49 protein-coding genes (2 of these 49 running past the window's edge) are annotated in these 57156 nt (G+C 64.7%); 26 read left to right on the top strand and 23 right to left on the bottom strand.

Translation table 11 applies throughout. The annotated features are described in order from the left end of the window. The 4 genes in view from HIM68_RS12510 to HIM68_RS12495 are tightly spaced (at most 59 nt apart) and all read right to left on the bottom strand, a layout consistent with a single transcriptional unit that may run on beyond the window. Window positions 1–1237: the 5' portion of an MFS transporter gene (locus tag HIM68_RS12510; RefSeq protein WP_172172629.1), read on the bottom strand. 167 nt of this gene lie to the left of the window's left edge; only the first 1237 of its 1404 coding nucleotides appear in the window; it begins with the start codon at window positions 1235–1237; its stop codon lies beyond the left edge, outside the window. Between the two features lie 59 nt (window positions 1238–1296). Next, window positions 1297–2439 (bottom strand): M20 family metallopeptidase, encoded by a 1143-nt coding sequence (locus HIM68_RS12505; protein ID WP_172172627.1) that lies wholly within the window; start codon window positions 2437–2439, stop codon window positions 1297–1299. Then, a complete protein-coding gene (locus HIM68_RS12500; RefSeq protein ID WP_172172625.1) occupies window positions 2436–3119 on the bottom strand; it encodes a DUF1028 domain-containing protein in 684 nt (227 codons plus the stop codon). The genes HIM68_RS12505 and HIM68_RS12500 overlap by 4 nt, the downstream gene beginning before the upstream one ends. Beyond that, window positions 3116–3586 carry a RidA family protein gene (locus HIM68_RS12495; RefSeq protein ID WP_172172623.1) on the bottom strand — a complete coding sequence of 157 codons (471 nt, stop codon included), beginning with the start codon at window positions 3584–3586 and terminating at the stop codon, window positions 3116–3118. The genes HIM68_RS12500 and HIM68_RS12495 overlap by 4 nt, the downstream gene beginning before the upstream one ends. A gap of 131 nt (window positions 3587–3717) precedes the next feature. Between HIM68_RS12495 and HIM68_RS12490 the strand changes: the two genes are divergently transcribed. The 5 genes from HIM68_RS12490 (at window position 3718) to HIM68_RS12470 (ending at window position 8959) form a co-directional block, all read left to right on the top strand. Beyond that, the gene (locus tag HIM68_RS12490) at window positions 3718–4644 is read left to right on the top strand and encodes a LysR substrate-binding domain-containing protein (RefSeq protein WP_172172621.1); all 927 of its coding nucleotides are present in this window, start codon (window positions 3718–3720) and stop codon (window positions 4642–4644) included. Window positions 4645–4843: 199 nt separating this feature from the next. After that, on the top strand, window positions 4844–6136 hold the full coding sequence (locus tag HIM68_RS12485; protein ID WP_172172619.1) for an NAD(P)/FAD-dependent oxidoreductase: 1293 nt from the start codon (window positions 4844–4846) through the stop codon (window positions 6134–6136). Between the two features lie 88 nt (window positions 6137–6224). Continuing rightward, window positions 6225–7781, top strand: coding sequence for an aspartate ammonia-lyase (locus HIM68_RS12480; protein WP_172172617.1), 1557 nt, complete (start codon window positions 6225–6227; stop codon window positions 7779–7781). Between the two features lie 115 nt (window positions 7782–7896). Continuing rightward, window positions 7897–8313 carry a VOC family protein gene (locus tag HIM68_RS12475; protein ID WP_172172615.1) on the top strand — a complete coding sequence of 139 codons (417 nt, stop codon included), beginning with the start codon at window positions 7897–7899 and terminating at the stop codon, window positions 8311–8313. A 67-nt stretch (window positions 8314–8380) separates the two neighbouring features. Beyond that, window positions 8381–8959, top strand: a complete 579-nt coding sequence (locus HIM68_RS12470) for a YdeI family protein (protein ID WP_172172613.1) — start codon at window positions 8381–8383, stop codon at window positions 8957–8959. A 6-nt stretch (window positions 8960–8965) separates the two neighbouring features. Here HIM68_RS12470 and HIM68_RS12465 read toward each other — a convergent pair whose 3' ends face one another. The 4 genes from HIM68_RS12465 to HIM68_RS12450 are packed head-to-tail and all read right to left on the bottom strand — an operon-like array spanning window position 8966 to window position 15113. Next, a complete protein-coding gene (locus tag HIM68_RS12465; protein WP_172172611.1) occupies window positions 8966–9730 on the bottom strand; it encodes an enoyl-CoA hydratase in 765 nt (254 codons plus the stop codon). Beyond that, window positions 9727–10956 carry a CaiB/BaiF CoA-transferase family protein gene (locus HIM68_RS12460; protein WP_172172609.1) on the bottom strand — a complete coding sequence of 410 codons (1230 nt, stop codon included), beginning with the start codon at window positions 10954–10956 and terminating at the stop codon, window positions 9727–9729. Before HIM68_RS12460 ends, HIM68_RS12465 begins: the two co-directional genes overlap by 4 nt. 31 nt (window positions 10957–10987) lie before the next feature. Beyond that, window positions 10988–13942, bottom strand: a complete 2955-nt coding sequence (locus HIM68_RS12455; protein WP_172172607.1) for an FAD-binding and (Fe-S)-binding domain-containing protein — start codon at window positions 13940–13942, stop codon at window positions 10988–10990. A 7-nt stretch (window positions 13943–13949) separates the two neighbouring features. Continuing rightward, window positions 13950–15113, bottom strand: a complete 1164-nt coding sequence (locus HIM68_RS12450) for an alanine--glyoxylate aminotransferase family protein (protein WP_172172605.1) — start codon at window positions 15111–15113, stop codon at window positions 13950–13952. Between the two features lie 407 nt (window positions 15114–15520). Between HIM68_RS12450 and HIM68_RS12445 the strand changes: the two genes are divergently transcribed. Together HIM68_RS12445 and HIM68_RS12440 are read left to right on the top strand one after the other, a co-directional pair. Next, a complete protein-coding gene (locus tag HIM68_RS12445) occupies window positions 15521–16999 on the top strand; it encodes an SLC13 family permease (protein ID WP_172172603.1) in 1479 nt (492 codons plus the stop codon). A 272-nt stretch (window positions 17000–17271) separates the two neighbouring features. Continuing rightward, window positions 17272–18369 (top strand): type I restriction endonuclease, encoded by a 1098-nt coding sequence (locus HIM68_RS12440; RefSeq protein ID WP_172172601.1) that lies wholly within the window; start codon window positions 17272–17274, stop codon window positions 18367–18369. A gap of 79 nt (window positions 18370–18448) precedes the next feature. Here the strand turns inward: HIM68_RS12440 and HIM68_RS12435 are convergent, their stop codons facing one another. Next, window positions 18449–21547, bottom strand: a complete 3099-nt coding sequence (locus HIM68_RS12435; RefSeq protein WP_172172599.1) for a DEAD/DEAH box helicase — start codon at window positions 21545–21547, stop codon at window positions 18449–18451. A 73-nt stretch (window positions 21548–21620) separates the two neighbouring features. Between HIM68_RS12435 and HIM68_RS12430 the strand changes: the two genes are divergently transcribed. Genes HIM68_RS12430 through HIM68_RS12420 form a run of 3 tightly spaced genes read left to right on the top strand, consistent with a single transcriptional unit; the run spans window position 21621 to window position 22731 of the window. Next, window positions 21621–21989 (top strand): DUF4440 domain-containing protein, encoded by a 369-nt coding sequence (locus HIM68_RS12430; RefSeq protein WP_172172597.1) that lies wholly within the window; start codon window positions 21621–21623, stop codon window positions 21987–21989. Beyond that, window positions 21986–22435, top strand: coding sequence for a VOC family protein (locus tag HIM68_RS12425; protein WP_139469484.1), 450 nt, complete (start codon window positions 21986–21988; stop codon window positions 22433–22435). Before HIM68_RS12430 ends, HIM68_RS12425 begins: the two co-directional genes overlap by 4 nt. Then, window positions 22432–22731, top strand: a complete 300-nt coding sequence (locus tag HIM68_RS12420; protein ID WP_139469483.1) for a biopolymer transporter Tol — start codon at window positions 22432–22434, stop codon at window positions 22729–22731. Before HIM68_RS12425 ends, HIM68_RS12420 begins: the two co-directional genes overlap by 4 nt. 67 nt (window positions 22732–22798) lie before the next feature. Here HIM68_RS12420 and HIM68_RS12415 read toward each other — a convergent pair whose 3' ends face one another. After that, a complete protein-coding gene (locus HIM68_RS12415; protein WP_139469482.1) occupies window positions 22799–23263 on the bottom strand; it encodes an SRPBCC family protein in 465 nt (154 codons plus the stop codon). 237 nt (window positions 23264–23500) lie between these two features. Here HIM68_RS12415 and HIM68_RS12410 point away from each other — a divergent pair, with 237 nt between their 5' ends. After that, a complete protein-coding gene (locus HIM68_RS12410) occupies window positions 23501–24781 on the top strand; it encodes an ArgE/DapE family deacylase (RefSeq protein ID WP_172172595.1) in 1281 nt (426 codons plus the stop codon). A gap of 54 nt (window positions 24782–24835) precedes the next feature. Here HIM68_RS12410 and HIM68_RS12405 read toward each other — a convergent pair whose 3' ends face one another. Further along, entirely contained in the window at window positions 24836–25558 is a 723-nt protein-coding gene (locus tag HIM68_RS12405) for a haloacid dehalogenase type II (RefSeq protein WP_216657119.1), read from the bottom strand. 148 nt (window positions 25559–25706) lie between these two features. Between HIM68_RS12405 and HIM68_RS12400 the strand changes: the two genes are divergently transcribed. The 4 genes from HIM68_RS12400 (at window position 25707) to HIM68_RS12385 (ending at window position 28553) form a co-directional block, all read left to right on the top strand. Next, window positions 25707–26492 (top strand): MerR family transcriptional regulator, encoded by a 786-nt coding sequence (locus HIM68_RS12400; protein WP_172172591.1) that lies wholly within the window; start codon window positions 25707–25709, stop codon window positions 26490–26492. Between the two features lie 190 nt (window positions 26493–26682). After that, the gene (locus HIM68_RS12395) at window positions 26683–27345 is read left to right on the top strand and encodes a small multidrug efflux protein (protein ID WP_172172589.1); all 663 of its coding nucleotides are present in this window, start codon (window positions 26683–26685) and stop codon (window positions 27343–27345) included. Window positions 27346–27405: 60 nt separating this feature from the next. Further along, window positions 27406–27828, top strand: coding sequence for a hypothetical protein (locus tag HIM68_RS12390; RefSeq protein WP_172172587.1), 423 nt, complete (start codon window positions 27406–27408; stop codon window positions 27826–27828). 74 nt (window positions 27829–27902) lie between these two features. Then, window positions 27903–28553, top strand: a complete 651-nt coding sequence (locus tag HIM68_RS12385; protein WP_253903932.1) for a multidrug transporter — start codon at window positions 27903–27905, stop codon at window positions 28551–28553. A 100-nt stretch (window positions 28554–28653) separates the two neighbouring features. Here HIM68_RS12385 and HIM68_RS12380 read toward each other — a convergent pair whose 3' ends face one another. Next, window positions 28654–29844, bottom strand: coding sequence for a pyridoxal phosphate-dependent aminotransferase (locus HIM68_RS12380; protein WP_172172583.1), 1191 nt, complete (start codon window positions 29842–29844; stop codon window positions 28654–28656). Window positions 29845–29970: 126 nt separating this feature from the next. Beyond that, on the bottom strand, window positions 29971–31425 hold the full coding sequence (locus HIM68_RS12375; protein ID WP_172172581.1) for an FAD-binding oxidoreductase: 1455 nt from the start codon (window positions 31423–31425) through the stop codon (window positions 29971–29973). Between the two features lie 179 nt (window positions 31426–31604). On the opposite strand from HIM68_RS12375, the gene HIM68_RS12370 reads away from it, so the two are divergent. From HIM68_RS12370 to HIM68_RS12360, 3 genes are all read left to right on the top strand, one after another. Then, the gene (locus HIM68_RS12370) at window positions 31605–32030 is read left to right on the top strand and encodes a cupin domain-containing protein (protein WP_172172579.1); all 426 of its coding nucleotides are present in this window, start codon (window positions 31605–31607) and stop codon (window positions 32028–32030) included. A gap of 134 nt (window positions 32031–32164) precedes the next feature. Next, on the top strand, window positions 32165–32722 hold the full coding sequence (locus tag HIM68_RS12365; protein ID WP_172172577.1) for a hypothetical protein: 558 nt from the start codon (window positions 32165–32167) through the stop codon (window positions 32720–32722). A gap of 169 nt (window positions 32723–32891) precedes the next feature. Then, window positions 32892–34091, top strand: coding sequence for a pyridoxal phosphate-dependent aminotransferase (locus HIM68_RS12360; RefSeq protein ID WP_172172575.1), 1200 nt, complete (start codon window positions 32892–32894; stop codon window positions 34089–34091). A gap of 181 nt (window positions 34092–34272) precedes the next feature. Here the strand turns inward: HIM68_RS12360 and HIM68_RS12355 are convergent, their stop codons facing one another. The 3 genes from HIM68_RS12355 to HIM68_RS12345 all read right to left on the bottom strand — a co-directional run bounded on the left by HIM68_RS12355 (window position 34273) and on the right by HIM68_RS12345 (window position 38316). Next, the gene (locus tag HIM68_RS12355) at window positions 34273–34815 is read right to left on the bottom strand and encodes a thioesterase family protein (protein WP_172172573.1); all 543 of its coding nucleotides are present in this window, start codon (window positions 34813–34815) and stop codon (window positions 34273–34275) included. Between the two features lie 153 nt (window positions 34816–34968). Continuing rightward, on the bottom strand, window positions 34969–35889 hold the full coding sequence (gene lgt, locus HIM68_RS12350) for a prolipoprotein diacylglyceryl transferase (protein ID WP_172172571.1): 921 nt from the start codon (window positions 35887–35889) through the stop codon (window positions 34969–34971). Between the two features lie 210 nt (window positions 35890–36099). After that, a complete protein-coding gene (locus tag HIM68_RS12345) occupies window positions 36100–38316 on the bottom strand; it encodes a DUF222 domain-containing protein (RefSeq protein WP_172172569.1) in 2217 nt (738 codons plus the stop codon). A gap of 512 nt (window positions 38317–38828) precedes the next feature. On the opposite strand from HIM68_RS12345, the gene HIM68_RS12340 reads away from it, so the two are divergent. From HIM68_RS12340 to HIM68_RS12315, 6 genes are all read left to right on the top strand, one after another. Further along, entirely contained in the window at window positions 38829–39749 is a 921-nt protein-coding gene (locus HIM68_RS12340; protein WP_172172567.1) for a LysR family transcriptional regulator, read from the top strand. Between the two features lie 182 nt (window positions 39750–39931). Then, window positions 39932–41257, top strand: a complete 1326-nt coding sequence (locus HIM68_RS12335; protein WP_253903931.1) for an MFS transporter — start codon at window positions 39932–39934, stop codon at window positions 41255–41257. A 63-nt stretch (window positions 41258–41320) separates the two neighbouring features. Then, the gene (locus HIM68_RS12330) at window positions 41321–42628 is read left to right on the top strand and encodes a M20 family metallo-hydrolase (RefSeq protein WP_172172565.1); all 1308 of its coding nucleotides are present in this window, start codon (window positions 41321–41323) and stop codon (window positions 42626–42628) included. After that, window positions 42625–44244, top strand: a complete 1620-nt coding sequence (locus tag HIM68_RS12325; protein WP_172172563.1) for an amidase — start codon at window positions 42625–42627, stop codon at window positions 44242–44244. Before HIM68_RS12330 ends, HIM68_RS12325 begins: the two co-directional genes overlap by 4 nt. Then, window positions 44237–45454 carry an amidase gene (locus HIM68_RS12320; protein WP_172172561.1) on the top strand — a complete coding sequence of 406 codons (1218 nt, stop codon included), beginning with the start codon at window positions 44237–44239 and terminating at the stop codon, window positions 45452–45454. The genes HIM68_RS12325 and HIM68_RS12320 overlap by 8 nt, the downstream gene beginning before the upstream one ends. A 164-nt stretch (window positions 45455–45618) precedes the next feature. Continuing rightward, window positions 45619–46362: a DUF1345 domain-containing protein gene (locus tag HIM68_RS12315; protein ID WP_253903930.1), complete on the top strand. Its 744-nt coding sequence runs from the start codon at window positions 45619–45621 to the stop codon at window positions 46360–46362. A 155-nt stretch (window positions 46363–46517) separates the two neighbouring features. Here HIM68_RS12315 and HIM68_RS12310 read toward each other — a convergent pair whose 3' ends face one another. The 6 genes from HIM68_RS12310 to HIM68_RS12285 form a co-directional block, all read right to left on the bottom strand. Continuing rightward, window positions 46518–47975, bottom strand: coding sequence for a lipase family protein (locus HIM68_RS12310; protein ID WP_172172559.1), 1458 nt, complete (start codon window positions 47973–47975; stop codon window positions 46518–46520). 438 nt (window positions 47976–48413) lie between these two features. Further along, a complete protein-coding gene (locus tag HIM68_RS12305) occupies window positions 48414–49844 on the bottom strand; it encodes a cytosine permease (RefSeq protein WP_172172557.1) in 1431 nt (476 codons plus the stop codon). A 241-nt stretch (window positions 49845–50085) separates the two neighbouring features. Continuing rightward, window positions 50086–51225: an acyl-CoA dehydrogenase family protein gene (locus tag HIM68_RS12300; protein ID WP_172172555.1), complete on the bottom strand. Its 1140-nt coding sequence runs from the start codon at window positions 51223–51225 to the stop codon at window positions 50086–50088. A 141-nt stretch (window positions 51226–51366) separates the two neighbouring features. Further along, entirely contained in the window at window positions 51367–52509 is a 1143-nt protein-coding gene (locus HIM68_RS12295) for a CaiB/BaiF CoA-transferase family protein (RefSeq protein WP_172172553.1), read from the bottom strand. Between the two features lie 218 nt (window positions 52510–52727). Then, window positions 52728–53951 carry an acetyl-CoA C-acetyltransferase gene (locus HIM68_RS12290; RefSeq protein WP_172172551.1) on the bottom strand — a complete coding sequence of 408 codons (1224 nt, stop codon included), beginning with the start codon at window positions 53949–53951 and terminating at the stop codon, window positions 52728–52730. Between the two features lie 275 nt (window positions 53952–54226). Further along, window positions 54227–55120, bottom strand: a complete 894-nt coding sequence (locus tag HIM68_RS12285) for a LysR substrate-binding domain-containing protein (RefSeq protein ID WP_172172549.1) — start codon at window positions 55118–55120, stop codon at window positions 54227–54229. A 110-nt stretch (window positions 55121–55230) separates the two neighbouring features. On the opposite strand from HIM68_RS12285, the gene HIM68_RS12280 reads away from it, so the two are divergent. Together HIM68_RS12280 and HIM68_RS12275 are read left to right on the top strand one after the other, a co-directional pair. Next, complete coding sequence (locus tag HIM68_RS12280; RefSeq protein WP_172172547.1) at window positions 55231–56175, top strand: CoA transferase subunit A; 945 nt, start codon at window positions 55231–55233, stop codon at window positions 56173–56175. After that, complete coding sequence (locus tag HIM68_RS12275; RefSeq protein WP_367647524.1) at window positions 56172–56954, top strand: CoA-transferase subunit beta; 783 nt, start codon at window positions 56172–56174, stop codon at window positions 56952–56954. Before HIM68_RS12280 ends, HIM68_RS12275 begins: the two co-directional genes overlap by 4 nt. Window positions 56955–57153: 199 nt before the next feature. Here HIM68_RS12275 and HIM68_RS12270 read toward each other — a convergent pair whose 3' ends face one another. Further along, window positions 57154–57156 carry the final stretch of an MFS transporter gene (locus HIM68_RS12270; protein WP_172172545.1) on the bottom strand. It continues 1533 nt past the right edge of the window, so only the last 3 of its 1536 coding nucleotides appear in the window; its start codon lies beyond the right edge, outside the window; the stop codon is at window positions 57154–57156.

Genomic DNA, 57156 nt, shown 5'->3' with positions numbered 1-57156 from the left:
CCACGGCGAGGAACCAGCCGGGGCTGAGCGTGCTGCCGGTGGTGTCGATGAGCCAGGTGAGGATGTACGGCGCAGTGCCGGCGAAGAGTGCGGCGGTCAGCGCATAGGCGATGGACAGTCCCGTCTGCCTCGTCCGGGTCGGGAAGAGCTCGACGACGGTGGCGGCGTGGGTGCCGAGGATGATCGCGAGGATGAACGCCAGGCCGAAGGTCGAGACGAACGACGCCCACGGGTAGTCGGCGCCCATGAGGAGGAACAGCGGAACCGAGAGCACCGTGAGTGCGATCGCCGCGATCATGAGCACAGGCTTGCGTCCGAACCTGTCCGAGGCGAGGCCCGCCAGCGGGACGATGACGAGGCCGAGTGCCGAGGCCAGGGTCGACAGCAGCGCTGCCCGTCCGGGGTCGATGCCGACCGCGGTCTCCTGATAGGTGAGTAGGTAGACGAGGACGACGTAGAAGGTGACGTTCATGAACGTCTCCATCCCACAGGTCTGGAGGAACTGTTTGGGATTGCGTTTGAACACCTCACGCAGGGGTGCCTCGGCGACGGTCTCCATCTTCTGCAGGGCAGAGAACTCCGGGGTGTCCTCGATCTTCCGACGGATGTAGAGGCCGATGAAGCCCAAGGGCACGGTGATGAGGAACGGGATCCTCCAGCCCCAGGCGCTCACCTGGTCGGGCGTCAGCGCCTGGTTGAGGAGGAAGACGACGAAGGAGGCCAAGAGGAATCCGGCCAAGGAGCCCACCTCGAGCCAGCTGCAGCCGAAGCCTCGGCGCTTCGGCGGTGAGAACTCGCCGAGGAACGCCGCCGCGCTGCCGAATTCGCCACCGGCGGCCAGCCCCTGCACGATGCGGGTGACGATGAGGAGGATCGGGGCGAGCATGCCGATGGTTCCGTAGGTCGGCAGCACTCCGAGCGCGAGCGTCGACAGTGCCATGGCGAGGATGACCAACGACAGGGTGTGCTTGCGTCCGAGTTTATCGCCGAGGCGGCCGAAGATGACCGCGCCGATCGGCCGGACGAGGAAGGAGACCGCGAAGACCGCGAAGGTGGCGAGCAAACCTGCCGTGCTGTCCTCCTCGGGGAAGAAGATCGCTGCGATCGTCGTGGCCATATAGGCATAGACGGCCCAGTCGAACCAGTGGACGAGAACGCCGATGGAGCCGGCGACCACGCTCTTGCGCAGACCTTTCTGATAGGCCAGCCCCTCGGCAGCCTGTGTGTCACCTGACATGTCCGAATCCTCCTTTGGAATCGTGGTTGCCAGCGCGGTGCTGGCGGTGCGGCCGTCCGTCAGCCGCGCTGGACGCTCACATCCGCGGCGGTCCAGGCCAGAGCGGTGGCGCCGTCGATGAGTGTGCTCTCGGCCTTCTCGCCGACGCAGGACTCTGCGAACGCCGCCTGATGGTTGCTCGCCTCGCCGCCGACCCCGATGTAGGGGTGGATGGCGTCGACGATCTGGGAGACGTTGCCCATGTCCGTCGATGCGCGGTTCATCGTCGCTGCGACGGGGTCGACGTCGAAGTCCCGGCCCAGCGCGAGAGCATTGGCCCGGTAAGCCTCGAGTGCGGCTTCATCGGTGCGCATCTCCGAGTAGCGACGGCTCTCCGGGGTGATCGACAGCTGCGCACCGGTGGCCAGGGCTCCGGCCTCGAAGCAGTTGACGACCTTCTGCTCGAGGGCGATCAGCTCCTCGGTCGACTCGGCCCGCACGTACCAGCGGCCCTCGGTCTTCTCGGGAATCGCGTTCGGAGCTTCGCCGCCGTTCGTCATCACGCCGTGCACTCGGACGGTCTTCGGCAGCTGCTGGCGGAGCAGACCGAGGGCCACCTGGGCGATGAGGAATGCGTCGTTGGCATTGATGCCGCGTTCCGGGTATGCGGCGGCATGGGCGGCTCGCCCGGTGTATTCGACATGCCAGTGGGTGACGGCGAAGGGCTCGGCCTCGGCGACATCGACGGGAGCGGGATGGGCCATGAGCGCGAAGTCGAGTTCGGTGAAGGCACCGCGGTCGAGCAGTTCGATCTTGCCGCCTCCGCCCTCTTCGGCCGGTGTGCCGATGACCTCGACGGTGATGCCGAGTTCCCCGGCCGCCTCGGCGAGGCCGATCGCCCCACCGACGCTCATCGCGGCGATGAGGTTGTGGCCGCAGGCGTGACCGAGGCCGGGCAGGGCGTCGTACTCGGCGAGGAAGCCGATGGTGAACTCGCCCGACCCGAACGTGGCGCGAAACGCGGTTTCGAGTCCGAGGTAGGGGCGTTCGACGGTGAAGCCGTGCTCGGCCAAGACCTCGGCGACGGCGGCCGAAGAGCGGAACTCCTGCCAACCGAGCTCGGGGTCGTCGTGGAGGGAGTTCGACAATTCGATGAGCCGCGGGGCGACCTCGGAGATTCTGGCGGCGACTCGATCCTTGGCTGCGGTTGCCGCGTCGTTCATCGATCGTCACCGGGCACGCCGTAGGACGGCGAGGCGGCCGGATCGAGGCCGCGCGTGATGTAGTCGTCCCGCTGGGGCATCCAGATCTCGAGGAGGCGGCCGAGCTGCCCGATCGGATCCTCATCGGCCCAATCGACGCGCAGATCGGTGACCCTCCAGCCGGAGCCGTTGACCACGGACAGGCCGGCGGAGTGGACGGGTCCGGCTTCGCCGCCGGCGGCCATCGCTGCCTCGAAGGCCGCGAAGAGGCGTTCTTCGAGACGACCGGTCGCAGACAGCGCGGTCTCGACGAAGGCGTCGAGGACTGTCAAGTCCGCGAGCATATTGCCTCCGGCCACGGCGTTGGTCTCGGTGCGGGCGCCGAAGATGCCGAGCGCCTGCGCGCCCGAGTGCGCGGCGGTGTTCCCGGCGGCGTCGATGACGAGCAGCTGCCGAAAGTCGATCGCGGTGGGATCGGCAGCGGCGACGACCGCATCGAGTGCCAACTGCGCGTCCTTGCCGGAGCTCATCTCGTCGATGATGGCCGGGCCGAGCCGTGGGTCGGTGATGTTCTGGGAGTTCACCCCGCCGACCCCGTCGGTCAGACTGATGCAGCGTGCGGCGACGGCCGGCGAGGATGAAGAGATCGCGGAGCCGAACTCCCCGGTCTCGGGATCGTGGAGGAGGAGCGAGAAGGTCACTGGGCCACCTCGGTCCGTCCCGCCTCGGTGCCGTTGTTCGCAGCGGAGTTCTCGCTGATGACGGCGGTGGCGTCGATCTCGACGAGCCACTCGGGGCGCGCCAGGGCCTGGACGACGATGCCCGTCGAGACTGGGTAGACGCCCTTGAGCCACTTGCCCATGGTCCGGTAGACGTCCTCGCGGTAGCGGGGATCGATGATGTAGACGGTGACCTTGACGATGTCTGCGAGGCTGCTGCCGGCTTCTTCGAGGAGCATCGCGATGTTCGCCATCGCCTTCTCCGCCTGGGCGGTGACATCGCCGATGCCCACGGACTCCCGGGTCTCGAGGTCCTGGCCGATCTGTCCGCGCAGGTAGACGACGCCGCCGGCGACGACGGCCTGGCAGAGATCGTTGTCGAGATTCTGCTCCGGATAGGTGTCCTTGGTGTTGAACATTCTCAAGCGTGTGTGCGTCGGCTCTGCCATGGCGGCGTCTCCTCGTCGAGTGAAGCGGTCTTTGTCTGCCACCCATTCTCGAGACATTCCATTCATCTGTGAAATAGTTATAATTTAGTCAGAGCATCTACAAAACAGATTCTTCATCGCAGGGAGACGCAATGGTGCAGAGATTCGCGATCACGCTCACCCAGCTGTCCTACTTCGCCGAATGCGCGAAGACGCTCAATATGACCGAGGCCAGCCAGGAGCTGCACATCGCCCAGTCGGCTGTGTCGACGGCGATCAACCAGCTGGAGAAGGCCCTCGGTGCTCCGCTGTTCGTGCGTCAGCACTCGAAGGGCCTCGTGCTGACCTCGGCCGGTGAGAGCCTGCTCCATGAGACCCGGGAGATCTTCGGGCGGATCACCGACGCCGTCGACTCGATCCAGGCCGGCCAGCGTGAGGTGCGCGGAACCATCGTCATCGCCTGCTTCCAGACGATCGCACCGTTCCTGCTTCCGCAGCTGCTCCAGCGATTGGGCGAGCGTCACCCCGACCTGACCGTCGAAGTCGTCGAGGGAGACCACGAGGAGAGCATCGATGCCCTGCGCAGCGGTCGGGTCGAGCTCGCGCTCAACTACGACCTCACCGAATCCGACGGCATCCGCGCCGAGATCGTCGGCGAGGCTAGGCCGCACGTCATCGTCGGCACCGACCATCGTCTCGCCCGTCGGAAGAAGGTCTCTCTGAGCGAGCTCGCCGAGGATGACTTCGTCGTCCTCGACTTGCCCGACAGCCGCGAGTATTTCCTCAACATGCTGCGCCTGGCCGGCATCACCCCGCATGTGCGCTACCGGAGCTCGAGCTACGAGACCGTGCGCTCGATGGTCGCCATGGGCCTCGGGTTCTCCATCCTCAACCAGCGACCGCGCATCCGGCAGACCTACACGGGGGAGCGTACGACTATCCTCGAGATCTCCGATCCCGTCCCCACCCTGCACGTGGCCGTGTCTACCCTGGCTCGATCCGGCCAGACGGCGAAGGCCGCTGCCGTGTCCGACGTCGTCCGCGAGATCCTCGCCGAGGTGGCCCCCGAGTCAGGTTGAGAGTGTTTCCGTTAGATACCCCCAAGTGATCGACAGGCGAGTCCTGCATCTATTCATAAGATGCAGTGGACCGTGAAGAACTATTGGCATTGCCGCTTCCACCTGCGGTTTGCTGGAAGGCGTCAGGGCAACATCGAAGTTGTGCCCGCCAGCAACGAAGCAGATGCCGCCGCAGCGCGGCACCGACGGAAGGGTGTCCATGTCGAACACAGCCGCAGAAACCACCGAAGTCGTCGTCATCGGCGGCGGCCAGGCCGGTATCGCGATGAGCGAGCATCTCAGCGAGCGGGGAGTGGCCCATGTCGTCCTCGAACGCGACCGGGTCGCCGAGGCCTGGCGCTCCCGCCGGTGGGACTCCCTCGTCGCCAACGGGCCCGCCTGGCACGATCGCTTCCCCACGCAGGAATTCGCGGACACCGAACCCGACGACTTCGCCACGAAGGGACAGGTCGCCGAATACTTCCAGACCCTCGTCGAGGCCAAGGATCTGCCGGTGCGCACCGGGGTCAGCGCCACCTCGGTGACGGAGAACGCGGGAACCCGCGGATTCCGCGTGACCACCGACGCCGGAGTCATCGACGCCGACTACGTCGTCGCCGCCACAGGCCCGTTTCAGACCCCGCGGATCCCCGAGATCATCCCCGCCGAGGCGGGACTGACGCAGATCCACTCGAACGACTACAAGAACCCGGAACAGCTCGCCGACGGCGGCGTCCTCGTCGTCGGCGCCGGGTCGTCCGGCGTGCAGATCGCCGCCGAGATCCAGCGGTCGGGTCGACCGGTCCACCTCGCCGTCGGTCCCCACGACCGTCCGCCGCGGGCCTACCGCAGCCGCGATTTCTGCTGGTGGCTCGGCGTGTTGGGCAAATGGGACATGGCCACACCGCCGGCTGGAGCCGAGCATGTCACGATCGCCGTCAGCGGAGCGCAGGGCGGGCACACCGTCGACTTCCGTGACCTCGCGAATTCGGGCATCACCCTGCTCGGCCGAGCTAACTCCTATGCCGACGGCATCCTGCACATCGGTGACGACCTGCAGCGGAACATCGCCCGCGGCGACGAGAACTACCTGTCGCTGCTGCGTGAGGCCGACGAGTACATCGAACGCAACGGCCTCGACCTGCCGCCCGAGCCCGAGGCGCACATCCTCGGACCGGACCCGGACAGCGTCAGCGACCCGATCCGCGAACTCGACCTTGTCGCAGCGGGGATCCGCACCGTGATCTGGGCGACCGGCTTCGGCGTCGACTACTCCTGGCTGAGTGTCGACGGCGTCCTCGACGAAAGCGGATACCCAGTGCAGAAGCGTGGTGTCAGCCCTGTCCCCGGCATGTACTTCCTCGGACTGCCTTGGCTGTCCCGACGCGGGTCGAGCTTCATCTGGGGAGTCTGGCACGACGCGAAGTACCTCGCCGACCAGATCGGCATCCAGCGGATGTACCGTGACTATGCGCCATCGACCACCGATGCTTTCGCAGAGGCTGCGTCGTGACGGCCCTGATCGCGAGGCACCACTTCGTTCCGCCCTCGTTCTCTCGGCTCTTCGGCCGACAGGCGAAATGTGAGAGTCTGAAGACACTATGACTGAGTCGACTTCATCCTCAACACAGACCGCTTCGATTCCCCTGACCTCGCAGAACCCGCAGACCGTGCCCACCCGCACCGAGACCGACTCGATCGGCAGCATGGAGATCCCCGACACCGCCTACTGGGGAGTGCACACAGCTCGTGCGAACGAGAACTTCCCCATCGCCCGCCGGCCCATCTCCGTCTACCCCGACTTCGTCCGCGCCTTCGCCTGCGTCAAACAGGCCGCAGCCCGGGCGAACGCTGAGATCGGAGCACTCGACGACCAGCGCGCGAACCTCATCGACGCCGCCTGCGAAGAGATCAAGTCAGGCAAACTCCACGACCAGTTCGCCGTCGGCGTCGTCCAGGGCGGAGCCGGCACCTCGACGAACATGAACGCCAACGAAGTCATCACCAACCGTGCCCTCGAGATCGCCGGCCGGTCGAAGGGCGACTACGCGTTCATCCACCCCAACGACCACACGAACCACAGCCAGTCGACGAACGACACCTACCCGACCGCGATCAAGATCGCGCTGGCGTTCTCACTGCAGAACCTCCTCGGCGAGCTTCGACTCCTTGCCGATGCCTTCGCCGCGAAGGGCCGCGAGTTCGCCCATATCGTCAAGGTCGGGCGCACCCAGCTGCAGGATGCCGTGCCGATGACGCTCGGCCAGGAGTTCAACGCCTTCGCCACCACCCTGCGCGAGGACGTTCAGCGTCTCGAGGAAGCGGTCGCCCTCCTCGGCGAGGTGAACATGGGCGCCACCGCGATCGGCACCTCGATCAACGCCCCGGTCGGGTACAAGGAAGCGGTCATCAAGCACCTGCGCGAGATCACCGGGCTCGACCTGAAAACGGCCGGCGACCTCGTCGAATCCACCTCCGACACGGGCGTCTTCATCACCTTCTCCGGTGCGCTCAAGCGCAGCGCGCTGAAGATGTCGAAGATCGCCAACGATCTGCGTCTGCTGTCATCGGGACCGCAGGCAGGCATCGGTGAGATCAACCTGCCCGCCCGCCAGGCCGGATCGTCGATCATGCCCGGCAAAGTCAATCCGGTCATCCCCGAGGCAGTCTCCCAGGTCGCGTACTCCGTGGCCGGCGCCGATGTCACCGTGTCCATGGCCGTCGAAGGCGGACAGCTGCAGCTCAACGCCTTCGAGCCGATCATCGCCCACTCGCTGTTCCAGTCGATCACGTGGCTCGAACGCGCGGCTCAGACCTTCCGCATCAACTGCGTCAACGGCATCACCGCCAACGAGGCGCATATCGAGGACACCGTCGACCGCTCGGTCACCGTCATCACCGCGCTCGCCCCGGTCATCGGCTACGTCGCCGCGGCGAAGCTCGCGAAGGAAGCGCTGGCGAAGAACGAATCCATCGCCGATCTCGTCGTCGAGCACGGACTGCTCGAGCGGGATGAACTCGGCGAAATCCTTCGACCCGAACGACTGACCGGGATGCCCGCCGATGATTCCGTGGACAACACCGCCACCAGCGCCGAGGCGGTTCCCCGGGATGAGGTGACGACCGAGCTTCCGATCATCCCCGATCCGCAAGCGTGAGGCGTTCGCGCCGGACTGCACATGTCGTGTGCTCGCGCGCGTAATCTTGCAGGAGCACTGTGCACGTGGAACCACTGATTCTCCGACCGATGACAGCTCCGAGAGGTGACGCACGATGTCGATTGATGCCTATATCTTCTTCAGCGACGGACAATGCGCTGAAGCGTTCAACCATTACCAGGAGATCTTCGGCGGCGAGCTGACGATCATGCCGATGAAAGACGTTCCCGAAGACCAGCGAATGCCCGGTTCGACCGACGAGACCGTCATGCATGCCGCGCTGAAATTCGGGGATACCCTGCTGATGGGATCGGATGACACCACGGGTGATGGTGGTCCGAGGCAGGGGATCGCTCTGTCCTACACGGCCTCCGACCTCGAGGCCGCCGGCACGGTATTCGCCGGACTATCTGACGGAGGCGAGGTTCAGATGCCGCTGGGGCCGACGTTCTGGTCCGAAGGGTTCGGCATGTGCCTCGATAAGTACGGAGTGCCGTGGATCGTCGATACTGCCGCGTCGTCTGACGGTTGATGGCACAGCGCATCCTGTGACACCTGATGGCGCAGCGCACCCCGTGACGACTGACGACGGCCCGCCCATGACCGAGAACTCGCCTACATCCCCACTGGTTCTCGCCGACCTTGGCGCTTGGCGCGAGTGGCTGATCGCCAACGAAGATTCGTCAAAGGGTGTGTGGCTGCTCATGGCGAAGAAGAGCGTCACCTCGCCGACCTCTCTGAGCTACCAAGATGCCCTCGAGGAAGCACTGTGCGGAGGCTGGATCGACGGTCAGCGCCGCACCTTCGACGCGACGACGTTCGTCCAGCGCTTCACTCCGCGACGTCCGCGCTCGAACTGGTCGAAGCGCAATGTCGAGATCATCGGCAGTCTCGAGACCGACGGTCGTCTGCGGGATCGCGGCCGCGCCGAGGTGCGGTTGGCTCAGCACGACGGCCGCTGGGAGAATGCCTACCCCAGGCAGTCGGAGGCCACCGTCCCCGATGACCTGCGTGACGCCCTCGCCGAGGCGCCCGCCGCGCAGACCGCCTTCGACGCGCTCAACCGCGCGGAACGATTCACGGCCATGCTGCCGATCCTCACCGCCCGCACCGAAGCGACCAGAGCCAGGATCATCGCCAGACTCGTCGACCGCCTCGGCGAGGGGAATCGGGACTGAAGCGACTTACTCCCCGGTCCACTCCACTGGGGTCTTGGTGAGGAATCCTTCGACGGCGTTCGCGAAATCCTGGCTGCCGTAGACCTTTGAGATGACATCCGCATCGTCGACGGGTCCGCCGGCAGCCAGCCGGCGGAGGTTCTCCTTGATCGCCCACTGCGTCAGCGGTGCCCCGGACACGACCCGCTCGATGAGTGCCTCGGCTTCGGCGTCGAGATCTTCGGCGACCGCAGTGAGGAACCCCGAGGCCAGCGCCTCCTGCGCGTCGACCTTCCGTGCGGTGATGAGCATCGACGCCGTCCGCGGTTCCCCGAACGCCCGGACCAGCCGGCGCAGCGTGTTCGCGGACAGGGTGTTGCCCAAGGTGCGCGCGATGGGAACGGAGAACGCCGAGGCGGCCGATCCGATCCGCACATCCGCGCAGCACGCGATCCCCAGACCTCCGCCCACACAGTGGCCGTCGATGACGGCGATGACCGGTTTGCCGACCGTGGCCAGAGCCCCGAGCACTTCGTCGATGCGCTGCTCGTACGCGACTCCGTCCTCACCGGTGAACCCCCGGAACTGCGCGATGTCCGTGCCGGCCACAAAGGCCCGACCCCCGGCTCCACGGAGGACGAGGGCACGCAGCTGCGGGTCCGCGTCGACCTGGGCGGCCGCCTCGGCGAGCTTCTGGTACATCTCGAACGTCATCGCGTTGCGCGCCTCGGGACGGTTGAACGTGACGCGCAGGGTGCGTCCGACGACCTCGGTGAGAACATCGTCGCTCATGACCGGACCTCCTCGGTGATGGTGTCGGTTCCGGCAGGGGCGGAGTCCGAGTCGGACCCGGCCGTCCCGGTACTGCCCGCGAACTCCGCGAGCACCCGGTCGGTGTCCGCACCGAGCGACGGTCCGGCCGGACCGTGGGTCAGCTGCGAACGGGAGAAGCGCATCGGGTTGCCCAGCTGCGTCACCTCGCCGAGGCGGGGGTGTTGGGAGGCCCAGAAGAAGTTCCGCTGCTGCAGGTGCGCGTCGGTGAAGACCTGCTCGTAGTCGTTGATCGGGGCGGCCGGGACACCCACGCGATTCATCTCCTCGACCACCTCCGCGATGGTGCGCCCGCGCAGCCGATCCTCGATGACGGCGATGAGGGCCTCTCGGTTGGCGAACCGCAGAGCGGGTTCGGCGTACTTCGGGTGATGCTCGAGATCGGCGAGGTCGAAGGCCGAGCAGAACCGCGTCCACGTGGCCGGAGTGTTCGCGCCGATGGTGACGAAGCCGTCGCCGACCTCGATCGCCTGATACGGTGCCTGCGCCTGATGAGCCGAACCGTTCGGCCGACTCACCGTCCCGGCACCGAAGTACCCGCCGGCTTCCCACACAGCCAGGGACACGGCCGACTCGAAGAGGGAAACGTCGAGGTACTGGCCCTGCCCGGACTCGCGCCGCTCATAGAGGGCGGAGACGATGCCGAGCGCGACGTAGAGCGCGGTCGAGAGATCGGAGATCGGCACTCCGACCTTCGCCGGCGGCTGATCGGGGAATCCGGTGATGCTCATCAGCCCCGACCGGGCCTGCGCCATGATGTCGAGGCCGGCCAGGGGAGCCAGCGGCCCGTCCTGACCCCACCCCGAGGCGGAGGCATAGATGAGACCGGGATGATCCTCGCGCAGATCGTCGTATCCGAAGCCCATCTTCGTCAGCGCTCCGGGTCGCATGTTCTCCACGAGGACGTCCGCCTCGGCGAGCAGGGAGTGCAGGCCTGCCCGGCCTGCGTCAGATTTGAGGTCGAGGACGATCGACTCCTTGTTGCGGTTGAGCCGGATGAACGGGCTCGATTCGCCGTCGACGAAGGGCCCCGCAGCGCGCATCGGATCGCCGCCCGGCGGTTCGATCTTGATGACGCGGGCGCCCATGTCGGCCAGCTGCATCGTCGCGTACGGCCCTGCGATGAACACGCCGAGCTCGAGCACGGTCACCCCCGACAGCGGTCCTGGTGCTGAGTCGTCACTCATTGCGTCCTCTCTGATCGGTTGGTCTGCGTCATCACGCCTCGACGGCTTCGGGCAGGCGGGAGGCGCGGGCCGAATGCCCGGGCTTCGACGCCTCGCCGGTGAGCAGCTGCGGAAGCGTCATGCCGTTCACATTCGCGAGGTCCGCCGCCTGAGTGCGGCAGGAGAACCCGTCGGCCAGGTAGATCGAATTCTCCGGCGCATCCCGCAGGGCCGGCAGCAGAGCGTTCTCGGCCACCGCCACCGAAGTCTCGTAGTGGCCGGCCTCCATGCCGAAGTTCCCGGCCAGACCACAGCAGCCGGCAAGTTCGCGCACCGTCGCGCCGGTCCGCTCGAGGAGCGCCCGGTCCGCGGCGAAGCCCATGACCGAATGCTGGTGGCAGTGCGGTTGGACGACGACGGTGCGTCCCGTGAGATCGGGGACGTCGACCTGCGCGTCGACGAGGACCTCGGCCAACGTCGAGGTGGCCGCCGCGATCCGGCGAGCCCGTTCGTCATCGGGGAACAGATCGCCGAGGTCGCTGCGCAGCACCGCGGTGCAGCTCGGTTCGATGCCGACGATCGGAATGCCCTTCCGGGCGTAGGGATCGAGGATCGCCATCGTCGATTCGAGCTTCCGCTTCGCCGCGTCGAGCTGACCCGTGGAGATGAGCGTGAGCCCGCAGCAGGCCTGCTGCTGCGGCAGGAGGATCTCGAAACCGGTCGATTCCAGCAGGTCGACGGCCGTCCTGGCCCCGACATCGGAGAGGTATTCGGTGAACGAATCCGCCCACAGCAGGACCTGTTTCTTGCTCGCCGAGGTAGTGCTCACGTATTCGTCGGCGACGAGAGCGTCGCGATCCGCCGCTGAGGCACCGCGCGCCTCGGCGGGGGAGATGCGGGACTTCGCCCAGCGGGAGAACCGGCGATCATTGAACCGGACCATCTGCCGGCGGGGGTCCATGCCGCCGCCGGTCAGGACGAGCTTAGCCAGGGGACGGAACCCCAGCGCCGCGTTCGCCAAAGCACTGACCCCGGGCACCGCCGTGAGCAGACGGCCCCAGGTGGGCAGCCAGCCGAGCGAATAGTGCGCGAGGGGACGGAGCCTTCCGCGATAGGTGCGGTGGAGCACCTCTGACTTGTACTGGGCCATGTCGACTCCGGCCGGACAGTCGGACGAACAGGCCTTGCAGCTCAGGCACAAGTCGAGGGACTCGGCCACCTCGGCGCTGTCGAATGCGTTGATCAGGCCTCCGTTGGTCACCTCTTGGAGGACCCGGGCGCGACCGCGGGTGGAGTCCTTCTCATCTTTCGTCGCCAGATACGACGGGCACATGAAGCCGCCGGACCCGGAGGTGTCGGCACGGCATTTGCCGACGCCCACACAGCGGTGGACGGCGCTCGTAAAGCTGCCTTTGTCGTGGGCGAAGGAGAAACCGCCGGCCGTGCCGATCGAGATCGACTGCGGCCTGCGCAGGTCGGAGATGATCGGCAGCGGGTCGACGATGATGCCCGGATTGAGCAGGCTGTTCGGGTCGAAGAGCCGTTTGACCTCGCCGAGGGCGGCGATCGCCTCGTCCGAGTGCTGAAGGCCGAGGAGTTCGGACCTGGCTCGCCCATCGCCGTGCTCGCCGGAGGCGGATCCGCCGTATTTCGTGACGAGTCGCCCGGCCTCCATGACGAAGTCGTGGAAGACGTCGATGCCGTCGGGGCGGTCGAAGGGGAAGTCCGTGCGCATGTGCACGCAGCCGTCACCGAAATGACCGTAGGGCAGGCCGCGGACTCCGTAGGAGGCCATCAGCTCGTCCTGGTCCCGCAGGTAGTCGCCGAGCACCTCGGGCGGAACCGCGGCGTCCTCCCATCCGGTCCAGGCGGGGTCGCCGTCTTCGGTGCGTCCGGCCAGACCGCCGGCGTCGGCGCGGATGCCCCACAGGGTGCTCGCTTCTTTTCCGGCGGGCAGGATGCGGAAGTGGTCGGTGCCGGCCTCGGCGGCGATGATCTGGGCGTTCGCGACAGCTTCGTCCGCGGTGGCGCCAGCGACCTCGATGAGCAGCCAGCCCTTGCCCGCCGGCAGTTCGGGCACGGCGTCCTTGCCCTTGTGGTTGCGGACCATGTCCATGAGCCGCGAGTCGATGCCTTCGACGGCGAGCGGGCCGTGGGGCAGCACCCGGGGGACGGCATCGGCGGCTTCGAACATGTCCGGGTAGCCGAGGACGAGCACCGTGGGTGAGTTCGGAAGATCGCCGAGGCTGACGACCGCCTCGGTGATCGTCGACAGTGTGCCTTCGCTGCCGACGAGGAACTTCGCGAGGTTCGGGCCGTTCTCCGGGAGCAGATGCTCCATCGCATACGCCGAGGCCTGGCGGCTGAACCGGCCGAACTCGGTGCGGATGACTCCGAGGTGACGGCCGGCCACCTCGGCGAGTCCGGGAATGGGGTCGAGCCCAGCGCCGGCGAGGAACGAACGGCCGGTGCCGTCGAGGGCCGTCATCTCGACGATGTTGTCGACGGTGCGCCCTGCCGAGATCGCGTGCGGTCCGCAGGAGTTGTTGCCGATCATGCCCGCGATCGTCGCCCGGTTCTTCGTCGAGGGATCGGGTCCGAAGGTCAGCCCGTGCGGTTTCCCGGCCTTCTGCAGCTCGCTCATGAGCACACCCGGTTCGACTCGGGCGGTCTTCGCCGTCGGGTCGATGTCGAGGATGTGGTTGAGGTGGCGGGAGAAGTCGATGACGATCCCGGTTCCGATCGAGTTGCCGGCCTGTGAGGTGCCGCCGCCGCGGGAGGTGATGGGCACCCGATGCGACCTGGCCACATCGAGGACCGAGACGACGTCGGCCGTGGACTTCGGGAAGGCGACGACCTGTGGGACCACTCGGTAATTCGACGCGTCGACGGCATATTCGGCCAGCCGGCGGGGCGAGGTGTCTACGGTGCCTGCGATGCTGCGGGTGAGATCGGTGACGACGTCGGTGACGTCCGTGTTCGTGTCAGCAGTCGTGTCAGCGCTCATGGTGAGCTCAGCTCTCGCGGAGGATGTCGAGGGCGGCTCCGAGGCCTGCCGGGTCGATCTTCACTCCCGCCAGCTGCAGTCCCATCTGGACGCCCGCGAGGGTTCCGGCGAGGGTGAGATCGTTGAGATCGCCGAGGTGGCCGATTCGGAAGACCGTCCCCTGGAGTTTGGACAGGCCCGCCCCCAGAGACATGTCGAAGCGGTCGAGGATGATCTTTCTCAACTCGTCTGCGTCGTGCCCTTCGGGCATGACGACGGCGGTGAGGACGGGGGAGTATTCGCTCTCGTTCGTGCACAGCACTTCCAAGCCCCAGGCTTCGACTGCGGCTCGGGTCGCTTCGCCGAAGCGGATGTGTCGGGCGAAGACGTTGTCGAGACCTTCCTCGTTGAGCAGCCGCAGGGATTCCTTGAGGCCGTAGAGGATGTTCGTGTTCGGGGTGTAGGGAGTCATCCCGTTTCTGCCGGCGGCGAGCATCTCCGTCCAGTTCCAGACGGACTTCGGCAGGGTCGAGGTTTCGTGGGCCTCTAAGGCCTTGTCGCTCACGGCGTTGAAGGACAGTCCCGGTGGGAGCATGAGGCCCTTCTGCGAACCGGAGACGGTGACATCGACGCGCCACTCGTCGTGACGGTAGTCGACGGAACCGAGTGAGGAGATCGTGTCGACCATGAACAGGGCCGGGTGGTCTGCGGCGTCGATGGCAGCGCGGATCTCGGGGATGCGGCTCGTGACGCCGGTCGAGGTCTCGTTGTGGACGACGCATACGGCTTTGAAGCGATGATCGGTGTCGGCGGCGAGGGCCTCACCGATCTTCTGCGGATCGGCGCCGGTGCGCCAGTCGCCGGCGATGACTGTGGGTTTGAGTCCCCATTTCTCGGCCATCGACTTCCACAGTGAAGAGAAATGCCCGGTTTCGAAACAGAGGATCTCATCGCCGGGGTTGAGGGTGTTGACCAGTGCGGCTTCCCAGGCTCCGGTTCCCGTGGCCGGGTAGATGACGACCTGGTTCGAGGTGCCGAAGATGTCGGCCATGCCTGTGAGCACATGCCTGAAGAGTTCTTTGAATGCCGGTCCGCGATGGTCGATGGTGGGCATGGAGATGGCGTGGAGAACGCTGTCCGGAACATTGCTGGGTCCCGGGATCTGAAGGAAATGCCGTCCGCTGATTGTCATTGAAGAATCCTCTCTGATTCCACGATGCGGTACATCACTTTCATTTGACGCTACCACAATGGTTTCGAGAGAAAAATGCCTTTTCCAGGATTCGGAACGGAGATTTGCGGCATTGTGCTCGTCGGCCGAGTTGATCCTTTTCTGGCCGGTTCAGATTGCGGTATTCCATTCCTTCTGGGCTTCTGACGTGGGGTTCTGTACTGTTTCGTGCCGAATGAAGTTCTGTGAAAACCGCGGGTTGGTATACATGCTACTGTTATTCGGGAAAGTGAAGTCGAGGTCTTGACGGTTCGGAATTCCTCGGGGCAGACTTTCATAAAGTAGCAGCAAGATTTCCACATCGTGGAATGTCGGTTGCGGCAATGGGGTCGTTTCCGACTGATTAACACATCGCATAGGAGCGAATTGTGTCTTTGGAAATTGCTTCGATACTCGTCCTGGTGGCTCTGTTCGTCATCGCCACCTTTGTTTCGGTCCATATGGGTGCGCTCGCGCTCATGGCGACCTTCCTGTTCGGAACCTTTGTCCTGGGAGAGGACGTCGACACTCTGCTGTCTGGCTTCCCCGCGGATCTGTTCCTCATCCTCGTCGGCGTGACCTATCTCTTCGCGTTGGCGAAGGACAACGGGACGGTCGACTGGATCGTCCATATACTCGTCAAGGCCGTCGGTGGCCGGATAGCGCTGATTCCATGGGTGTTCTTCGTCGTCACGGCACTTCTCTCCGGCTTCGGCTCGGTGGTGCCGGCAGCCATCGCGATCATCGCGCCGATGGGGATGGGTTTCTCTCGTCGGTACGGCATTCGGCCGTTGCTCATGGGGTTGATGGTCATCAACGGTGCGACTGCGGGTGGATTCTCGCCGTTGAGCATCTTCGGCACGATCACCAACCAGGTCGTCGAGCGCAATGACCTACCGGGCAGCCCTCTGCTGCTCTTCCTTGCCTCCTTCGTCTTCAACGTCGTCCTCGGCTTCGTCTGCTTCTTCCTCTTCGGCGGGCGGGAGCTGCTGGGCAAGCGCGACCTCGGACATGGGCTCGAGGACAAGGACGGGGAACTGGTCAACGTCGGAACCTCCGGCGAGGGCGACGGCACCGATTCCGGCAGCGGCACCGGTGGCAGCGGCAGCTCGGGTACGTCCGGCTCAAGCGGTGCCGGGGTGGGCGGTTCTGGCAGCGGATCGGGCGGCTCGCCCGCGCCGTATCACGACCCCGAGCGGAGGGCGGCTCGACGATCGGTCCAGACGACGATGGTCAAAGACACCGACGAGGATGTCGAAGTCACCACTCTCGATCTCAACCGCATCGTCACACTTGTCGGACTCATCGTTCTCGCGGTCATGGTCGTGCCCCCGCTCAATCAGGACGTCGGGTTCACCGCGATCAGCATCGCCGTGATCATCTCGTTCTTCTCGCCCCGCATCAGCAAGGGCGCGGTGAGCAAGATCGCGTGGCCGACAGTGCTGTTGATCTGCGGCATCGTCACCTACGTCGAACTCATGGAACGTCTGGGCACCATCGACTGGCTCGGCGGGCAGGTTGCCGGCATGGGGGCTCCGCTCTTCGCGGCGCTCATCATTTGCTTCATCGGCGCTGTGGTCTCCGCGTTCGCGTCGACGACGGGCATCCTCGGCGCCCTCATTCCCCTCGCGGTGCCGTTCCTGCTCACGGGCAGCGTCGGCGAGATCGGACTGATCATCGCTCTGGCGATCTCATCCTCGGTGGTCGACTCCTCACCGTTCTCCACCTCTGGTGCTCTGGTTGTGGCGAACTCGCCTGAAGAACAGCGGGACAGGGTGTTCAAGCAGCTCATGGTGTGGGGCTTCTCGATGGTCGTCATCGCCCCGATCGTCACCTGGTTGATCTTCGTCGTTCCCGGGTGGGGGTGAGCCGCTCAGGTTCGTCGCTGGTCGCCTGCAGTTGCCCCGCCGTTCGTCAGCGGGGCAACTGTCATCTTTCGGGTTCTTCGACTGATCGGAAGAGTCGCGGTCGTCGCAATCGCGTCAGTGATTGGGGCGGGTGCGTGAGCCGATGGTGGCTGCGCAGGTAACTGATTGACAACTTTGCCGATACCAAAGGCGACTCAGCCGCCGGTTTCATTCCACAAAGGCTACAGTCTGAAATTGCGAAACTATCACTGAAGTGCATTTGTGGAGGAACAATGGAGTTCGAAGAACGACTGTCTGCCCTGGCTGCCAAGGTTGGAAACCAGCGAGAGGCGATTCAGACCGAAGAGGCAACGAAGAATGCGTTCATCATGCCTTTCATCTCAACGATTCTGGGCTACGACATCTTCAACCCGCTTGAGGTAGTGCCCGAGTTCTCCGCAGATGTCGGAGTGAAGAAGAACGAGAAGGTCGACTACGCCATCATGCGCGATGGTGAAGTGCAGATCCTCATCGAGTGCAAGAAATCGACGGAGCCGCTGAAGATCGAACACGCTTCCCAGCTGTTCCGGTACTTCTCCGTGACAAATGCGCGGATTGCTGTGCTCACAAACGGCGAGGTCTATAACTTCTATACCGATCTCGATGCGCCGAACAAGATGGACGACAGGCCCTTCCTGGTGCTCGACCTCAATGAGATCGACGAGACGATCGTTCCGGAGCTCAAGAAGTTGACGAAAGAAGTGTTCGACCTCGACTCGGTGGTGAGCGCGGCAGAAGAATTGAAGTACGTCGGAGCCATCAAGCGAGAGATCGCCGGGCAGTTCAAAGAGCCGGATGAGGCATTCGTACGTCTCTTCACCAGCCGTGTCTACGAAGGGCGTTTCACTCAAGACACCAAGGCGCAGTTCACCCAGTTGGTGTCCAAGGCGGCGAAACAGTTTCTCAATGAAAGGGTGAATGATCGACTGAAGACTGCGTTGGGAGCCTCTGAGACCGCAATGCCTGTGCAAGCATCGAACGGAGAAGCTGTCACCAGCGCGGAGGTAGCCGAATCGGACCTGGATCGAGACACCGAACTTGAGACAACTCTGGAGGAACTTGAGGGCTATCAGATCGTCAAGGCGATCAGCTGCAGTGAGGTGAAGCCCGAGCGGGTTGCACAGCGTGATGCCAAGTCCTATTTTGCTGTGCTCCTGGACGACAACAATCGGAAGCCGATTGCCCGGCTCCACTTCAACGGTAAGAAGCAGAAATACATTGGCATCTTCGACGCAGACAAGAACGAGTCCCGGCATCCGATCGACGGGCTCGACGAAATCTATCTGCACGCAGATGCGATCAGAGAAACGGTGAAGGGCTACATAGCCTAGGTGCGAGACCGAGGAAACATTTACTTTAGGGCCTCTAAAGTAAATATTCTCGTGGGATCTGTGAGGTTAGCCGGAGACCTTACCCCTCGAACAGCCCCTTGATGTCCGCAGCCGTGACGGTCTTGCTGAAGGCCTGACCGTCCGGGCCGCGGCCCTCATAGTTGCCGGAGTCGGACATGAGCTCGTCGAAGAGTTCGGCCTTGCGCTTCTGCAGGGCGAGCACCTTCTCCTCGATCGTGCCCTCGGCGACATAGCGGTAGACCATGACGCTCTTCGTCTGCCCGATCCGATGAGCCCGGTCGATCGCCTGATTCTCCGAGGCGGGATTCCACCATGGGTCCATGAGGAAGACGTAGTCCGCCTCGGTGAGGTTGAGCCCGAACCCGCCGGCCTTGAGGCTGATGAGGAACACCGGCGCCTCACCCGACCGAAACGCATCGACGACCGCCCCGCGATTGCGCGTCGACCCGTCGAGGACGACATAGGGAATCCCGCGAGCGTCGAGCTCCGCGGCAACATTGGCCAGGAACGACGTGAACTGGCTGAACACGATCGACCGGTGGCCCTCGGCGATGACATCGTCGAGCCGTTCCAGGAGCGCGGCCAGCTTCGACGACGGCACCTCAGCATGTTCGGCATCGACGATCGACGGATCGAGCGCAAGCATCCGCAGCAGCGTGAGCGACCGGAAGACGATGAACCGCTGCTTGTCGTACTCGCTGTCGATGAAGCCGAGGATCTTCTTCCGCTCCTTCTGCAGAATCCGATCGTAGAGTCTGCGGTGCGCAGCATTGAGCTCGACCGAGATGACCTGTTCCTGCTTCTCCGGCAGGTCTGCGGCCACCAAGTCCTTCGTCCGACGCATCATGAACGGTCGGATCCGCCGCTGCAGACGCTGCGTCCGTCCCGGATTCTCACCCGACTCGATCGGACGCACGTACTCTTCCTCGAACCGGTGAGGACTCGGGAACAGTCCGGGCGCCGTGATCGAAAACAGCGACCACACGTCCTTGAGCGAGTTCTCCAGAGGAGTGCCCGTCAGCGCCAAGCGGAACGGTGCCCGTACCTCCTTTGCCGCCAGGTGGGTCTGCGCAATGGAGTTCTTCACGAACTGCGCCTCGTCGAGGATGAGGCCCGCCCACTCCATCCGCGAGATCGGGGTCTCCTCCAACCGGAGCATCGCATACGACATGACGATGACATCGGCACTGCGAGCCACCTCGGCGAGGTCGACCCCACGCGCCCGCGTCGACTCGGCCACGACACGAACATCAAGGTCAGGCGTGAAGGAGGCCGCCTCCTTCACCCAATTCGGGACCACCGAGGTCGGGGCCACGACGAGGAAGGGCGGGAGCGTCGCATCGTCGCCGTCGAGGGATCGGTCGGCCGCCTCGGCGAGGAATTCCTGGCCACCGGCAAGGAATTCAGCCTTCGCGTGCTTGATGAGCGCGAGCGTCTGCAGGGTTTTGCCCAGGCCCATGTCGTCGGCGAGGATCCCGCCGAGGCGGCACCGGTAAAGCAGTGCCAACCACCGGAATCCCTGCACCTGATACGGGCGCAGCTTCGCACCGTTCAGGTCGGGGACCTCGGTCGCAGGCAGGTGTTCGAGGTCGGCCAACGCGCGCACGGAATCACGCCAGGTCACGGCCGGTTCAGACTCGTCGGCGAGGTCCTCGAAATCCGACCACAGACCCACATGCATGCGGGAGATCTTCGGCGCTCCGGGCTCCCATTCGGGGATGAGGTCCGCCTCGGCGAGGAGGGCCTTGAGCTTGTCGAAGATCGGCTTGTTCAGCGACAGGAACGAATCGTCGGAGAGCTTGATCTTCTTCGTCCCGGCGGCCAACGCCTTGTACAGCTTGACGAAGGGGACCGGGCGGCCGTCGATGCTGATCTGGAAGCCGAGGTCGAACCAGTCGTTCTTCTCCGACTCGACCGAGGTGATCTTCACGTTCGGCTCCCCGCCGAGCTCCCGGTACGGCTGCTTCTTCCCGCGAGTGATGACCTTGACGTGCTCGATCTCCTCGAGCCCGGGCAGGACGTTGACGACGAAATCCGCGGTGTCGGCGTCGTCGAGTTCGACATCCTTGATGCCCGGCAGGGCGGAGCCGGTTTCGTGGGTGTCGGCGAGGAGTTTGTCGACCTCGGTGACGACGGCATCTTCGAAGTCGAGTTCGCGTTGCCCCGCATATTCCCTCGCCGAGGCGGCGCTGAGCCTCAATCGATCGATGACGGGGAAGGTGCGACGGGGTCCCTGATATTCCCAGTACCAGCTTAAGGAGAGTTTGTCGCCGGCGCCGAAGGCGGCGAAGACGACAAGGCGGGGGCGACCGTACTGGGGGAAGGCGACGGTGGCGTCGCTGCTGATGACCTCGGCGCTGGAGCGAAGCTGCGGGTAGTACTCCTCGAAGAATTCTTCGGTTTCGGCCTCGGGAATGGTGATCGGCCCCGGGGACTGGAGCACGGGCAGTGCGGATTCCTTCGTCGGGGTCTCCGCGGGGGCCAGGGTGACGGTGAAACCGCTGGTGACGTCGACGCCGAAGAAGCCGTGCGTCCAGATCGGCTTGATCAGACCGGGAGCATATTCGCGTTCGTCGATGGTCGCCCGCGTCTGCACCTGCAGGCGGTTCTGGCTGCGGCGGATGTCGATGGCGGCGCGGGCGGTGTGCCCGATGCGGACTGTCATATCCGGATTGATGCCGACGAATTCGATGCCAAGCTTCTTCCCCTGCGTGAAGTGATCCCACAGCAGGGGAGTGCGGAAATCGCCGAGGTGGTACGGCGCCCCGTCGGGCGTGAAATCCGTCTTCCCGCGGGTGCGCAGCCCCGCGAGCTGGGTGAACCATTCCTGGTGGACCGGGTCGATGTCGAACTGCCGGGCCATGCGGTCGATGGTGCGCCAGGTCAGGGACTTCTTCACCCAGTTGCCGGACTCGCTGAGCATGAGCGGGCGGATCGCGAGGCTCGGATTCGCGCCCGGGGTGACGTCGTCCTTGTTGAGGAGGACGGAGTGCTGAGCTTCGAACCATGTGCGGGGGATGACCTGGACGAGCTCGAATCCCAAGGCCACGGGCGTGTGTGAGTGCGGAGCCGCCTCGGCGAGTGGGGCGAAGGCATCACGCCAGTCGGCGGGGATGGCGGCACCGGTCGTGGCGGCGGACGGTCGGGTCTCAGGCACGATGCCATCTTCTCATTGGAGGGTGACATGGGGTGACGGAGCTGTGTCAGGGGCGCGGAGTAGCATCTGCGGCATGGATGAGGACAAAGAGGTTCACAGGCAGCTCTTCGACACCTATACCCGTGCGCTCATCGATCGGGACGCCGCAGCAATCGCCGATCATTACGCGGTTCCGGCGCTCATCGAGTTCCCGAGGCAGCGGATCCTCGTCACCGAGGCGGCGCAGACGGAGAGCTTCTTCGCGAGCGCTTTCGGACAGTACTCGGGCGTCACCGAGGTGAACGCCGAGGTCACGGTGGCAGCATCGACCGACCACAGCATCTGGGCCGACGTCACGTGGAAATATCAGGGAGGTGCCCCCGACGAGCGGAACATGTATCAGCTGGTGCGTATCGAAGACGGCTGGAAAATCGCGGTGCTCACGCCGTTGGAGCTCGGATGACGGGTGAGGCGGAAGACGCTGGATTTCCTGAGCTGCTCCACACCGTCATCGATACGACCGAGCCGAGGATGCTCGCGGAGTTCTATCGACGGCTGCTCGGCTACGTCTATCGCCCGGGAGACGAACCGACCGACGGTCGCAGTTCAGGGACGAGTGCCGAGCCCGAGGTCCCCGACTGGCTGGTGCTCACTGATGCGAGTGGGAACCGGAAGCTCGCTTTTCAGCGGGTTGATCGCCTCGAACCGACGACGTGGCCGGCAACGGACATCCCCATGCAGATGCACCTCGACCTCACGGTGCCGAACCGGACCATGCTGGAACGACAGCTGCAGCGTGCCGAAGACCTGGGTGCCGAACTGCGCGTCGATCGTACCGACGATGAGGACGAACCGCTGTATGTCTTCACAGATCCCTCCGGCCATCCGTTCTGCATATTCGTCGCATGAGCGAGAACAGCGACAATGATGACGAGCGTTGGCTGATCGTCAAAGGACGCCGGTGGCGGCGAACCGACCCAGCACTGGAACCGAGCGTGATCGAGGAACTCAAGAGCCGCCTCGGCGCCGCGAGGAACGCCGTCAAGCAGGCGAAGAAGCGGGGCGATGGAAAAGATCTCGCGGAGGCGAGACGGAGGGTGGATGTCGCGAAGAACGGCCTCGGCGAACGCGGTGAATATTGGTGGGAGATGTCGCTCGAAGACCGTCGTCGGCGCGCGGAGACGGCCCTGAACGAACTGCGCTGAGTTCGAACAGGGCCGTCAGGGTGCTGTCAGGCGTGAGGAACCCGCGCCTGCGCGCTGCTGCGCGGCGTTAGACTCCGGACACCGCTGCTGCCAGGTTGCCGAGGGACGACTCGAGGTCCTCTTCGCTGACGGCCGGGAAGTCGACCTGCTTGAGCACCTCCTTGTCGGTGACCGCGCTCCAGTCATAGGTCACGGAGACCTCGGTCGAGTCATGGCTGTGGGACGTGAGTTCCCAGACCCACTCCCAACCCGGTGGCTCCTCACCGGCTGGTGCCGTCTTCCAGGCGAGAAGCTTGTTCTCCTCATAGCCGATGACGTGGTTGTCGGTCTTGTAGTCGCCGCCCATCTTGTCCCAGTGCATATTCATCGAGAACTTCTGACCGACCTCGGTGATGCGATCGGTCTTGTCATCCGACTGGACCATTCCCGAGCCGTCGATCTCGGCATGACGCTCTGGATTGGAGAGGACGTGGAAGATGTCCTCTACGGGGGCATCGATCGTGCGGGAAGCGCTGATGCTCGTCTCATTCATGCTTGTCACCTTTCGTCAGATGGTGGCGGGAGTACGGGTCGGTCGACCCGTCCCTGACGGCCACGCTATACGCTCGATCCAAGTGACGGGAGGGGGTGCGCAATCAATCACAGCAAATGCGGTCACTCTTCCGGATACTCGTTGAGGAATGCAGAATAGCCGACAGAGGTACGTGCCATCCGCGTCTCCGGGGCTCGGACCGTCAACCATCAACACGAGAACTGGGAAGAGCACAGCATGAATCGAGAAGTCGCCCAGGCCATCACCGACGCCGTCGACAACGCGTTCGATCGTCAGCTTGAGTTCACCGGTGATCTGATCCGCTGTCCTTCTGTCCGCGGCAGTGAGGCGGCGATCCAGGACCGCATGGAGCAGGAATTCGCCGACAGGGGACTGGAGACCGACCGCTGGCGCATCGACGAAGAGGACATCGAGGATCACGTGGGCTTCGGACCGATGACCGTGCCCTACGACGAAGACTTCAACATCGTAGGCAGCTATCGGCCGGCAGTCTCGCAAGGCCGATCCCTGATCCTGCAAGGTCATGTGGATGTCGTTCCGACCGGACCCTTGGAGAATTGGACTACTCCGCCCTTCGAGCCTCGAGTCGAGGACGGCTGGCTGTACGGACGTGGCGCCGGAGACATGAAAGCCGGACTCGCTGCCAACCTCTTCGCCTTCGACGCGATCACCGCTGCCGGATTCTCTCCTGCAGCCCCGATCCATCTCCAATCCGTGGTGGAGGAAGAGAGCACCGGCAACGGAGCGCTTTCGGCACTTCTGCGCGGCTACACCGGCGACGCCGTGCTCATCCCGGAACCAGAAGAGAACGCTCTGGTGCGAACCAACGTCGGAGTCATCTGGTTCACCGTTCGTGTCGAGGGGAAACCGAGTCATGTCCGGGAGATGAGCAAGGGCTTCAACGCCTTCGACGCGGCAAATGACGTGATCGCCGACCTGCGCACACTCGAGGCGGATTGGAATGGCCAGAAGGACCGGTACCCGGGCTTCGAGGATGTCGATCATCCCATCAACTTCAACGTCGGAGAGATCTCGGGTGGAGACTGGCCCTCCAGCGTCCCGTCATGGTGTGAGATCTCCGTCCGCGCCGCCATCTATCCGGGGATCGACCCGGAACAGGCGTGGGAAGAGATCCAGGAGCACGTCCGGCACGCGAGCATCGCCCGGCGCGGTCAGGACAGTCGCCTGCCACGCCTGGAGCGAACCGGCTTCTTCGCCGCAGGATATCGACTCGACGAAGGCGGAGAAGCTGAGGCCGTCCTCGGCTCGGCCCACCGGGATGTGTTCGGCCAGCCCCTGCGGTCGTTCTCCACGCCGGGCTACCTCGACGGCCGGGTGTACACGAACTATGGATCGATGCCGACTCTGACCTATGGTCCCCGATCCCTCGACATCCATGCCTTCGACGAGCGCGTCCACATCGAGTCCGTCCGCAACATCACGAAGACCATCGCTCTCTTCATCGCCGAGTGGTGTGGGTTGGAGCCGTTGAAATAGTCACTTTGGCGTTCTGCAGGGACTGCTGGCCCAGCACCCGTTCGAAACGATGCGTCAGCCGATCTGATCGGCCAGGTCCTCGAAGTCCTCGGCAATGATGTCCCATTCGCCCGTGGGTTCGAGATCGATGGTCTGATCGGGTCCATGCTCGGTGGGTCGCCGAACGAAAGCCGTGCGGAGCCCGAGGGACTGCGCCGCGGCGAGATCGCTGTTGTGCGCGGCGACCATGGCGACTTGATGCGGTTCGAGACCGAGGATGTCGGCGGTCCGCAGATACGCGTCGGGGTCCGGCTTATAGGCTCCCGCCACCTCGGCGCCGAGGATCGCATCCCAGGCAAGACCAGCACGTTTGGCGACGTCGAGAGCCAACCGGATGTTCGCATTCGACAGTGGAGCGATGATGAACTGCTCCTTCAAACGGGTCAAACCTGCGACCGCATCCGGCCACGGATCGAGCCGATGCCACGCAAGATTGGTCTCGTCGAGGACCGGCGCGGGAATCGAGTCCGGATCGACGCCGAGACCTCTGAGCACGTGCTCGAGATTCTCCCGGTGGAGCACATCCAAACGAACGAACTCTCGGTCACCGTTGCGCACCCGCTCCATCGACGGCTGATATTCGGCCCGCCAAGCGTCGGCGAACTCAAGCGGAACGAGATCGGGAACATGGTCGCGCAAGTGCACGGCCACTTCGGCGGCTACACTGCTGCGCCAGTCGACGACGGTGCCGAACATGTCGAAGACGAGGGCCTTGACCGAATCGAATCCTGCTCTCATGGTTACACGGTAGTCCGCGCACATCAGACCGTCCACGTCGGTTGTCCCGCTCACCATGTCAGTCCGTCCGCTTAGACTGAGCGGTGTTGGGAGTCGACGAGGACCTCATCGACACTGAACTACACGGCATCGGCGGAAGGACCTGACCGTGGGATGGAGCACGAGCGAATTGGCGCGGCTGACCGGCACCACGGTCAACACGATTCGGCATTATCACAAGCTCGGGCTGCTCACCGAGCCCGAACGGATGAGCAACGGATACAAACAGTACGGGGCTTCCCACCTGCTGCGACTCCATCAGATCCGGCGGATGCGCGAACTCGGCATCCCGTTGTCGGATATCGGTTCGGTCGACGACGATCACGAACAGCAGCAACTCGCCCTCAAACAGCTTGAGGTCGATCTCGGTGAGCAGATCGCGGCCCTGGAAAAAGCACGCACCGAGGTGTCCCAACTCCTCGAACACGGAGCGCCGATCGATACTGCTTCAGGCTTCATCGACATCGCCGCCCGGATGTCGAATTCCGATCGCGCACTGATGAACATCTATTCGACCCTGTATGAGGAATCGGCGCTCGCGGAGATGCGGTCCATCATGTCCGAGACCACACCGTACGACCAGGAAGTCGATGAGCTCGCCGAGGATGCCGACGACTCCACCCGCGAACGCTTGGCAGAGCAGATCGCTCCGAGCATGAAGCGACAGCTCGAAGCGAAACCCTGGCTCCTCGCGCCGACCGAGCGGATGACCGGGGACGTGAAGATGGGGCAGGCTGCGATCATCGGCTCGCTCAGAGAGCTCTACAACGACGCACAGATCGACGTCATCCAGCGTGCCTTCATCTCTGTCTTCCCGACTCTCGAGATTCCGGACGAAGATCGCGAGCGGTTCATCGCTTTCATCAAGCACGTGGCCGCAGAGGAGGAGGGCTGAGAAAGAGGACTGAAGAAGGCCGAAGAGGAGGAGAGCTGAAGACAGTGACTGGGGAAGATAGCTGAGGATCCGCTGAGTTCGACGATGAGGGCTTGACCCTGTTCTGAGAACACAGTCTGTACTGAACGTATCAACTATCAGATCCGGTTCATCCGAGCCGGGATCTGCCGATCACGTTCAGGAGGACACCATGAACCCCATCATCGAATTCTTCCAAGGTCTCGCCGCTCAGGTTCCGGGTCTGCTTCAGCCGTTCATTATCGCCGCGGCCGGGGCGATCCCCTTCATCGAGGGTGAGATCTCCTCGATCATCGGCGTGTGGGCCGGGATGAACCCCGTGCTCGCCGGAGTCGCCGGAGCCATCGGCAACTTCATCTGCGTCACCGTCATCGTGCTCCTCGGCGCACGGGCGCGCCGCGCCGTCGTGAATCGTCAGAGCGAAAAGCGTGAGCTCGCGGCCGTGGGAGTCGGCGCAGGTGTCGGCTCCGGATCGGTTGATGGCGCTGTGCCCGAGGCAAGTGCCACGCGGAATGGATCCGCCGACGTTCTCTCCCCGGATTCAGCGGCCGACGGCAATGCCGGTGACACGGCGACGGAGGGCGACCTCGGTGAGGGTGGGAAGCCCGAGTCCAAGGGACGGGTCAAGTTCAAGAAGTTCCTCACCCGCTTCGGTGTTCCCGGCGCGAGCCTGCTCGGGCCGCTGGCGATTCCCACCCAGATCACATCGACGATCCTCGTCAGTGCGGGTGTGAAGACCTCGTGGATCCTGCTGTGGCAGGGCATCGCGATCATCGCCTGGACGACCCTGACCACGCTCATCGCCACCGGATCGCTTGCCCTGTTGGCCGGCTGAAGTCGCTGGATCGCGGCTCACAGGGCTCAGACTCAACATCGCAAGAAGAAAGGACGAATCATGCGCTCGCTGTACCGCCACCGGCTGGTCCTCACACTCACAGGACCGATCCTCATCGCTTTGGGACTGCCGCTGATCGTCCCGTTCGCCGCGACCCTACTCGGCGAGACGATGCACCTGCAGATGCGATTGAGTCTGCCCGAATCGCTGCTCGGGACCTTGGGCATCCTCGTTGCCTGGTTTGTCATCTCGCGGACGATCGATGTCGTCCTCAGCGGAAGCGACATCGGCGGCAAGATGACCGGGCGTCTGGTGTCGGCTGGTGCATCGGTACTCGTGCTCGGCGGAGGGTACCTGCTGATCACCGGTTCGATTCCGTTGGCCGCGATCACCGCGGTCGTGATCAGCGGTCTGTTCTTCGCACTGAACACGATGCTCGATGTTCGGGCGATGAAACCGACAGGATTCCGACGATCCAGCTGACCCAGCCCCGGTGCTGATCTCCACGGTGGCGGTGATCCTGAGCAGGGAACCATCTGAAACGTACAATGGACTGGATGTCTGATACCGGGAGAACCCACACCTCATCGCTGGCCGTGCTCGGTGCGCTGCTGTTCATCACCGCCCGCAGCCTGGATTCCACCGGCGCGCCGGGGATCCCCGCGAGCGCCGACCCGGCCAAGCTCAGCCCCACCGACCGCGAGACCCTCGCCGAGGTGGAGTCCGCACTGACCGTCCAACTCGAGAACTCAGGGACGTCGGTGACGTCCACTCTCGCCGAGGTGGCTGCGGCGGTTGCGTACGTCCGCGGCCGGGCGGAGGTCCCAAGTCTGACCGCGAGCCGGTACGACCGGCTGCGCAAGACGGTGCTCGACGGCCTCGGAGCGACCTCGGCACAGGGGGCGACCATCTGGCCGCCGACCAGTCAGACCGCGGTGCAGAGGTTCGGGTCCTGGAACGAAGCGCTCAAAGCTGCGGGCCTGGCGACGAACAAGATCGGTCGAGCCAAGGGGCAGTTGCGCTTCGACGCGGATGCCTACGACAAGGCGATTGCCGAATTCCTCGCCGACTGCGAATCACGCGGGACCGCCGCGACTTACAAGGCTTACACCGAATACGCCGCCGAGCATAAGGGCGAGGTGCCCTCGGCCGCGGCCGTCCGGAAGTTCTACGGAAGCTGGAATTCAGCGCTCGCCGCAGTGGGGTGAGGTGTGGATCAGCGACCGTGCATCTTCCCTCCGACCGCTCACGCTATGCGATGCGCGGTCGACGGTGACTTGAGGGCTCGGTGGCTCAACACTCCCGGCATCACCGGTTAGCGGCGAACGCCTCCAACCGGTCGCACGCAGTGTTGATGGTCTCGTCGGAGACCGCGAATGTCAGGCGCAGGTAGCCCTCACCGGCCGGGCCGAAGGCCGACCCGGGAATCGTGGCGAGATTGTGCTGCTCGAGCAGCTGGGTCGCCAGCTCCCAGGAGTCCAGCCCCCACTCGGACACGTTCACCCAGGCATAGAACGTCGCCGCCGGGCGCAGCAGACTCAAGCCCTCGATGGCGTTGATGCGCTCGACCATGAGCTCACGCCGCCTGGCATACGAGGCGACCATCTCCTCGACCGCGGTCTGCGGTCCCTCGATTGCGGCGACCGCTGCCTCCTGGACGAATCTGGGCAGACTCGAGGTCAGGCCCTCCTGCAGCAGTGCCATCGGCGCGATGAAATCTTGCGAACCGATGACGAAACCGCACCGCCAGCCGGTCATGGCATAGGTCTTCGAGAAGCTGCCGATGGCCAGGAACCGATCGAACTCAGCCCCCACCTCGGCGCTGGATGGCTTCACCTCGGCGATGGAGGTGAAGACGGCATCGTCGAAGACCATCTCGTCATAGACCTCATCGGAGATGACGGTGAACCCATGCTCATCGGCCAGCGCAGCGATCTGCTCGAGGTCCGTCCGATCCATGACCGAGCCCAAGGGGTTCGACGGACTGTTGATGATCACGGCTGCGGTCTTGTTTGTGATCACCGAGCGGACATCCTCGGCGCGGAGCTTGAAATCATTGTCCTCGGTGACAGGAACGGACACCGCAACCCCGCCGAGGCGGTGCACCTGGCCCATGTAATTGGGAAAGCTCGGGTCGGGGATGATGACCTCGTCGCCTGGTGAGACCGTGACGTCGAGGGCGAAGGTGAGCGCCTCCATCGCGCCGAAGGAGACCATGACGTTCTCGGGCGCGATGCTGCGATTCCACCGAGCCGAGTACTTGCTGGCGATCGCCTGCCGCAGTTCGGGGATGCCTGCATTGGCGACGTAGCGGGTGTTGTCGTTCTCGATCGCGCGGATGCCGGCGGCCTTGATGTGCTCCGGAGTGGTGAAGTCCGGTTCGCCGACGGTGAGCTTCACAGCATCGGGGAAGTCGAGGGCGAGGTTGAACATCTTGCGGATGCTCGACGCCGGGTAAGAAGCGGCCATGGGGGAGATGCGGCTGTGCGAACTCGTCATGGCCTCAGTCTGCCTCTTCCACGAACCGGACGACAGGGGTGGGCCACAGCGTAAGACTGGGCATCGGGTTCGGGACGAGTGCGTCAGCTGGGCGGTCTTACTCGTGCCTGTCAGTCCCCGCCCCGCCTACTCGTGCAACCCGGCCAAGCGGGATCCGAATCGGGCGAGCAGGCTTGTCTTCTTCGCCCCGGTCGCTGACTCCCACGCATCGGCGAGGCCGAAGATCTTGTACATCGACCGGATGCCCAACCACCGAATCGGTTCGGGCTCCCACTGCCCGGAGAAGTGGTCGTTCCACGGCAGCGCTGTAAGCGGACTCGATGCCCCGGCAGCCCGATCGAGCAGGGTCTTCGCCGCCAGATGAGTAGCCGTCACCCCGTGTCCGGCATAGCCGCGGGCCACTCCGATGCGCTGTGTCGGGTCGAAGAAGATGCCGGCGCACCAGTCTCTGGTCACCCCGAGCGCACCGCGCCAGGCATGCGCAACCTCGAACTCGAGGTCGGGAAAGAGTGAGGACAGACGCCCGGCCAAGAGGTCGACCACCTCGGCGGGGACCTCACCGTCCCCGGGCAGACCCGACCGGAAAGCATAGGGCGCCCCACGGCCGCCGAGCGCGATCCGGCCATCGGCCGTGCGCTGGGCATAGATGAACGTGTGCGCCGTGTCGCCGAGGCATTCGCGCCCCTCCCAGCCGATCGACGCCCACGCGTCGTCCGACAGCGGCTCGGTTGCGATCATCGACGAGAACACCGGGATGACCTGCCGTCCCTGCAGGCCCGGCAGGTCGCCGCCGACCGTGTCCGAATACCCCTCGAGACACACGAAGATCGTGTCCGCGCGCACCGGCCCGCGGTCGGTGGCGACCGAATTCTTTCGGATATGCCACGCCGAGGTGGCCTCACAGATGGTTACGCCCTGTTCCCTGAGCACGTGGCCAAGTCCCCGGGTGAGCAGCGCAGGATCGATGGCGGCGGTACCGGGGAAGTAGAGACTGCCGAGCGCCCCGTCGACATTGATGCGGGCGCGAGTCGCCTCGGCGTCGAGGAACTGCATATCCTCTGGCCCGTATCCGAACTGCTCATTGCCGGCCTCAAGATCGCGCAGCCGGGACAGGCCGGCCTCCGTTTGAGCGATGTCGATATGGCCGCCGCGGATTTGGTGGGCATCGATGCTTTCAGCTTTGCAGACGTCGAGGACCTCGTCGATGGAGTCGAAGAGTGCGGACTGAAAGGCGCTGACGCTGGCCACGCCGTCGAGACCTGCCGAGCCGACCGGTCCGGTGGGATCGTTCTTCCGGGCACGGTCGACCGCCTCGGCGAACTTGGTGCGATTGCCCGGCAGCAGGGTAGAGAGCCATCCGCCGTTGCGGCCGGAGGCGCCGTAGCCGATGTGGCGGGCCTCGATGATGGTGATCGCCCAATCGGGGTGGGCCTGCCTGGCGTAATAAGCCGACCACAGGCCGGTCAGTCCGCCGCCGACGATGACGAGATCTTGTTTCTCGCGCGGCAGCGGTGCGGGGTCGATGTCGTCGGCGGGGGAGGCCGCCAACCAGTGCGAGGCTTCACCATTGAAGTAGGACACGGATCATCTCCTGAACTCGAGGCGGACCATGCGGTCGCCTACGAAAACAGTTCTATCTCACGCTCAAGGTGAAGTAAATAGTTGCGCCGATTTGTATTGATTGCTGAAACGATCTCGACAGCCTACTGATTTCTTCGTCAGGGCGGCACTTGGGTAGCTGTACTGATTACACTGTTCGCATGAGCGCAATGGAGCCGATCAATACCCGCGAATTTCCACTCAGCCACGAACCGATCGAGGACTGGCAGATCATTCCGGCCGCCTCGGCGGGAGGACCCGACGCGGTTGGGCCGGTGGGGCTGGAAGGGGCGACATCCTCGGCGGGGGAGGCGTCTGTGACGACGGGATTCGCCGAACTCGGCACCATCGGCGGCGCCGATTTCGGGCTGTGGGAGATGAACGCCGGAGCGATGCGCGATATCGAAGGCGACGAGGTCTTCCTCGTCATCTCCGGGACCGGGCGCATCGAATTCGACGAACCCCGCCGTGAGCCCGTCGAACTGGTGCCGGGATCGCTGGTCCGCCTCGTTGATGGGATGAAGACGCGCTGGTACATCGACGGAACGCCGCTGCGGAAGCTGTACATCGCGCCCAGCGAAGGGTGAGTTCCACGCTCGGGTGGGCAAGGATCGGCGGGTAACGGATTACGACGCCGAGGGAGTCGGGAAAACGTCATGGGCGCGGATCCTCTTCGTTGAGTAGTGTCGAAGACAGCCAGCTCGGACGAAAGGGATCGACGATGATCGACTTGGCCCACCCGCGCGACCTCGTCATGATCGGCGCGATCTTCGGACTCGCCGCGTTCATCTGGTCAGGCTGGGCACAGGAAGCACCGCCCAAAGCACTGGTCTGGCGGCTCGTGCTCGCCGGGCTCGGAGTCGCGGGCCTCGCACTCGCAGTGCCGAGCATTCTCGCCGCCAACGGCAACTGGTCGGAACCCAGCGCTTTCACCACCGGGACCGTCGCATTCACGCTCTACCTCATCGTGTTCTGGGCCGAGGTCAACATCGCCGCGGTGGTGAGCTTCTTCCTCATTCGAACCGGCCAGACCGAGAACATCGCTCCGCTCATCCTCTCGATCGTCGGTATCCACTTCTTCGCGCTCGCCGCCGTCTTCGGCCAGCCCGTCCTTCACGTGGCGGGGCTGCCGCTGACCATTGTCGCGGTGGTCGCGTTCATCCTGCCGCGCGAGACCGCGGCGCCGAGTTTCTGGTGCGGCATCCTCGGCGCTCCGGTGTTCCTCGGCATCGGCCTGTGGTGCCTGCTCGCCGGACGCAGCGCGCTCGCCGTCGGATGAAACTCGGACACCGCTGACAATCCCTGGTCAGGTGCTCTATCGTGAGTGAACCGGTGCGCACCGTGGTCCGGGGACGGTTTCGTCCCGCGTTGCGCAGCACGCATGGACACCCCAGCACGGACACCTCAGTATTGCCCCGAAGAGATGGACCCCGAAGAAGGAGTCGACGATGAAGACTGCTCGCCGTTTGGACAACCTCGGCACCGAGACCGCTTTCCGCGTGGCCCAGGCCGCCGCCGAATGGAAGGCGAAGGGCAACGAGGTCTTCCCGTTTCACCTCGGCGATCTCAATTTCCCCTTGGCCGGGCATATCGTCGACGCAATGGAGCAGGCCATCCGCGACGGCAAGACCGGCTACTGCCCGGGACCGGGGATCCCCGAACTGCGGGAGGCGCTTGCTGATGACCTCGGCTCGCGACGAGGAATGAAGATCGACCCCGCCGAGGTGGTCGTGACCACCGGAGGCAAGCCCGTGATCACCAAATTCCTCCAAGCCGTGATGAACCCAGGTGAAGGCGTGCTCTACCCGAATCCGGGCTTCCCGATCTACGAATCCCAGATCGAATATCTCGGCGGTACGGCCCTGCCCTACCGATATGTTCCGACCTCCGACGGTTTCGCCATCGACCTCGACCACCTGCGGGCATCGATCGACGAGAACACCACCGCCATCATCTACAACGACCTGCAGAACCCGATCTCCGCAGAGTCGACTCGGGGCGAGCGTGAGGCCATCGCCGCGATCGCGCAGGAATTCGACCTGTGGGTGCTCTCCGACGAGGCGTACTTCGAGATGCGCTATCGCGGAAAGTCCCAGTCGATCGCCGCACTGCCGGGAATGCGGGAGCGCACCGTGATCCTCTACACGTTCTCGAAGAAGTACGCGATGACGGGTTCTCGGCTCGGCTGTGCGGTGGCACCGAAGGAGGTCGCCGAGGCGATCTCGCTGATGAACACCAACGACGAATCCTGCACGAACCAGTACGTGCAGTGGGCAGGGATCGCTGCGTTGCGCGGACCGCAGGGGCCGGTCGGCCAGATGCTGGAGGTGCTGCGCAAGAGACGTGATGCCACGTGCCGGCTCCTCAACGAGATTCCCGGCATGTCCGTGGCGACGCCGGGCTCGACGTTCTACGTCTTCCCCGACGTCACCGAGGCGATGGAGGCGAAGGGAATCGCGACTCTGGCGGACTTCACCACCGAGGCTCTGCATGCCACCGGTGTCTCATTCTGCACTCGCGAGCACTTCGGGTCACCGCAGCCCGGTGAGGACCGGTCGTACATTCGACTGGCCTATTCGGGCATCGACGAAACCGCGATCACAGCCGGTCTCGGCCGCCTCAAGGAGTGGATCGAAGCGGGGCGGTAGTCCGTTTGGCGGGGTTGCTTGCAGTGGTACCGGGCTGCGGCGCCGTCGCGACCACGGCTCTGTCCGGACCGCGGCGCCGTCCCAGCCACGGCTCTGTTCGGGCCACGGTGCCGTGCCGACCGCAACTCAACGCGGACCACGGTGCAGTGCCGACCACAGCTCGGTCCAGACGACAGCTCTGTTATGTCCAGCTGCTCCAGGCGGGCCGGCGGGTGCTCGGCAGCGCGTTGTCACGGCGCCAATCGTGGATCCAGTCGGGCAGTTCGGGTTCGTTCTCCGGCATCCCGAACGCCTCGATGAGGTCGTCCCTGGTGAGCGGCCGGTCCTCGGAGATCAGGCGGGTGGCGACATAGGCTCGGGCGAAGATCTCGCCGTCGACGACCATGCGCTGTTCGAAGAACACGGTGCGCTCGTCGATTCCGCAGACTTTGGTCTCGAGGTTGTAGCGCTGCCAGAGTTTCAGTGATTTGCGGAAGCTGATGGTCTCGGCGCTGACGACGCCGGTCCACCCGCGCTCACGCATCGCCTGCCATGCTCCGCTGCGTACCATCATGTCCAGTCGTCCCAGGTCCATGATGGAGAGGTACTTGCCGTTGTTGAGATGCATGAATATGTCGATCTCACCCAGGTGGACGCGCATGGGGAGGGAGTAGGTGTCCCAGATGTCGCGCGCGGAACGTCGGCGGGACCTCAGCAGGTGCAGGATCATGCGGAAGAAGTGCATGCAATCTATGTTACTTGACAGTAGTTTGATGGGCGACCATAACCCTGCCGGGTGAATGGGGCTCTGATTGATGAACGTAGACCCGACGGCGAATGCGCCCACGGAAGGGTGCGCATCCACGGACCCGGGGAGCCGCCTCGGCGAGGGTGGGTGTCAGTCCTTCGCGGTTTCGGGTTCGCGGCCGGGGATGAACGGTGATTCTTCGGGCTCGGGGTGGCGCTTCCACTGGATGAGCATGATCGCCACACCGAGAGCGACGGCGCCGATCGCGCCCCACACGTTGGTGCGCAGGCCGAGGATGACGAAGCTCGGATCGAGGCGGATGGACTCCCAGACGATGCGACCGGCGCCGTACCACATGAGATAGACAGCGAATAGGCGTCCCCACTGGAAGAAGACCTTGCGGCCGAGGTAGAGCAGGACGAGAGCGCCGAGGCTGTTCCAGATGACCTCGTAGAGGAACGTTGGATGGAAGAGGGTGCCGGGGGGAGTGCCCAGTGGGATTGCCGGATTGCCGGGATCGATCTCGAGTCCCCAGGGCAACGTGGTGGGCAGGCCGAAGAGCTCCTGGTTGAACCAGTTGCCGAAGCGACCGCAGGCCTGAGCGAGGATGAGGCCCGGTGCCAGGGCATCGAGCAGAGTGGTGAGTTTGAGGCCGAGGCGGCGGCACATGATCCATGCACCCAGCGTGCCGCCGATGAGTGAACCGAAGATCGCGATGCCGCCCTCCCAGATCGCCCATACCGAGCCGGGTTCGAACGGGTTCCACGGGTTGCGGCCGGGACCGAAGTAATCGGTGTAGTGCGTGATGACGTGATAGATGCGGGCGAAGACGATGGCCATCGGTACGGCCAGAGTCGCGATGTCGAGCACCTGCCAGTCCTCGACACCGCGCCTGGTCAGGCGGCGGTTCGTCAGCACAATGGCGATGATGATGCCCACGAGGATGCACAGCGCATAGAAATGGATCGTCAGCGGTCCGAGTTGGAAGCTCGAGATGGACGGGCTGGGGATTGCCGCCGAGATGTCGTGTGGAATCGCGGTCGCGCTGGAAGTCACTAGGCCGAGGTGCATGGGGCCAGTCTATTTGCACCCGTCTGAGAATCTCTTATGCAGCGTCTGCTCTCTGACCGGCGAGGACCGTTTTCGGGCCGATTGCTGTGCCGCCTGCGCTCCGACTAGCGCGTAAACCCGAGTCCTGTGGGGTGAAGGCAGCCGCGACAAGGCCATTCGCGCTCACATCAGAATGGAGGCACAGCGGTGCCATTGAATGGCCATGCGCAGCTACGTGCCGAAGAGGCCGTTGATGATGTCGTCGGTGACGAATCGTGAGTGGAGGATGGGAGTGCGGGCGGGGTCGATGCTTTCGGGCGGTCGCCATGCCGGCCGTCCGTCGCCGAGCATGAACACTTCCCAGTCGGAGCGGTCCATGAGGTGGTGGTGGAAGGAGCAAAGCAGGCACATGTTGTTGATGTCTGTCTTGCCGCCCAGGGCGTGCGGCACAACATGGTTCACGTCGCACCACCCCGCTGGTGCGTCGCAGCCGGGGAACACGCATCCGCGATCCCTGGCGGTGACGATTGCGGTCTGCTTCTTGTTGGCGAAGCGCTGTTCCGTGCAGACTTCCACCGTGCGAGCCTTTTCGTCCATCAGGTGGAAGAAGACGGTGCCATCGAGGCCGCGTCGAGCGACGTCGCCCATCGGGAAGCGGCCGGCGGAGCCTGTGGTGGCTTCGCCGATGCCGTTGGCAATGTCGGACGCTTTGGCTGTGACGACCAGGGCGTAGGGCGAACCCTTGGCGGCTTCCTTCATGCTGATGCGCGAAATGAGAGTGGCGAAACGTTCGTAGATCCAGGCTTTCGCATTGGGCTGCTCGCTCATGAGATCGACGGCCGAACCATCGACGCGGACCCCTTGACCGGCATGAACGGGGCGGTCGGCAGCGGAATCGGCCGTATCCGCACCGGCGTCACCGGCAGCTTCACTGTCGGCACTGGAATCGCTGGCGGCGTCTAAGACAGCCCATGGGGGAGCGTCATAACGATCGCCGGTGAGCACTGCGTCGATGGGTTCGAACTTCTCTTCGCCGGCAGCCTGACCGAGTCCGACGTTCGGGAAGAGCGCGGGAGCGTCGTCGGCCGCGGGGCGGGCCGCTTCAGTGTCGGTGGGGCGGACGTTGTTCGATGTGGTGTCGTCGCCCGATTCTGCAGTGTTCGACGGGTTGTCACCGGTGGGTTCTGCGATTGTCGAAGTGTTGTCTTTCGCGGATTGGATCCGCGAAGTCAGCAGTCCGTGCAGTTCGGATCCCGCCACGGGGTCGAGGACGCCTTCCAGCCTCCAGTCTCCATTGCGCTTGGGCCGGGCAGTGATGAAGTAGGCGGAACGATCGCTGGGGTCGAGCGGCTCGGCACCGTCGGGGTCGATGAGAGCGAGCATCCGACGGAAGATGTCGCGGAGCTCGCTCACAGTCACCGATTTCGCGTACTTCACGAGGTCGGTCTCCACACGGGACTTCGTCTCGTGATCCACCCACGCGGGCAGTGCCTTGAGGCAGTCTTCGATGACAGTGAGGTGCTCCGCGGGCAGAGTGCCGAGGTGGAGCTGCTCGGCGACGAGCGGGTGTTCGGGCTCAAGCGATTGGCCGTCGAGCGCAACTCGTCCGCCGAGATTCTCTGCGAGCCTTGCCCGGCGGTTAGCTTCTCGCCCCGAGAGGTTGAGGCGTTCCTGGATGAGCGCCTTGGTCGACTTGGCGCCACTGTCCTTAGGCGTGCCGACACGTTCGTAGACGGCCAGTGCCAGGGTGGACATAGATTCACTGAGTCGACGCAGAGCCTCTGCTCCATCGATGACCTGCAGGGCCTCGTTCGGCCCCATCGGCCGATCGAAGGCGCGAAGACCTCCGACCAGTTCGGTCAGGGAAGCGATCGAGTCGGTGATTTCGGGAGCGCTTGCGGCCAGGTCGTTCCAGGCCGCGTCGGTGAGGATCGGGTGCATCGAGGCTGGTCGTTGAGAATCAGTTCCAGCCTCGGGCCGAGCGGCGTCGGGGTCCTTCGTAGTGGCCGAGCTGGCAGGACCAGCGGATGTGGGCTGCGCGGTTGAGCGGGCCTGCTCGTTTGCCTCAAACAGTGCGGTCGGGTCTGGACCTGCGGTCGTGTCTGTCGGGCCGTTCGGCTCGTTCTCAGTGGATGTCGCTGATTCGACGCCTTCGCTCGACTGTTCGCAACCGACAGCCGTGCCGGCTGTGTTCGGTTGTCCGGCATCGGCAGCCGACGTGTCTTCGCCTATTTGTTCGTCGTCGGCTATCGGCGCATTGTCAATCGCTGCGTCATCGTCGGTCGAAACTGGGTCAAGGGCCTCGAACACCTCGGCGAAGTGGTGTCCGCTGAGGTCGAGCCCGGCCGCCTTGAGCTGTTCGGCCAGTGTTGCGGGGGCCGATGTTTCTTCGGATTGTGCTTGCGCGGTGTCCTCGGGTGCGTGGGCATTCTGAGAAGTGGCGCCCACGAGGCCTGCTGGTGTGGTGTTCGTTGGCGGTCTTCTGCTCGCCCCACCGTGCGAGTCAGGGGCAGCGCGGCGGTCGCGCTTTCCTGACTTGCGTCGCTTGCGGTCGGGAGTGAAGGTCATCGCTGTTGAGTTCCGTTCGTCATTGAAGGTCTCTTAACTCAATTGTAGGCAGTCAGAGAATAGAAGACAATAGAATCTTCGAAAAATATTCGACTAGAAATGGCACGCAAAAATGTGAAGGCGGCTTTTGAGTTGTCTATTGGGATGTGAGTCAGTTTGAGGGCACTTTACTCGTCGGCACTGACTCGGGATCGGCGACGATTGAAATGTCGGGAGGATTCTCGGAACGGGGTCCTACCCGGTAGAGGTGGGTGATCTGTGCGATGCTTGCCGTCCGGGAAGGGTTGGAGCCTGGCCGCCTGGGAAGGGTTGACCGGTAGTGCTCGGATAGAGCCGCCTCGGCGAGGTTGGATCTGCACGCATCGCCATTGTCGGTGGGATGATGGGGAGCTATGGCCCTTGATTTCACCCTGGTGCAGTTGCGCTACTTCCAGGAGGTCGCCAGGCGGGAGAACATGACCGAGGCGGCGAAGCAGCTCAACGTCACTCAGTCGGCGATCTCGACGGCGATGGCCCAGCTCGAGCGGACCATCGGCCTCGACCTCTTCATCAGGCAGAAGAACCGATCGGTCGTGCTCTCTCCGGCAGGTAAGCGATTCCTGGCCGAAGTGACCAGCTTCCTCGAGGCTTCCGATGCGCTCGGAGAAACTGCGCAAGGGCTGTCCCGGTCTTTGAGCGGGAGTCTGACAGTCGGCGTGTTCTCGCCGATCGCGCCGACCCGACTGCCGCTGATCCACGATGAGTTCGCGAAGCGCTATCCAAAAGTGCAGGTGACTTACCTTGAGGCCGACTTGGAAGAGCTGCAGAGGGCCGTCACGGCAGGCGACTGTGATCTGGCGCTGACGTACATGCTCGGTCCGACGGGCCGATTCGACACGTTCCTCCTCGATGTCGTCGAGCCTCACGTTCTGGTGTCCCGCAATCATCGCCTTGCCGGGGGTGGGCAGCCGAAACCGGTGCGCTTGAGTGAACTCGCCGACGAAGACTACATTCAGCTCGATCTGCCCTTTTCCAGGCAGTACTACGACGAGCTGTTCCGCATCGCAGGGATTGTGCCGAAGACGAGGCATTCGTTCTCCGGCTACGAGACGCTGCGGTCGTTCGTGGCGATGGGACACGGGTATTCGCTGCTGAGCCAAAGCGTGTCATCGGGTACCTATATCGGGCTGCAGACCGTGGATGTTCCCCTGCTCGACGACTTCCCGAGCATCGACCTCGCCGTGATCTGGCCCAGCGGCGTGCGCTTGAGCCGACGCGGGAAGGCATTCTGCGAAGTCAGCAAAGAGGTTCTGGGTGCTGCGGTGAAGCAGTGACGGTCCGGGCGCCGACCACGTCTGCTCTCATTGATTCAATTGATGACAATGTTCAAAAGTATCTGTTGGACTGATTCCGATTCGCTCATCACAATAAATGGCAGGCATCACACGGGCAGACGGTGATGCTTCCGCCCCATCAGGGTGACAGGCCCGTCATGGGACAGAGCAAAGGAGCTTTGATGTCCACTCCCACCACCGACCATGAGCACACGCCCACAGCCGACGGCCGTGGCCGGTCGACGAAGATGCAGCGGAAGGTGCTCCTCGGCGGCAGCATCGGCCAGTTCGTCGAGTTCTACGACTTCACGCTCTACGGACTCTCCGCCGTCATCCTGTCCGAGTACTTCTTCCCCGACGGCGACCGGATCACCGGTCTGCTGGTCATCTTCGCGACCTTCGGAGTCGCGTTCGTCATGCGCCCCCTCGGCGGACTGTTCTTCGGAGCTCTCGGCGACAAGGTCGGCAGGCGGCAGACCCTGACGATCACGATCTTCCTCGTCGGAGCCTGCACAGCCCTCATCGGCATCCTCCCCGGTTTCGACACGATCGGGTGGTTCGCGCCGATCCTGCTCATCCTCGCCCGACTCGGCCAGGGCTTCTCTGCCGGCGGCGAATCCGTCGGCGGACCGTCCTTCGTCTACGAGCACGCTCCGATTGCCAAGCGCGGACTGTGGATCAACATCACCCTGGCCGCGACGGCTCTGCCTTCGGTGTTCGCCGGCGGCCTCATCCTCCTGCTGTCGACGGTGATGAGCGATGCCTCATTCGACTCATGGGGCTGGCGCGTTCCTTTCCTCCTGGCGCTGCCGTTGTCGGCCGTCGGGCTGTGGATCCGGTCGAAGACCGACGAATCCGAGCTGTTCAAGAAGACCGCTGCCGAACGGCCCAAGGAGTTCAGCCCGATCCGCGAAAGCTTCCGCGAGAACTGGGTCGGAATGCTCCAGGTCTTCTTCGTCCTCGGCGTCACCGCGCTCGGCTTCTACATGCTCTCGGCCTATTTCGTCACCTACATCCAGACCACCGGCGACCTCAGCCGCGAACAGTCGCTGCTGACCAACGCGATCGCCATGGCCAGCTACACGATCTTCCTGCCCATCGCCGGCCATCTCGGTGATCGATTCGGACGTCGGCCCATGCTCATCGCGGGTGCGATCCTGCTCGCGGTCACCTCGGTGCCGGCATTCGGGCTTGTGACCAGCGGACACATGGGGCTGGCATTCCTCGGGCAGACGATCTTCGTCCTCGCGCTCTGCTGCTACGGCGGCGGCTGCTACACCTTCTTCTGCGAGCGATTCTCGACGAAGACGCGGTTCACCTCGGCGGCCATCAGCTACAACATCTCCTACGCGGCGCTCGGCGGAACCGCTCCGTTCGTGGGCACGTGGCTCGTCGACATCACTGGCGTCAATACCGCGCCCGGCTATTACATGGCCGCTGCGGCCGCCGTGTGCCTCGTCCTCATCTTCGTCACGCGCCTCCCCGAGACTCGCGGACGGCTGGGGTAGGCGCGCGAACCCCACCACAGACCCGCGCAAACCACATCACCCACAAGAAAGCAGCGATCAGCAATGAACCATCAGGCACCCCCATCCTCCGACGCGGCCTTCCTCGCAGACTTCCACTTCGTCGCCACCATCGGTGCCACCGGCAACAACGGCGTCGACCGGCAGGCGCTGACGGCCGAAGACAAGCAGACGCGCGACTGGATGCGCGGCTGGGCGACGGACAAAGGCTTCGACGTGCGCGTCGATGCGATCGGGAACATGTTCGCGTGCCTCGAATTCGTTCCCGATGCCCCGTACGTCCTCATCGGCTCCCACCTCGACTCGCAGCCGCTCGGCGGCCGCTTCGACGGAGCCTACGGAGTCATCGCCGCCCTCTTCGCGGCCCTGCGCGTCAAAGAGGAACTCGCCGAATCTGGCCTGAAACCCACCTTCAACCTCGCCGTCGTCAACTGGTTCAACGAAGAAGGCGGTCGCTTCGCCCCGTCGATCATGGGCAGCTCCGTCTACGCCGGGCTCTTCGACCTCGACGAGATGCTCGCCGTCGCCGACCTCGAAGGCACCACCGTCGCAGAGGCGCTGGGCGCCATCGGCTATGCCGGCACCGACACCCCGCCCGAGGCGATCACCTACGCCGAGATCCACATCGAACAGGGCCGCATCCTCGAACGCGAAGCCACGGACATAGGCGTCGTCGAGTCCAGCTGGTACACGCAGAAGCTCGACATCGACGTCCTCGGCGAACAGTCCCACACCGGGGCTACAGCCATGGCCGACCGCCACGACGCGCTCGTCGCCGCGGCCAAGGTCGTCCTCGCCGTCGCCGAGGTGGTCGACGCGTTCGAGGAAGAAGCCCTCGTCTCCTCGGTCGGCCAGCACGTCGTCGAACCGAACTCGCCGATCGTCGTTCCCCGCCGCGTCCACATGGTCGCCGACCTCCGCTCCTCCGATCCTGCCATCGTCCAAGCCGCCCGCGACTCCCTGAAGACGCAGATCGCCGAGATCGCCCGTGCCCACGACATCACCATCAACGTCCGCGACTTCGACATCCGCGACAAGCGCCACTTCCCGACCGAAGGCGTCGAACTCGCCGAGAAGGCCGTGGCCAACGAAGGTCTGAGCATCCGTCGGTTGGAGACGATGGCCGGCCACGATTCCGTGGCGATGAATCACCGCGTGCCCGCCGTGATGATGTTCGTTCCCAGCGTCGACGGCGTTTCCCACTGCGAACGCGAGTTCACCACCGATGAGGACATGCTCCGCGGCGTCCGCGTGCTCACTTCGGTGGCCGGTGAACTCGTCCGCGGTGAGCTCGCCGATGTCCGCGACGGCGCCGTGTGGGTCGGGTCGTCCATCGCCGAGGCGCGCGCATGAGCACCGATAGCCCGCGCCCCAGCGCCGACCCGTGCCCCAGCGCCGCCGCCTCGGCCGCAGACCCGACCAGTTCGACGACCGAACCCTGGACCCTGTCCGCCGCCGAGGCGCTCGCCGCCTTCCGGTCCAAGGAGCTGTCCCCAATCGACTACCTGACCTCCTTCATCGGCCGCATCACCGCCGAAGACGAGCGCATCAATGCGGTCACCGAAGTCGTCGAGGAGGCGGTCACCTCGGCGCGGGAAGCCGAGGACTTCTACGCGAACGCCACCAGCGATGACCTCGCCGAGGCGGCCGCCACCCGTCCGCTGCTCGGACTTCCCGTGATCGCCAAGGAGAAGCACGCGCTCGCCGGCCGCGGCCTCACTCAAGGGCTGCTGCACGAACGCGACACTGTCGCCGACCATGATGCCGCGATCATCGCCCGCATCCGCGCCGCCGGCGGATTCGTCCACGCCCGAGCGACCTCTCCGGAGTTCAGCTGCGCGACCATCACGCACTCGCCTATGTGGGGCGTGACCCGCAATCCGTGGAACCCGGACCTCTCACCGGGCGGGTCCTCCGGCGGGTCCGGTGCTGCGCTGGCAGCCGGGTTCGCGCCCCTGGCCACGGCCTCCGACATCGCCGGATCGACGAGGCTGCCCGCCGCCTTCACCGGCACCGTCGGCTACAAGGCCCCGTACGGCCGGATCCCCGGCGCCCAGCCCTTGGCCGCGGACTGGTACCGCGGGGACGGGCCGATGACGCGCACCGTCGCTGACGCCGCCCTGCTCGCCAAGGTCATGGTCGGGGTCGATCCGAGCGATCACGCGACCATCGCCTCGCCCGGGTTCCTCGATGACTTCGACCCCGCCGAGGCGGCCGACCGACTCCGCGGACGCAGGGTCGCGCTGTGCCTGCGCTTGGGGGACTTCCCCGTCGGGAAAGATATCGAAGCGAATACCCTCGCGGTCGCCTCGGCGCTGGAATCGGCCGGGGCACACGTCGAGGAGATCGAACTGCCGTGGACGGCCGAGCGGATCTTCGAGACCGCGTTCACCCACTTCGGGAATCTCCTCGCCCCCGCCATGCGCGCCGCCACCCGCGGCCACGAGGACACCCTGGCCGAATACACGCTGCGGTTCATGGTCGACGCCGAGGCGGTCGCCGGCCGCCGCTCCTTCTACGACGGACTCGCCATGGAAGCACAGATCCAGGCGGAGCTGGCGTCCGCAATGGACGGGTTCGATGTGCTCCTGGCACCCACCTCGGCGGTGGCCGGGTTGGAGGCCGGGACCAGCTACCTCGACGGGATCACGATCGGCGCCGACGGCGTCGGTCGCGAAGGGGAGGGCGCATCCGGGGCGGACGGTGCGTCCGACAACAGCGGAAGAGACGGCGTGCGCCTCGATCACTACTGGCAGGCGCATATGACGATGCCATTCAACATCTGCAACCGAGTGCCGATCGTCAACGTCCCCTCCGGCATGGCCGACTGCGGCATCCCCACGGGTGTCCAGGTCATCGCCCACCCCTATGACGACGCCCGCGCCTTCGACGTCGCCGCCGCCATCGAAGCGCTGTGCCCATGGCCCGGACTGGCGCCGACGGTTCAGATAGGCTCATCGGATGGATGAGCATACCCTCGCCGAGGTGGAGCGAGCCGGAACGCAGTTCAACGCCGTCACAGCGATGACCGTCGACCGCGCAAATGCCCTCACCGCGGAATCGATCGGCCGCCGGGATTCCGGTCAGCCGCCTCGGCGATTGGAGGGGATTCCCTTCGCGATCAAAGACGTCATCGACCTCGTCGGATACCCGACGACGATGGGATCGAATGTGCGCAGCGATGCCCCGGCTGCTACCTCGGCGCCGGTCGTCGACCGACTCGAAGCGGCGGGCGCGATCCCAGTGGCGAAGACGAACTGCCAGGAGTACTCCTACGGAATCCTCGGCGACGAATCCGCCTTCGGCCGCGTCGTCAATCCTGTTGATGCGGCACTGTGCACCGCCGGGTCGAGCTCCGGATCGGCCGCACTCGTTGCCGCCGGGGTGGTGCCGTTGGCTCTGGGCACCGACACGGCCGGGTCCGTGCGCGTGCCGGCGGCCTGCCAAGGCGTGCTCGGGTTCAAACCGACCTTCGGCGTCGTGCCCGTCGACGGAGTCTTCCCGCTCTCGCAGAGCTTCGACACCGTCGGACTCTTCGCCTCCGACCTCGGCCTGCTGACCACGGCTTTCGACGTGATCGCGGGCGACGATGCGGGTGATGACCGAGGGAACAGCGCACACACCATCGATGTCAGTCTCTTCGGCGGCGACGATGGCCGAGCGCGGGACCTGCTCAAATCGGTCCCGGAACTCACGATCACCTCGGCGAGTGGGCCGGCCCTGGACGAACTCCTCGACGACCTCGCACCGATCTACGATTACATCCGCCTCTATGAGGCTTTCGAGGTCCACAGAGACCTCTTCGCCGAGCGTGCCGCCGACTACCAACCGGGTGTGGCCAAGAAGATCGAAGCCGGCCGAGGCCTCGGCGAGGCCGGATACCGCAAGCAGCTGGACGCGCTCGCCGAACTGCGGGAACGGTCGCTCGCGGTCTTCGGTGGCACTGACTTCCTGCTCACTCCGGCCATCGACGGACCCGTGGTCCGCTGGGATGAGATCGACTCCGGCACGGCGGCGAAGTTCATGCGCTATTCGATGCCATTCAACGTGCTCGGCTGGCCGGCCCTGACGATCCCGCTGCCCGGGGCCGGAGGCGGCGAAGGACCGCAGGCGGTGCAGCTGGTCGGCCGCCCCGGCGGCGACCGCGACCTGCTCGCCTTCGCCTCTCAGCTGGTCTGACTAGACCCGTGGTCGGTCTGATTTGGGGAGCAGTTCGATTGACTCGGGGATGCCTGGTCTGACTCGGTGCCACCGGTCCGATTCGGAGATCGGCCGAGTCGAGCCCACCCTCGACTAGGCTGAACTCGAACAGCCGCCGCGTCGAACGAACCGGAGCCGGGCCGATGAGACCCACGCACAGTCAGATGCTCACCCTCTCCGACGACTCGCGCGCAAATATCGCGGGAGTTCCTGCGCTCATCGTCAGCGGCATCCTCGTGTTCGGATTCGACTTCGACCCACTGGGTTCTGGCCCGAGCATGGCTGCATCGCTGGCCCTGCCGCACGAGGTCATCAACCTCTTCCTCGTCTTCTGGCCGCTCTTCGCGCTGACCTATCTGCTGTGGACCCACGCGGGACTGAGAGACCTCGACGAGACCGAACTCATCGTCCATTCCCGCTGGTCAGTGGCGAACCGCCGACGATGGTGGTCGCGGTGGTTCGGGATGGGCGGAGCAGTGTCCTGGGCGACCATGGCTGCCTATCTCGCATTCATCTTCAACATCTTCCTCGTCACCTCTGGCTCGAGCGCCAGCATCGTCGTCTCTGCGGCGCTCGGCATCGCGAATGTCATCGCCTCGTGGGCGGTGCTCGTGTATTCGTTCGCACTCGAGTTCATGCGTCTCGACCTCAGTGGCGGCGGCAGCCCGGGGGAGCGGCAACTCGAATTCGACATGGAGGGCCCACGCGAGTTCGGCGACTACCTGACCTTCTCCGTGCTGTCATCGACGATGACGGCCGCGCTCCCCGGCCGAGCGGTATCGCGAAAAGCCTGGCGACTGGTGCGCACGAACGTCATCGTCGCCTTCGCCTTCAACTCCGTCGTCGTCGCGACCCTCGTCTCGATGATCCTCTCCTACGTCATGTGACCGTCACAGGCACAGCCCCACCCCGTGAATATCGCCGAGGCGGCCCACCCCGTTCAGGGTGGACCGCCTCGGGCCTATGGGCTCCTCAACCGGGCGGGCCGCCTCGGTGGGGACAGATTCCCCAACTGGGCCGGCCGCCTCGGTGAGGTGGGAGGTCACAGCCTCCAGCAGCTGTCGAGCGGAGCCTTGCCCGCGAAGGTGCGGGTGGTGAAGGTTTCGATTCGCGGCAGCGCGGCGACGTAGCCGCCGACATGCGTGGGCCCGAGGTTGTCCTCGAACGCCACCTTGTGGCCGGCTCGGCACCACGTCGAGGCGAGTTCCTTGCCCTGATCGAACGAGATGACGTCGTCGAGGCGGCTGTGATTGACCAGCAGCGGAACATCCGGCACCTCGGCCTTGCCCAACCGCTGCCGGTCAACGATGTCCGTGAAGTTCTCGTCGATGATGTCGGTGAATGACTCGCCGTTCTTCGTCAGCGACTTCCCATCCGTGAAGGCTGTCGAGAGCAGGGCTTCGACGGTGCACTTGTCCGCTGTTTCGGCCACCATCTTCTGCCCCTTCTCGTTGAGGAAGTCGCTTGTATCGATGTCGGCCTGCTCGGCGAACCCGACGACACCGTACAGCGCGAATGCCGTGTAGACGCTCGAGAGCCCGGACACCGTCTTGTGCAGATCGACGGGCACTGCGCCGGCCGAAGCCGAGGCGATGTTGAGCTCGGGTGCCCACTCCTTCTGGAGTTCCAGGGCAGCCGTCGTGGCATGACCGCCCTGCGAGTAGCCGCGCAGCTGGAGTTTGGTGTCCTCATCGATCTCGCTGCCATCGACCTGCTGGACGGCACGTGCCGCATCGAGGACAGACCGACCCTCTTCGACGCGATCGACGAAGTGGTGAGTGCCCTCGGTGCCGAGGCCCATGTAGTCGACGACGACGACAGGATGCTTCGCGGCCAGGGCCGAGGCGACGGAGATCCCCTCGTACTCGGTTCCCATGCCCAGCTGACGGCTGGGAGCGCACTTGTCGGCGATGCCCTGAGTGCCCGGCGAGATGACGACGGCATCGTCGGCATGGCCGCTCGCGCCGTTCGGAGTGAGCAGGGTGGCGGTCGCGGCTCGGGCCTGGCCCTTCTCATCAGTGGTCTTGTACATGAAGACCGTCGACTTCGCGTCATGCTTGATGAGTTTCACCGGGTCGAGGTAGAACTCCGAGTCGGCCTGCTTGAGCACTGTTCCGTCCTCGCTCGGCAGCGAGTCCGGGGTCTGATAGAAATCTCCGGGGACTCCTGATGCCGGCAGGTCTTCCTGCGCGGCTGCGTATTCGACGTCGGCGGGTGTGAGCTCGTCGGTCTTCTCGACGGCTTTCTTCGCCTGTTCGACGCTGATGCCCTCGGGGACTGATTCGCGGTCGAGTGTGCTCGGATCCTCTGCCGCACGGTCATCGAGGAACTGTTCGGCCTCGGCATCGGTCTGCGGAACGAGTTCGGCGGCGTGGGCCGGCGCGGTGGTCGTGCACAACGTGAGTGCGAGGCCGACGACGGCTGCGGCGCTCAGGGCCTGGAGGCGACGACGGGGCCCGTGTGAGGAGGTGGTCGGCAGTGCTGTAGTTGGCGTGCTCATAGGCGGTGGTCCTGTTCTGCCATGTCTCTCGGCATTGAGAAGGTGCGGGACAGTAGTGTCGGTGCAGATCGCGGTGGAGTGCACCGTGACGGTGAGGTAAGTGTGGTGACGGGGTGCCGTCGGCCAGAGTGTTCACCGTTGGACGCCCTGATTGTGACAGGCACCACACACATTACTTGATAGTAGAACTGAGTGGTAGTTAAGTGGCTGATTCGGTCTGCTGCCGAGCGTCTGGCGTCGGTGGGTCGGCGCATCCTGCGGGTGGATCCACCCTGATTTTCATGCAAGTTTCGAGGTGGATCCGCCCACAGGGGACACGACGACGGCCGCCGGTCGGCAGCGAAGCACGTTGCCGGCCGACGGCCGTTGGAGGAGCGGAACCACCCCGCCGAGGTCAGCTGTCCGGTTGGGGCAGCGCCGCCTCGGTGAGGGTGGGGCTCACTTGCGCTCGAGTTCCTCGAGGCTGGGGTAGATCGTCTCCTTCGGGGCGACTCCGTGGTTGCGGATGAGCACGAAGTAGAGGACGAAGGTGACGACGATGCCCACGAGCCACGAGATGTCCGCGCCGCCGAGTTTGGCGACCAGCGGTCCGGTGTAGAAGGACTGAGCGAGGAACGGGATCTGGATGACGACGCCGATCCCATAGGCGACCAGCGCACGCCAGTTCCAGTTGCCGTAGCGACCGTGGCGGTCGTAGAACGCGGGGATGTCGAAGCGGTCCTTCGAGATGAGGTAGTAGTCGGTGAGGTTGATGACGCTCCAGGGCGTGAACACCATGAGCAGCGCGAGCACGAAGTTCTTGAAGTTCGCGAGGAAGTCCGCCGAGGCCAGCAGCGCCACAAGCACGGTGAGGGTGACGATGCCGATGACGAAGACCGCGCGGGTCCAGCGACGGATCGTCGCCTTGTTGCCGAAGGAGGTGAGGATCGTCAGCGTGCACATGAACGCACCGTAGGCGTTGAGCGTGTTGACGGTGAGCTTGCCCAGCAGGATGACGATGAAGATGAGGAGCGCGAAGACGCCGCCGCCGACGATGTCACCGACGTAGGCGACCTGGTTCTCGACGAATTCGTTGCCGGATTCCGTCATGGCGGCGGCCCCGATGAGCGCGCCGAGGGTCATCGACCACTGCGATCCGATGACCGATCCGCCGAAGGTGAACCAGAAGGTCTTCGACGACGGTGTCGACCGCGGCAGGTATCGCGAATAGTCGGCGACGTAGGGGCCGTAGGTCAGCTGCCAGCCCACGGACAGGGCGATCGCGGAGAGGAAGGCGGGGAAGGCGAACGACGAACCTGAGATCAGTCCGGGAACGTCGACCTGCGTGAGCACGCAGTAGGTGATGAAGAGGAACCCGAGCAGACCCGTCACCGAGGAGATCCGACCGAGCACATGGATGTACTTGTATCCCAGCAGGGCCACCAGGGCGGTGAGCGCGCCGAAGATGACGATGCCGATCCACGGGGTCTGCACGCCGATGATGAGGTTGACTGCCTGACCGGACAGGACCGCGCCGGTCGAGGCGAAGCCGATGTACATGAGCACGACGAGCACGAGCGGGATGATCGCACCGATGATGCCGAACTGGGCACGCGAGGAGATCATCTGCGGCAGTCCCAGCTGCGGACCCTGCGCCGAGTGCAGCGCCATGACGATTCCGCCGATGATGTTGCCGATGAGCAGGCCGATGATGGCCCACAGCGCGTCGGCACCGAAGACGACGGCCAGAGCCCCGTCGACGATCGCAGTGATCTGAGTGTTGGCGCCGAACCACAGAGTGAACTGGGAACGTGGCGTTCCGTGACGCTCGGCGTCAGGTACCATCTCGATGGACCGCTTCTCGATCCCCGAATTGGTCGTACTAGCCATGATTGTCTCCTTTGAACTGATGGACCTGGTTCAGTGTGGCACCACTGCACAACACCCGACGAGGTCCAGATCACACTTTCTGTCCGAAATATCGGAAAATCTCGCCGAGGCGGCCCGGAACGTCCGGACATCGGAGCGGGGGTCCGAGGAGCGACCGACTCGCCCTCAGATACCGTGCCGATCGTAGACTCCGACACGTTTCGGTGCTGTTTCGCGCCCGGTCTCCCGGCCGCACCGGCCGCTATTTCGACAGAGAGCGCGCGATGATCGTGCGCTGGATCTCTGACGAGCCTTCGTAGATGCGGTAGATTCGGGCATCTCGAACGTAGCGTTCGAGCGGAAAGTCCCGGGTGAAGCCGTAGCCGCCGTGGATCTGCAGGGCTTCATCGGCGATGTACGCGGCCGCCTCGGAGGCGGCGAGCTTTGCCGTGGCCGAAGACCGGGTGAAATCGACCCCCGAATCGCGCTGTTCGGCGGCGTCCATCGTCAGCAGCCACGCCGACCGGTACTTCGTGTACATGTCCGCGAGCTTGAACGCGATGCCCTGCAGGCGGCCCAGCGGTTTCCCGCTGATCTTGCGCTCGCCCGCCCAATCCACGGCGGCGTCGAGAGCGGCCTTGCCGATTCCCAGGCTCATCGCCGCGACCTCGATGCGACCACGGTCGAGCACGCGCATCGCCGTGGTGAAGCCCTCGCCTGCGTTCCCGAGGAGGGCATCCTCGGGGACGACCGTGTCGATGACGAATTCGAAGACCGGGCTGCCGCGCAGGCCCATCGTCTTCTCCGGGGGATTGAAATCCAGCCCCGCCGAGGCGGCGGCGGTGTCGACGATGAATGCGCTGATGCCCTTGTGGCCGGCATCGACGTCGGTCTTCGCATAGACGATGATGAAGTCCGCGAAGCCGGCGTTGGTGATGAAGCACTTCGTGCCCTTGAGATGCCAACCACCGTCGACCCGTGTGGCCTTCGTCGACATCTCCGCCGGGTTCGAACCGGCACCCGGCTCGGTGAGCCCGAAGGCACCGATGACCTCGCCGGCAGCGGCACGTGGCAGCCACGCTTCGCGTTGGGCATCGGTGCCGCCGAGGAGGATCGAGTCGGTGGCGAGGAACTGCGCGGTGACGATCGACGCGGTCGATGCGCACGCCTCGGTGATGGCGGCGACCATCTGGCTCATCGCCACCGAACCGACGCCGGGCCCGCCGAATTCCTCGGGCAGGTTGAGCCCCATGACCCCCACCTCGGCGAGGGTCTTCAGGGTTTCGTCGGAGACGCGTTCGTTCGCGTCGGCGGCCGCGGCCTGTGGGACGAGGACGTCCTTGCTGATCGTGGCGACAGCGTCGACGAGTTCCTGTTCATCGGCGGTGATGTCGAAGGCCATAAGAGTGCTCCTTTGCAGTGGGGATCGGTTCGATGGAATTGGACGGGGTCCCGACCAGGAAGATCGGCGGATCCCGACGGAGAGGCCAGGGGATTCGTGCGGAGTGCGCCGCCTCGGCGAGGTCGGCGCCAGCTGGTCAGGTCAGGGTGCGTCGGTGGGTGCGGCGAAGTCGGCGTTGTGTTCGCCGAGACGGGGCGCCGGAAGCGCGGACGCAGGGCGGGTGCCGTCGACGAGGAGCGGGTGGCCGAGGAAGGCGTGCCCGGACCGGGGGTCGGTGGCAGTGAGATCGCGATCGGAGCCGATGGGGCCGGTGACCGCCTCGGCGAAATCGAGGACGGGAGAGTTCGGGATTCCGGCGGCATCGAAGATCCCGCACAGCTCGCTCACGGTGCGCCCGGTGGTGAATTCTTCGATCTTGATGCGCAGAGCCTCGTCGTTGTCCGATCGATGGCCGTCGGTGGCGAAGCGCGGATCGGTGGCCAGCTCCGGCTTGCCGAGGGTCTGGGCAAGAGTACCGAAGAGCCGGTCGTTGGCCACGGCGATGACGAGGAGTCCGTCGGCGGCGCGATAGGTGTCGAACGGTGCCGAAACGGGGTGGCGGTTGCCGACCCGGGTGGGGGCGGATCCGGCGGAGTGGAGGGAGGCGTTCGTCGGCTGCATGGCGAGCATGACGTCGAGCATCGGAATGTCGATATGGGCACCTTCGCCGGTCGTCTGGCGGTGGAAGAGCGCCGAGGAGATGCCGAAGGCGGCGAAGACTCCGGCGGAGACGTCGGCGATGGATTCGCCGACTCGGGTGGGGGAGCCGTCGGGGAAGCCGGTCGAGGCCATGAGCCCGCTCAGGGCCTGGATGACCGTGTCGTAGGCGGGGCGTTTTGCTTGGGCGCCGTGCTGTCCGAAGCCGGAGATCGACGCGTAGACGATATCGGGCTTGACGGCCTTGAGGTCCTCATAGGACAGGCCGAGCTTTGCGGCGACTCCGGGCCGGAAGTTCTCGACGACGACATCGCAGCTCTTGATGAGATCGAGCAGGCGAGCGTGGTCTTCCGGGTCCTTGAGATCGGCCTCGATCGAGCGCTTTCCGCGGTTGAGGCCGGTGAAGTAAGTCGACCCGGAATCTGTGAAGGGTCCGAGATGTCGGGAATCGTCCCCGTGGCCGGGCATCTCGATCTTGATGACCTCGGCGCCCTGATCGGCGAGCATCGCCGTGGCGTAGGGACCGGCGAGGACTCGGGAGAAATCGGCGACCCGAACCCCGGTCAGCAGCTGCTTCGTTGCGTTCATGTTCCTCATCCTCGGCGCTGACCTGGGCGAAGACAACGGGGTCTCCGCGGATTTCGTCCGAGGTGCCGGACTGGATCGAGCGCTGACGGGCGGTCCGTCCCTGGGGTGGCTTGAGTCGGCGTGAAGGGCCGCCCGCGACAGACGCGGACGGCCCTTCACTCGGCCTGGGATGAGCTGCTGGCTCCTCGAGTCGATCAGCCTCAGGCGAGGCCGTCCTGTCAGGCCACGCGTTCGAAGACGGCTGCCATGCCCTGGCCGCCGCCGATGCACATGGTCTCGAGGCCGTAGCGCGATTCGCGGCGATCCATCTCGCGCAGCAGGGTGGCGAGGATGCGCCCACCGGTGGCGCCGACCGGGTGGCCGAGTGAGATGCCCGAGCCGTTGACGTTGAGACGCTCGGCGAAGTCGGATTCGGACAGCTTCCATTCGGTCGTGCAGGCGAGCACCTGCGCCGCGAATGCCTCGTTGAGTTCGATGAGGTCGATATCGTCGAGTTCGAGACCCGCCTGCTGCAGTGCCTTCGCAGTCGCGGGGACCGGGCCGATGCCCATCGTCTTCGGCGGCACTCCGGCTACCGCCCAGCTGCGCATGCGGGCGAAGACCCGCAGACCGAGCTCGGCGGCCTTGGCTGCGGTGGTGACGATGCACAGCGCGGCACCATCGTTCTGGCCCGAGGCATTGCCGGCGGTCACCGTGGCCTCATCGTCGGACTTCCCGAGCATCGGCTTGAGCTTCGCGAGCTTCTCGACCGTCGATCCGGGACGGATGTGCTCGTCGGTCGTGATGACCTGTTCGGGGGTCTTCCTGGTGGCCGGCAGCGTGATCGGCACGATCTCGTCGGCGAACTTCCCTTCTTCCGTCGCCGAGGCGGCCCGACGGTGCGATTCCACGGCGTAGGCGTCCTGGTCCTCCCGCGAGATCTTGTACTCCTGACGGAGGTTCTCCGCGGTTTCGATCATTCCTCCGGGCACCGGGTAATCGTTGCCGCCGGCGGTGAGGCGGCCGCGGACGAGACCGTCCTTGAGTTCGATGTTGCCGCCCTTGACGCCCCAGCGGATCTCCTCGTTGAAGAACGGTGCGCGGCTCATCGACTCGACGCCGCCGGCAACGACGAGGTCGGCGAAACCGGCTGAGATCATCGCGTGGGCGTCGGCGATCGCCTGCAGGCCGGAGCCGCAGCGACGGTCGACCTGGCGGCCGGGAACGGTGATCGGCAGTCCCGCATTGAGGGCGACGACGCGGCCGATCGCCGGAGTCTCCATGTGCGGGTAGCAGTTGCCGAGGATGACATCCTCAATGGCCTCGCCCGGCAGGTTGGTCTTCTCCAGCAGAGCTGCGAGGACCTGTCGGCCGAGCTCCTCATGCGGAACGTTCTTGAACTGTCCGCCGAATCCGCCCACGGGGGAGCGGAGAGGTTCGCAGATGACGATGTCTTCGGACACAGAGTCTCCCTTTGGGTTGTGATCGAGCCGTCCTGCTGCGGCGGTGAGGCATCGATCCCTTCGGCATCACTGCCGATGCTGATATCAATACATTCTGATTTATGAACATATCCGAATAGATCGCGAGAGACAAGAGGTCATCTCAATGAATGGGCATCCGACGCCCCGATGGCGGATGTGCCGACGGCGGACGCGTGCGCGGTGAACGATGGTGGGGTCGGTCGCGTGGGCGGCGGGTGTGGAGGTTTTCCGAACGGCGGTGAGACCGGCCGAGCTCAGCGGACTGTCGGCAGGACCGCCTCGGCGACATCGAGGACCGTGCTCAGGGCTGCGTCCTGTTGGTCGAGGCGGTATGCGAGGTGAAGCTGGGTAGCTTCGTTCGGGAGATCGAGCGGCACGGCGGTGATCCGCGAGTCGTAGCCGGCGGCGACGGAGTCGAACGTGATCGTCACACCCATTCCGGCGGCCACGAGCGCAGAGATCGACTGCGAATCGGGGGCCTCCTGGACCGTGCGCGGGCTGAACCCGGCATCGAGGCACAGGCGCATGGCGGTCTCGCGCAGGTTCGAATTCGGGCGCGCGGGCAGGAGGACGAAAGGCTCATCGGCGAGCTCTGCGACGTCGATCTTCTTCCGATTCGCCAGGAGATGTGAACTCGGCAAGGCGACACATGGGCGCTCGATCGCCACTGGGCGACCCGCGATGAGCGGAGGCCGCCGACGCCAGCGGACCAGCGCGAGGTCGAGAGTGCCGTCCATAATCCTCTCGAGGCCTTCGTCGGCATAGACCGTCGACTCGAGGTGGAAGGCGATGCCCGGATTGCGTTCGTGCGAGGCTGCCACGAGGGTGGCGGCGAGGTCCCGGGAGGATGGATGCGAGTAGCCGAAGCGCACGCGTCCGACCTCGCCGCTGGAGGAGCGGTGGACGGATTCGATGGCGGCCTGCTGGGTGGCGAGCATGTGTTTGGCCGGTTCGAGCAGAGCCTCACCGGCGGGGGAGAGGCTGACTGAGCGCGTCGTGCGTTGGAACAGTGAGGCGCCGAGTTCGGTCTCCAGGGAGCGGATGGTGCGGCTCAGCGGGGGCTGGGCCATGCCGAGGCGTTCGGCGGCGCGGCCGAAGTGGAGTTCCTCGGCGACGGCGACGAAGGCGCGGATCTGCTGCAGCTCCACTGTGTTCTCCTGTATCAGGCGGTCCGGGCGAATATCTTAATTATTGCATGAATTGACAATAATCACAGAGATATTTTGCGGATTTCGGTAATTGCTATAGCCTGCGAACCATGCACAGTGACACAGTCGTCAGTCTGCCTGAGGCCATCGAACGCTACGTCGAGGACGGGGCCACGGTGGCGCTCGAGGGGTTCTCCCACCTTATCCCGTTCGCCGCCGGACACGAGATCATCCGACAGGGAATCTCCGGACTCACCTTCTGCCGGCTCACCCCCGATCTGCTCAGCGACATGATGATCGCCGCCGACTGCGTCGATCGCCTTGTCTGCTCCTTCTTCGCCTCCGGTTCGGCCGGCAGCCTCTACGAGGTGCGGCGCCGCATCGAATCGGCCGACCCGCGGCCGCTCGCGGTCGAAGAGTACTCACACCACGCGATGACCCTGCGCTATCACGCCGGAGCCGCTCGCCTGCCGTTTGCTCCGATCGGCTCCTTCGTCGGCTCCGACATCCCCGGCATCAACCCGGACATCCGCTCCGTCGTCGACCCGTATTCGAGCAAGAAGACGTACGTCGTGCCGCCGCTCAACCCCGACGTCACGATCATCCACGCCCAGCGCGCCGACCGTCACGGCAACGTCCAGATCTGGGGCATCACCGGCACTCAGCAGGAAGCCGTCTACGCGGCCGACCATGTCATCGTCACCGTCGAGGAGATCGTCGACGACGAGGTCGTCCGCTCCGACCCGAACCGCACTCTCATCCCGGCTCACGCCGTCGACGCGGTGTGCGAGGTGCGAACCGGGGCGCACCCGTCCTATGTGCAGGGCTCCTACGATCGCGACAATGCCTTCTATCGCGAATGGACCGCGATCTCGAAGGACCCCGCCCGGCTGCAGGAGTGGCTCGACGTCCATGTGCGCAGTACCCGCGATCATACCGAGTACCTCGAATCGATCGGTCACGATCGTCTCCGCGGTCTGCTCGTGGATCCGCGCCCCTCGGGCGTGGTCGATTACGGACGCCGGACGCAACCGAGCGAAGGGAGCCTGAAGTGAGCACCGCCTCGGCGAAGGACTTCACCGAAACCGAACTCATCGTCTGTGCGGCTGCGAAGATGCTCGCCCGCAGCCGCACCGTCTTCGCCGGCGTCGGGCTGCCCACGCTGGCCGTCGACCTCGCCCACCGCACGGTGAATCCGAACATCCAGCTCATCTACGAATCCGGGGTCGCCGGCGCGCACCCCGAATCGATGGCCGAAGGCATCGCGGACTCCGTCGTCGTCTCCGGCGCCGAGGCGGTCGTCAGCATGCATGCCCTCTTCGGCTACGTCCTCCAAGGTGGGAACGTCGATGTGGGATTCCTCGGCGCTGCGCAGGTGGACCGGTTCGGTTCGCTCAACACCACCGTCATCGGTGACTGGGAATCTCCGAAAGTGCGCCTGCCCGGTTCGGGCGGCGCCGCCGACATCATGGCCAATGCCGGAGAGGTCTTCGTCGTCCTCCGCCGCCATGACCCGGCCGCCTTCCCCGCCGAACTCGACTTCGTCACCTCGGCCTCGCCCGTGCGCGCGGCGGAGCAGCCGGACTTCATCCAACCGCGCGGATTCGGCGTCTCCACCGTCATCACACCGTTGGGGATCCTGCGACGGCGTGAGCGCCTCGGCGAGCTCGAACTCAGCGAGATCCACCCGGGAGTGACCGTCGGGCAAGTGCAGGCGGCGACCGGCTGGGACCTCGCCGTCGCCGAGAATGTCACGCAGACCCAGGCGCCGACGGCCGAAGAAGTGCGCCAGCTCCGTGACGAGATCGACACGGTCCGCCTCTACCTGCGCTGAGGCGAGGGCGGGCTGACTCCTGCGCAACGGCCCTGTTTACGACGGATAGCACATGTTGCAACTAGTGCTATTGGTCGTAGACAGGGCTGCTGGCGCTATTTGGCCGAAGAAGTCGGGGACGCAGTTCTGCGACCACACAACGTGATGCGGCCCCAGTCCAATAGGAACTCGGAGCCGCACCGTTGTTGAGGCGGAGTCCTCA

The organism is Brevibacterium sp. CT2-23B, assembly GCF_013168765.1.
Classification (GTDB): domain Bacteria; phylum Actinomycetota; class Actinomycetes; order Actinomycetales; family Brevibacteriaceae; genus Brevibacterium; species Brevibacterium sediminis.
The sequence above is the reverse complement of the archived record's forward strand: the minus strand, read 5'-3'. Positions and strand labels throughout refer to the sequence as shown.

Excerpts from the sequence above, each read along its gene's own strand:
- HIM68_RS12505 (WP_172172627.1), bottom strand. The coding sequence starts at position 2,439 with ATGAACGACGCGGCAACCGCAGCCAAGGATCGAGTCGCCGCCAGAATC.
- HIM68_RS12495 (WP_172172623.1), bottom strand. The coding sequence starts at position 3,586 with ATGGCAGAGCCGACGCACACACGCTTGAGAATGTTCAACACCAAGGAC.
- HIM68_RS12490 (WP_172172621.1), top strand. The coding sequence starts at position 3,718 with ATGGTGCAGAGATTCGCGATCACGCTCACCCAGCTGTCCTACTTCGCC.
- HIM68_RS12485 (WP_172172619.1), top strand. The coding sequence starts at position 4,844 with ATGTCGAACACAGCCGCAGAAACCACCGAAGTCGTCGTCATCGGCGGC.
- HIM68_RS12480 (WP_172172617.1), top strand. The coding sequence starts at position 6,225 with ATGACTGAGTCGACTTCATCCTCAACACAGACCGCTTCGATTCCCCTG.
- HIM68_RS12475 (WP_172172615.1), top strand. The coding sequence starts at position 7,897 with ATGTCGATTGATGCCTATATCTTCTTCAGCGACGGACAATGCGCTGAA.
- HIM68_RS12470 (WP_172172613.1), top strand. The coding sequence starts at position 8,381 with ATGACCGAGAACTCGCCTACATCCCCACTGGTTCTCGCCGACCTTGGC.
- HIM68_RS12465 (WP_172172611.1), bottom strand. The coding sequence starts at position 9,730 with ATGAGCGACGATGTTCTCACCGAGGTCGTCGGACGCACCCTGCGCGTC.
- HIM68_RS12460 (WP_172172609.1), bottom strand. The coding sequence starts at position 10,956 with ATGAGTGACGACTCAGCACCAGGACCGCTGTCGGGGGTGACCGTGCTC.
- HIM68_RS12455 (WP_172172607.1), bottom strand. The coding sequence starts at position 13,942 with ATGAGCGCTGACACGACTGCTGACACGAACACGGACGTCACCGACGTC.
- HIM68_RS12450 (WP_172172605.1), bottom strand. The coding sequence starts at position 15,113 with ATGACAATCAGCGGACGGCATTTCCTTCAGATCCCGGGACCCAGCAAT.
- HIM68_RS12440 (WP_172172601.1), top strand. The coding sequence starts at position 17,272 with ATGGAGTTCGAAGAACGACTGTCTGCCCTGGCTGCCAAGGTTGGAAAC.
- HIM68_RS12430 (WP_172172597.1), top strand. The coding sequence starts at position 21,621 with ATGGATGAGGACAAAGAGGTTCACAGGCAGCTCTTCGACACCTATACC.
- HIM68_RS12425 (WP_139469484.1), top strand. The coding sequence starts at position 21,986 with ATGACGGGTGAGGCGGAAGACGCTGGATTTCCTGAGCTGCTCCACACC.
- HIM68_RS12420 (WP_139469483.1), top strand. The coding sequence starts at position 22,432 with ATGAGCGAGAACAGCGACAATGATGACGAGCGTTGGCTGATCGTCAAA.
- HIM68_RS12415 (WP_139469482.1), bottom strand. The coding sequence starts at position 23,263 with ATGAATGAGACGAGCATCAGCGCTTCCCGCACGATCGATGCCCCCGTA.
- HIM68_RS12410 (WP_172172595.1), top strand. The coding sequence starts at position 23,501 with ATGAATCGAGAAGTCGCCCAGGCCATCACCGACGCCGTCGACAACGCG.
- HIM68_RS12405 (WP_216657119.1), bottom strand. The coding sequence starts at position 25,558 with ATGAGAGCAGGATTCGATTCGGTCAAGGCCCTCGTCTTCGACATGTTC.
- HIM68_RS12395 (WP_172172589.1), top strand. The coding sequence starts at position 26,683 with ATGAACCCCATCATCGAATTCTTCCAAGGTCTCGCCGCTCAGGTTCCG.
- HIM68_RS12390 (WP_172172587.1), top strand. The coding sequence starts at position 27,406 with ATGCGCTCGCTGTACCGCCACCGGCTGGTCCTCACACTCACAGGACCG.
- HIM68_RS12385 (WP_253903932.1), top strand. The coding sequence starts at position 27,903 with ATGTCTGATACCGGGAGAACCCACACCTCATCGCTGGCCGTGCTCGGT.
- HIM68_RS12380 (WP_172172583.1), bottom strand. The coding sequence starts at position 29,844 with ATGACGAGTTCGCACAGCCGCATCTCCCCCATGGCCGCTTCTTACCCG.
- HIM68_RS12370 (WP_172172579.1), top strand. The coding sequence starts at position 31,605 with ATGAGCGCAATGGAGCCGATCAATACCCGCGAATTTCCACTCAGCCAC.
- HIM68_RS12365 (WP_172172577.1), top strand. The coding sequence starts at position 32,165 with ATGATCGACTTGGCCCACCCGCGCGACCTCGTCATGATCGGCGCGATC.
- HIM68_RS12360 (WP_172172575.1), top strand. The coding sequence starts at position 32,892 with ATGAAGACTGCTCGCCGTTTGGACAACCTCGGCACCGAGACCGCTTTC.
- HIM68_RS12355 (WP_172172573.1), bottom strand. The coding sequence starts at position 34,815 with ATGCACTTCTTCCGCATGATCCTGCACCTGCTGAGGTCCCGCCGACGT.
- lgt (WP_172172571.1), bottom strand. The coding sequence starts at position 35,889 with ATGCACCTCGGCCTAGTGACTTCCAGCGCGACCGCGATTCCACACGAC.
- HIM68_RS12340 (WP_172172567.1), top strand. The coding sequence starts at position 38,829 with ATGGCCCTTGATTTCACCCTGGTGCAGTTGCGCTACTTCCAGGAGGTC.
- HIM68_RS12335 (WP_253903931.1), top strand. The coding sequence starts at position 39,932 with ATGTCCACTCCCACCACCGACCATGAGCACACGCCCACAGCCGACGGC.
- HIM68_RS12330 (WP_172172565.1), top strand. The coding sequence starts at position 41,321 with ATGAACCATCAGGCACCCCCATCCTCCGACGCGGCCTTCCTCGCAGAC.
- HIM68_RS12325 (WP_172172563.1), top strand. The coding sequence starts at position 42,625 with ATGAGCACCGATAGCCCGCGCCCCAGCGCCGACCCGTGCCCCAGCGCC.
- HIM68_RS12320 (WP_172172561.1), top strand. The coding sequence starts at position 44,237 with ATGGATGAGCATACCCTCGCCGAGGTGGAGCGAGCCGGAACGCAGTTC.
- HIM68_RS12315 (WP_253903930.1), top strand. The coding sequence starts at position 45,619 with ATGAGACCCACGCACAGTCAGATGCTCACCCTCTCCGACGACTCGCGC.
- HIM68_RS12310 (WP_172172559.1), bottom strand. The coding sequence starts at position 47,975 with ATGAGCACGCCAACTACAGCACTGCCGACCACCTCCTCACACGGGCCC.
- HIM68_RS12305 (WP_172172557.1), bottom strand. The coding sequence starts at position 49,844 with ATGGCTAGTACGACCAATTCGGGGATCGAGAAGCGGTCCATCGAGATG.
- HIM68_RS12300 (WP_172172555.1), bottom strand. The coding sequence starts at position 51,225 with ATGGCCTTCGACATCACCGCCGATGAACAGGAACTCGTCGACGCTGTC.
- HIM68_RS12295 (WP_172172553.1), bottom strand. The coding sequence starts at position 52,509 with ATGAACGCAACGAAGCAGCTGCTGACCGGGGTTCGGGTCGCCGATTTC.
- HIM68_RS12280 (WP_172172547.1), top strand. The coding sequence starts at position 55,231 with ATGCACAGTGACACAGTCGTCAGTCTGCCTGAGGCCATCGAACGCTAC.